The following is a 57,671-nucleotide window of genomic DNA, read 5'->3' as shown; positions in this document are numbered from 1 at the left end:
CGCCCAGAGACAAGAACTCCGCCCGCGTGATGCTCGTCCGGGCAGGTCTGAACCCGGCTGGCTTCGAGGGCGTAAGACCGCCGGGAGCGCTGCTCCCAGAGGCAGCCTGAGCCAGGAATCCCCGCTCAGCCCTGAAGGAAGGAATCCCCTTCCCTTCAGGGAGGGGAACAGTCAACTTGAACGCGAGCGCCGCGAACGCGAACGGCCCTTCGGGGTCGGCGGTCCGCCGCTCCTCGACGTCCTGGTGGATGCCGCGTACGGCGGGGACGTCGAGCGGCGAGGGCAGATAGGCCACCGCCGCGTCGAGGAGCGGTTCGACACCCCTGTTGCGGTAGGCGGAGCCGCACAGGACGACGACGCAGTCACCGGACAGGGTGAGGTCGCGCAGCGCGGTCCGGCATCGACGTGGGCGAGGATGCCCAGGTTGCGAACGACGGCAAGGGGGTTAGCGGAGTTCGGGTGGAGTTCGGTGCGCATGGCCCGGTGCCTTTCGGATGACGGTTCCCGGAATCGCTCCCGGAAGGGGCGGCGCGATTTCCCGTGCGGCGCAGACCGTCGGTCATGCCTGACGAGACGTCAGATCAATAACAGGTACCGATGGTTGACGTATCTGGTCGCGCGTCACGGAGTCCGGTGCCGGCCGCGCGGCGGGCACCGGAGGGACGGGGACACGAGGATCACGTCAAAGCGGGACAGGGAGCGGGAAAGGGAGGGGACGACAGCGGTGCGGTCCCGCATGGCCCTCTCCCCTCGTTCGTCCGAACTCGTCACGGCTCAGCACCGCGGCCGCCGGGCGCGGCTACGGTGCGTGACAGTGGACGAGTGTAGGCAGGGGCTCTGGGGCACGCACCCGGTTTTCGATCGACCGTCTCGATCCTTCAAGTCCCGGACAGCCGCCTGCTCTTCGACCGTCACCTCTTGGCCGCCCGACCGGGAGCGCCGCTGGGTAGCGTCGTCGCGTTTGAGCCATCGGCACGGGAAAGGCGGCCCCATGTCCCATCGAGACGACACCCCGGCACAGGAGAGCGCAGGGCAGAGCACGGAGCAGAGCTACGGGCAGAGCGCCGGACAGAGCCGGCGTGGTTTTCTCCGCAGCACCGCGCTGGCCGGAGCGGGGGCGGCGGCCGGAGGGGCCGGCGCGGCCGTGCTCGGCGCGACGCCCGCGTCCGCCGCGGAGGGCGCGGAGGCCACGGGGGCCACCGGCAGCGCCCGGACCGGCACCTGGAGACCGGACACGGAAGCACTCCGGTTCACCCTCGCGGTCATGCCGGACACCCAGTTCCTGTACTGGGGCAGCCAGGACAGCGTCAACCGGACCCCGCAGGAGGCGTCGTTCCGCTACGTCGTCGAGAACAGCGGGGACGCGAACGGCGACAACATCGTCTTCATGGCGCACCTCGGCGACCTGACCCAGGACGCGGATCCGTCCTCGTTCCAGCAGGTCGACAAGGCGTTCGCGCTGCTGGACCGGCACGGTGCCGCGTACAGCGTGCTGGCCGGCAACCACGACGTGAGCGGCGACGACGGCCGCGGCGACACGCCGTACCTGCGAACCCTGGGCCCGCAGCGGTTCGCGCACGCGAAGACGTTCGCCGGGGCCGACCCGACCGGCTACAACACCGCGCACGTCTTCCGGGCCGCCGGCCGCTCCTGGCTGCTGCTCGCCCTGGACTGGCGGACCAGCGAGCAGGGTTTCGCGTGGGCCGAGAGCGTCGTCAAGGCCCACCCGAAGCTGCCGGTGATCCTGACGACGCACGACCTCGTCTACTCCGACTACGATGACAACGTTTTCCCGTACGAGTCCGGCGACCCCGAGGACAACGCCGTGCTCTCGGACTACGGCCGGACGGTCTGGGACCGGCTGATCGACGGCAACGACCAGATCTTCCTCACCCTCAACGGCCACTACTGGCCGCCCGCGCGGACGACCGCGAAGAACGCCGCCGGCAACGATGTGCACCTGCACATCACGAACTACCAGAACCGCTACTTCGGCGGTGGCGGCATGATCCGGCTGTACCACTTCGACCTGGCCCGCAACACGATCGACGTGGAGACGGTCAACCCGTGGATCCTGGCCCAGGAGCCGGAGTCCCGTTCCGGACTGGCGGCCGAGCACGCCCGGATCACCGGTCCGGTGGACTCCTTCTCGGTGCCGATCGACTTCGAGCGGCGCTTCTCCGGCTTCGCCCCGGTCCCGGCCCGCCCCGCCCGGCCGGCCGCCCGGGAGCTGGTGAAGGGCACGCTGGCTTACTGGCGCTTCGACGGACAGGGCGCGCCCGGCACCGCGCTCACCGCGGGCGACACCGTCCGCGACCTGTCCGGCAAGGGCAACGACCTGACGGTGGTGACCCTGCCGGGCGCCGCGGCCGACGCGCTCACCTGGTCCGCCGACCACCACCCCGACCAGCCCGCGCACGCCAGCCTGAAGTTCGGCGGCGGCCGCAACCCGCTGCACGGCTCGTACCTGACCACGGGGGCGCGGGCCCCGCTGAACGGCGAGACGTTCGAGTCCGGGTACACCATCGAGACGTTCGTGATGCTGCCGCTGGACTGGGACGCCGGGAACAACGGCTGGGCGTCGGTGCTCAGCCGCCGCGGCTCGGCCGGGGACGCCGGGAAGCACGGCAAGAACACCGACCCGGGCGAACCGGTGCTCCAGCTCTCCATCTCGAACAACGGCCGCGAGCCGCAGTTCAACCACTACCCGCTGAACGACACCTACCCGACCACCAACTGGGGGCACGGCCTGGTGGAGCTCAGGTGGTGGCACCTGGCGGTGGTCAACGACGGCCGCCGCACGCGGCTGTACGTCGAGGGCGCCCCGGTCGTCGACAACCCGAACCGGCTGTCGGCCGGCCTCACCTCGCTCGGGCTGCCGTGGCTGGTGGGCGGCCACGAGTACGCGGGCGCCGTCGACATGGTGTTCCACGGCAGCGTCGGGGACATCCGGATCGTGAACCGCCCGCTGGCCGCGGACGAGTTCCTGACGGCGCGGTGAGCCGAGGTCTCCCGTCTCCGGCCCGTTCGCCGGAGACGGGAGACTCCCCCGGGCACGGAGGCGGTGCGGGGCCATACCGTTCCCGAATGGTATGGAGTTGGTCTAGTCCTCTTGACTGACGGGCCCCGGCGGCGGTTTGGTATGTACCAAATCTCGGCCCACCCCCCACCACCCCGCCCTCGATGGGCATCCCGAAAGGGCCACTGTCATGCACCTGGCAAGATTTGCGGCCTCCGCCTGTGCGCTCGCACTCGCGGCCACCGGCGTCACCGTCACGCTGGCCCCGGCCGGCAGCGCCGCGGGGAGCAGCGTCTACTCCGTGGCTCCCTACGTCGACATGTCGAACGGTCAGGAAGGACTGCTCGACACCGCCATCACAGGACACGGGCTCAAGGCCTACACGGCGGCCTTCGTCCTCGGCGAGGGCTGCACCCAGATCTGGGGCGACACCCTCCCCATCGGCAACGACTCGTACACCGACCCCGAGATCGCCAGGGCGAAGTCCGAGGGCGCCTCCGTCATCATCTCCTCCGGCGGGGCGAGCGGTGAGCCGCTCGCGTGGACCTGCTCGACCCAGAGCAGCATCGACGCCGGCTACCAGGCCATCATCAACGACTACGGCGTCACCCGGCTCGACTTCGACGTCGAGGGCGCCGCCATCGCGGACACCGCCGCCGCGGCCCGCCAGATGCAGGCGATGAAGGACCTGAAGGCGTCCAACCCGAACCTGCAGTTCTCCATGACCCTGCCGGTGCTGACGAGCGGGCTGACGAGCGACGGCGTCAACATCCTCAAGGCCGCCAAGACCGCGGGCATCAAGATCGACGTGGTCAACATCATGGCCATGGACTACTACGCGGGCACCGGCACCGAGATGGGCCAGGGCGCGGTCTCCGCGGCCAGGGCCACGCTGGCACAGATGCAGTCCGTGGACTCCGGCTACACCTACGCCAACCTCGGCATCACGCCGATGATCGGCAAGAACGACGACGGGTCCACCTTCACGCTCGCGGACGCCCAGACGGTGGAGTCCTTCGCCGCGCAGAACGGCGTCGGGCGGCTGTCGTTCTGGTCGGCCAACCGGGACCAGCCGTGCAGCGGCAACGCCAACTCGCTGTCCACGTGCAGTGAGATCAGCCAGAACACCCTCGCGTTCACCGACGCCTTCGTGCCCTACGAGGGCAGCACGGGCGGTGGCGGCGGCACGACCACCGACTTCTCGCTGTCCCTGTCACCGGGTTCGGCCTCGGTCGCCCAGGGCGGTTCCGCGACCACGACCGTCGGTACGGCCGTCACCTCCGGCAGCGCCGAGTCGGTCAGCCTCTCCGCGTCCGGTGCGCCCTCCGGTGTCGGCGTCTCCTTCTCCCCCGGCTCCGTGACGTCCGGCGGCAGTTCGACGCTGACCGCGACGGTCGGCTCGTCCGTGGCGGCGGGCACCTACCCGATCACCGTCACCGGCACGGCCGCGAGCGGCAGCCACAGCGCGACCTACTCGCTGACGGTCACCTCCTCCTCCGGCGGCGGGGGCGGCGGGGGCCCGCTGACCAACGCGGGCTTCGAGACCGGCAGTCTGAGCCCCTGGACCTGCACCGGCGGCAGCGCGGTGGTCTCCAGCCCGGTCCACAGCGGCAGCCACGGCCTCCAGGTCACGCCGAGCTCCAGCAGCACCGGCGAGTGCGACCAGAGCGTGACCCTGTCCGCCAACCACACCTACACCCTCACCGCCTGGGTGCAGGGCCCGTACGCCTACCTCGGGGTCAGCGGCGGCGCCTCCGCGAGCACCTGGTCCAACAGCGGCAGCTGGAACCAGCTCACGGTCAGCTTCACCACCGGCAGCAGCGGCGCGGTCACCGTCTTCGTGCACGGCTGGTACGGCCAGTCCGCCGTCGACGCGGACGACTTCACCCTGAGCTGAGCACCCGCACGACGGCGAGGGGGCCGGTTCCCCGGGCGCGTGCCCGGGGAACCGGCCCCCTCGTCCGTGCCGCCGTACGTCCTACTGGCCGAAGCCGTAGGCGAACAGGTGGTCGGTGCCGGTCTGGCCGGTCACCGGCAGCGTCACCGACGCCACCTGCTTGGCCGGGTCCAGCGCGACCTTCGTCGCGAAGACGTAGGTCTTCACACCGTCGCGGCCGCCGCTCCCGGTGTTCCGGTAGGCGGTGGTGACGGCCGTCGTGTCACCCGGCAGCGGCTTGCTCGGGCCGCCGTTGAGCGTCCAGTCCGAGAAGCCGACCGTCGCCTGGGAGGTGGTGCCGTCGGTGTAGGTGACGGTCAGGGTGCCCGAGACCCCGCTGCCGTCGGTGGGGGCGTTGACCGCGGCGCCCAGCAGGCCCAGCGACGCCCCCGAGGTGCCGGCCGGCATGGGGATCGTCTGGCCGGCCATCTCCAGGTTGTCGAGCTGACCGGACGTCGCCGTCGGCCAGGTGTAGGAGATTCCGTCCACCGTGAGGGTGGAGCCGCTGGTGACGCCTGCCGCCGACAGCGCGTTCTGCGAGTAGGCCCAGCCGCCGCCGTCGAACCCGCCGGAGTAGGTGGTGCCGTCGGGGTAGATGCCCTCGTTGGTGTTGTACGGCCACAGCGCACCGGCCTTGGCGACGGCCACGCGGAGGCTCGCCCCGGACAGCGCCGTACCGGTGTCGTGGTCGGTCAGGGCGAAGGTGACCGGGTACGTCCCCTCGGTCGCGCCCGCCGTGACGTGCACCTTGGCCTCGGCGCTGCCCGAGGCGGGCACGGTCAGCGAGCCGGAGGCCGGGTCCGGGGTGACGCCGGAGGGCGCGGTCGCCGTCCAGTCGACCGTGACGGACTTGCTGCCGAGGTTGGTCAGGTTCAGGGTGGCGTCGTCGCCCGTGCCCGGCTGGAGGACCAGGCCGTTGCTGGGACCGGTCGCCGCCAGCACCCGGCCGCCGCCCGTGGTGTCCGACGGCGGCACCGCCGACGGGCCGGACGCCCAGGAGGTGTTGGGCTGGGTGCCGAGCGTGTAGTCGAGCGTGCCCGCGCCCTTGAACTGCTGGAACGTCAGCCAGGACGCGTTCCACGCCTTGCCCTTGACGTTGAGCGACTGCACGTAGGGCGCGTCGGGCGCGGCCTGCGGGGCGTTGATCCGCACCGTCTTGCCGTTGCCGAGGGTCACCTGGGCGGTCGGGAACGCCGGGCTGCCGAGGACCAGGGTGTCCGTGCCCGGGGTCTCCGGGTACATGCCGAGCTCGGACCAGACGTACCAGGAGCTCATGGCGCCGAGGTCGTCGTTGCCGAACGAGCCGACCGGGGCGTTGAAGTAGAGGCCCTGCTGGGCCGCGCGGACGGCCGCCTGGGTCTTCCAGGGCTGGCCCGTGTAGTTGTACTCCCAGGGGATCTCGACGCTGGGCTCGTTGCTCAGGTCCGCGTCGGTGCCGCCGGGGCTGGTGATGTCGTCGAGGAGGCTGTCCAGGTAGGACGAGTACGCCTTGGTGCCGCCGCGGGCCTGGATGAGCTGCTGCAGGTTGAAGGGGACCATGGGGGTGTACTGGGCGGAGGTGCCCTCCACGAAGCCGTTGGAGGTGCCCGGCGTGAAGCCGCCCGCGAACTGGCCGTCCTTGTTCTTCGCCTGCATGTAGCCGGTCTGCGGGTTGAAGACGTTCATCCAGTCCTGGGCGCGGGTGGCGAACTTCGTGTAGACGTCCGTCTTTCCGAGCGACTTCGCGAAGGCGGCGAGGGCGTAGTCGGCGCTGTCGTACTCCAGTTGGGTGGAGACGGGGCCGTAGAAGTTGCAGCAGTTGTAGTCGTTCTCGTCCAGCGGGAGGTAGCCCTTGGCGTCCCGCACGGACTCGCCGGGGCGGTCGTTGTTCGGGACGGTGGCCTCGTGCTGGAGGGCGGCGAGGGCCTTGCCGGTGTCGAAGTCCGTCGCGCCGAAGGCGTACGCGTCGGCGATGATGCCGGCCGCCGGGTCGCCGACCATGACGTAGCTCTCGCCGTTGTTCGAGGCCCACTTGGGCAGCAGGCCCGTCTGGTCGTAGCCGTTGAGCATCGAGGTGACGACGTCACTGGCGACCTTGGGCTCGGCCAGCGCCATCAGCTGGGTCTGGGAGCGGTAGGTGTCCCAGCCCGAGTAGTTGGCGTACTGGGCCTGCTGGCCCTTGGCCAGCTTGTGCACCTGGTTGTCCATGCCCATGTACTGGCCGTTGGCGTCGGAGAAGACGTTCGGGTGCAGCAGGGCGTGGTAGAGCGCGGTGTAGAACTGCGTCTGCTGGTCGGCGGACCCGCCGCCCACCTCGATCTTCTTCAGCACCGCGTTCCAGGCGTCGTGGTTGGCCTTCTCGACGGCGCCGACGTTCCAGTTCTTGATCTCGGTGGCGAGGTTGCCCGCCGCGTTGGCGTCGCTGGTGTACGAGATGCCGACCTTCGCGGTGACCGTGGTGGTCGCGGAGGTGTCGAAGGTCAGGTACATGCCGTTGGCGCCGGTCGTGGGCGGCTGGGCGGCGTCGGCGGCCTTCGACAGCCGGGACGCCGTACCGGCGCTCGGTGCCGCGGAGGCCGTGCCGGAGGCCTTGGCCGTGCTGCGGTGGACCGTCGGGGCGGGCTTCGCGGGGACGGTGAAGTGCTTCTCCTTCAGCGGCTTGGACGTGGACTTCTGCGGGGCCGCGCCGACCTTGCCCGCCTTCAGCGACTTCGCGTCGGGGGTGATGGTGGAGCCGACCCAGGTGCCGCTCGCCGCGAACGGCCGGTCGAACTTGACGTCGAAGTGCAGCGTGTAGCGGTTGCTCGCGCCGCAGAAGTGGCCGCTGTCGATCGCGCCGCTGATCTCCTTGCTGTTCACCACCTGCACGCGGGTCCCGTCGACCTGGGTGGCGCCCCCGCTCAGCTTGAACAGCAGGTTGGCCTGCTGTCCCGCCGGGAAGGTGAAGGTGCCGAGCCCGGCGCGGGTGGTGTCGGTCAGCTCGGTCTTCACGCCGCCCGCGTCGGTGACCTTGTACGACCCGACGGCGGCCTGCTCGTCGGCGTGGCTGAAACCGACCGACGTGCTGCCGAGGTCGCCCGAGAGAGAGCCGGTCACCGGCAGCACGGGCAGGTCGCCCGCGACCGGGCAGCCCGGTCCCGAGACGTGGGTGAGGCTGAAGCCGGAGATCTTCTTGTCGGCGTACTCGTAGCCGCCGCCGTCGGGACGGTTCGGCGTCGTGTCGGGACCCCACTGCACCATGCCGGCCGGCATGTCGGGGCCGGGGAAGGTGTCCACCGCACCGGAGGTGCCGATGAGGGGGTTGACGAGGGACGCGGGGTCCGTCACGAGGGCGGGCGTCCCGGCGCTCGCGGCCAGGGCGCTGCCCGTCGCCGAGAGCGGCAGGGCCGTCATGCCCAGGACGCAGGCCACGGCGAGGCGCCTGCGGAATCTCGCACGGGTGGAGGGTGGTGCGGCTGAACGTCGGGGTCTCACCATCGGTTGCCTCCGCAGCAGTTCGTGCTTCGCACATCAGGTGTCGGCGCGCCGAGAAACACCGGAATGCCGGCGACAGGCAACGCACCCGGTCGCCCCCACGGCGGCCTGACAACGTTGCCATGCACGAGAGTTGAGTGAAACGCCTGTGCTTGCGGGATGTCAACGAGGCCAACAGGACTTTCTGGGCGCGAAGTTCACCAACGGGTGTGCGCCGGGCTCGATGCCGGGATCGCTTGCGGGAGTGACGACACCCCGGCAACGCCCCTACAGCCCCCGGGTGACCGGGCTGAGCGCGTCGGCGAGCTGTTCGCGGTGCCGGCGCAGCACCTCGGGGGTGACGCCCTCCCCGGCCACGGCGCGGGCGAGGTCGTCGGTGGCCACCTTGAGGACGGCGCTCATGGCGGCGGCCCGCATCCGGACGTCGAGCGGGTCGGCCTTCCCGCCCGCGCGTTCGGCCAGCACTTCGGCGAACGTGTCCTCCGCACGCTCCCTGAGCACCAGGTAGACGGCGCGCAGCGCGGGTTCGCCGTGGGTCAGCCGGATCACCGTGAGGACCGCCTCGGCGTCCCCGCCGGACGACGAGTCGAGTGCGGGCCGGTAGGCGGCGCGCAGGTGCTCGGTGAGGTCGACGCCGGGCGGCCAGGCGCGCAGGACCGCGCGGAAGGCCGCGACCGACTCGGTGAGCAGCGGCTCGACACAGCTCTCCTTGCCGGGGAAGTAGCGCCACAGGGTGCGTTCCGAGACGCCGGCCGCCCGTGCGATCTGCTCGCCGGAGGTGGCGGCCACTCCTTGTGCGGCGAACAGCCGTACCGCGTGCCGGGAGATGTCCAGGCGCTGCCGCTGCCGCTGCCGGTCGCTCACCGGGGGCCGTCCCCGGCGGGGCGATATCGGGCCGCTGTCCACCGTCACGTCCTCCATCGGGCGATCCAACCACGCCGGGGCCGCGGGACGACTGGCCGAAAACATTATTGGCAGTGACTGACAATAAAGTGTTACGGTCGAAGTGCCGGAAGATCGCGTTCCGAGGTCCAGGAGGAGGACCATGAACGGTGCCGCCGAGCGTTCCCGACTACCCTTCGCACGGCCGAACGTGCTCGATCTCGCACCCCTCTACGCGGTGCTGCGCCGGGAGGCGCCGATCACGCCGGTCACCACCCCGGCCGGGGATCCGGCCTGGCTGGTCACCCGCTTCGAGGAGGTCCGCGACCTCCTCGGCGACAAGCGGCTCGGCCGCTCCCATCCCGAGCCGGAACGGGCGTCCCGCATCACGAGCGCCGCGGTCCAGGAGGGCCCCTCGGGCGACTACGCCACCGAGGAGGCCGACCACACCCGGATGCGCCGGCTGCTGACTCCGGCCTTCTCCGCCCGGCGCATGGTGATGCTCTCCGATCACGTACGGCACCTGGTGGACGACTGCATCGACCGGCTGCTCGCCGAGCGGGCCGCCGCGCCCGACGGCGTGGTCGACCTGCACGCCGGGCTGGCCTTCCCGGTGCCCGTCGCGGTGATCTGCCGGCTGCTCGGCGTACCCGAGAGCGACCGCGAGCACTTCGCCTCGCTGTCGGAGCGGATGGCGAACTACGCCATCGGCGGCGAAGCCGAACGGGCCCGCGAGGAGTTCAACGAGTACATGACGACGCTCGCCGAGGCCAAACGCTCCCGGCCGGACGAGGACGTCATCTCCGACCTGGTACGCGCCCAGAGCGCCGACGCGGACTTCGACTACTCGGAGATGATCAGGCTCTGCGTCGGGCTGCTGTTCGCCGGCCACGAGACCACCGTCAACCGCATCGGGCTGGGCACGCTCTTCCTGCTGACCCGCCCCGACCAGTGGCGGGCGCTGACCGCCGACCCGGCCGGCCGGGTCAACGCCACCGTCGAGGAGATCATGCGCCTCGGCGCACCCGGCGACCTCGGTCTGCTGCGCTACGCCCACACCGACGTCGACGTCGCCGGGGTCACGATCCGCAGCGGCGACGCCGTGATCCTCTCCGTCAACTCGGCCAACCGCGACGCGTCCGTCTACACCGACGCCGAGACCTTCGACCCCGACCGTCCGGAACGCAACCACCTCGGATTCGGCCACGGCCCGCACTTCTGCATCGGGGCGAGCCTGGCCCGCACGGAACTCCGCGTCGTCTTCGCCACCCTCGCCGAGCGCCTGCCCGGTCTGCGGCTCGCCAAGGACGTCGACGAGCTCACGATGCGCACCACCCTCACCGGCGGGGTCAGCGAGCTGCCCGTGACCTGGTGAAGTCACCCCGCCGGCCGGGGCGCGGCGCGGCCGGACCCCACGGCCGGGCCGCGCCGCGCCGCGTCCGCCGGGTCAGCCCTCGTCGCGCAGCCGGGCCGCCAGAGTGGTCAGCGGCTCGGTCTCCTCGGTGTGGCCCAGGGCGGTGAGCCGGGAGACCGCCCCGTCCAGGCGGGCGAGGGCGGGCTCGGGGCGTTCCAGGTAGAGGCCCTGCACGACGGCCGCGAGCCGGACGCACTCGGCCCACTCGCCGACGTGGTCCCGGTCGTGGGACTCGGGTCCGGGTTCGCCGAGGAGGGCGAGCGCCTTGTCCAGGGCGGTCAGGGAGGTCTCGTACTCCTTGGCGTAGGCGTTGACCCGCCCGTGCTCGTAGGCGAGGGCGCTGTCCAGGTCGCGGCCCCGCGCCTCGTGCCCCGCGGCGCGGGCCTCGTCGGCGACCCGGCCGGCGTCGGCGAGCAGGGCGAGCGCGTCGGCCAGGCCCTCGGCGCCCTGCTGCTGGGCCTGGAGGCGGGCGAGTTCGCGCAGGCAGCTGCTGAGCTGCTCGTAGCGCGGGTCCTTGGCGTGTGCGGCGAGGGCCTGGTCGGCGGCCTCGCGGGCCGGGCCGAACTCCCCGGACTCGGCGAGGATCATGGCGGTCTCCGCGGCGATCATGGCGTGGCTGCCGGGGTCGTCGTCCCAGCCGGCCGACTCGGCCGCGAGGGCGGCGTACTCCGCGGTGGCGGCCTTGAGGTCCTCCCCCGCGTGCAGCGCGCGGGCGCGGGCCAGGCGCAGCTGGGCGACGAGCCGGTCGTCCACCTCCCCGGCGGCGACGTCCGGTTCGGCCAGGACGGAGTCGAGCAGCGCGATGCAGTCCTCGACGCGGCCCAGGTCGAGGGTGAGCTGGGCCGCGTTGCTGTAGGTGCAGAACGCGTCGAAGCGGCTGCCGCGGCGCAGTTCCAGCTCCGCGGAGCGGGTCAGGTGCCGCAGCGCCTCGTCGGGGCGGCCCAGCCGCATGGACGCCTCGGCCAGATCACTGTGGAGGCGGGCGGCGCCGCCCGCCTGGGACGGCCAGTCGGCCGCCAGCCGCAGGCCCTCGGTCAGGTCCGCGTGCGCGGCCTCGGGGTCCTTGAGGCCGAGCTGGATCCGGCCGCGCAGGGCGAACGTGCGGGGCAGGTACCAGGCGGGGCCGTCCGTCTTCAGCCGGTCGAGGAGGGCGTCGATCTCCGTGACGGCGGTGGGCAGGTCGCCGGAGACGGCGTACGTGCTGGCCCGCAGCAGGTGGGCGCCGGAGACCTGTCCGGTGATGTCGTGCCGGGTGGCGAAGTCGAGCAGCAGGTCCACCTCGGCGAGGACCGGCGCGACGTGCTCCTCGTTCCTCGACGCCTGCAGCCGCATGCCGAGGGCGGTCGCCCGCAGCCGCAGCAGCCGCGCCTCCTGGTAGGGGGCGAGGCCGGTCGCCTCCTCGTGCAGCCGGACGAGGGCCGCGTGGGCGGCGGTCTGCGCGGCGGCCTGTGCCTCGGCGCCGTCGCCGTGCTCCCCCGGAAGGCCGCCCGCGGGCAGCAGCGCGCAGGCGCGGGCGAGCGCCGCGTGGCCGGGCGCCCCGGCCTCGTCGTACAGGCCCGCGGCCTCCTCGTACCGGGCGGCCGCCTGGTCGAACTCCTCCTTGTCGCCCGCCCTGCCCGCCTCGTCCTCCAGCAGGTCCGCGCGCAGCCGTACCAGCGGTCCCACGGCCGGGTCGTCGGGGTGGACGTAGCCGGGGTCGGCGACGAGGGTGCGCAGCCGGGCCCAGCAGGCCACCGCGTCCGGATGCCCCTGGTCGTCCAGCTCCCGTGCCCGGGTGATGAGTTCGGGCAGCGACTCGGGGACGGTGGCAGGAGCGGGAGCGGGCGCGGGTACGGCCGCCGGGGCCACGTCGTCGAGGCCGCGGACGCGCAGGGTCAGTTCGAGCGCGTCCAGGAGGGGGGCGCGGTCGAGGCGGGCCCGGCGCCGGTCGGTGTGGGCCGTGGAGCCGTTGCGGGCGTCGAAGCGGGCGGCGAGGTCGTCGGCGCGGCCGCGCACCTCGGCGCGCAGGCCGGTCACCGTCCAGGTGCGGCCGGCGTAGCCCGCGGCGGGCAGCCCGCCGTGGCCGAGGAGTTCGACGCGCTGGAGGAGGACCTCGACGCCGGTGAGGAAGCCGAGCTGGTCCAGCGGCGAGTCGACCTCGTCGAACAGGTTCCGGTTCTCCGCGAGGAGTTCCAGGCCGCGGGCCTCGTTGCCGGTGAGCGCGCAGAACTCCAGGTGGCGGCCGACCTCGCCGGACATCGAGGGGTTGCGGCGGCAGGCGCGGTAGCCGGAGAGGTGCAGGGCGCGGGCCCGGTCGGCGGCGCCGGTGCGCAGCAGGGGAAGCAGCGCGTAGGAGACGGACCGGGCGGGCTCCTCCTGGCAGGACTCCTTGCCGTCCAGGACGGGCTCCCAGGTGCGCAGCGCCCGCTCGTCGTCGTCCGCGTCGAGGTGGTACAGGGCGCGGTCGCAGATCTCGCAGGCCTCGCAGTCGCTGAGCCGGGTGCGGGTGCGCCCGGCCCACAGTTCGTAGGCGAGGTCGGTGTCCTCGCCTACGTGGGCGGCGAGCCGGTAGGCCTGTGCGTAGCAGGGCTGGAGTTCGAGACCGGCCTTCTCGTAGCGGTCGCGCATCTCGGTCAGCCACTGCCGCAGACTCGCCAGGGGTATCTCGGGCAGTGCGACCAGGGCGTTGGCCACCCACTTGAACCGCCAGAACAGCGTGTGCCGCAGCCGTTCGTCGAAGACGTCGGGCTGTTCGTCGAAGAGGGTGAGCAGGCGGGCGAAGACGACGGGCGACTTACGCGGTTCGGAGCCGTAGGTGTAGGCCTCCTGCAGTTCGAGGAGGGCGTGGACGAGCGCGCGGGGTTCCGCGAACTGCTCGGCGGCCTCGGCCAGTTCCTCGGCGGTGACGGTGCGGGTACGGCCGTACGGGCGCCGGTCGTTCTCCTGCAGCGCCTGGTACAGCTCGTCCGTGTTCTGGGGATGGGGTGCGGTCGGCATCGTCAGCTGTCCTTGCGGAGGGCGTGGGCGAGGAGGTCGAGGAAGGAGCGGTTGATGAGGCTCGACTCGGCGGGCCTGAGCGGGCGCCGGGACAGCATCGCGGCCTGTCCGTAGAGGGCTTCGGCGCTGGTGCGGGCCAGTTCGGGCTCGTCGATGGTGACCGCGGTGCGGACCAGCGGGTTGAGCTGGTTGAGGATCAGCTGGGCGCGCGGGGCCTCCTGGCGCAGGTGGCCGAGGATGTCGCCCCACACGCCGCCCTGCTGCTCGCGGGCGAGCTGGGAGCGGGTGCGCTCGTGCCGGGCCTCGCGGCTGTCGAGGAGGAGGGCGGGGGCGGAGGCGGGCTGGAAGGTGCGCAGGGCGACGTCGCAGTCGAAGACGGCGAGGGCGTCGCGGGCCTGCGCGAGGTAGGCCGCGGCGGCGAGTTCCGTCTCCCGGTCGACGGGGTCGAGGTGGGCGGTGAGGGTGCCCGGGTCGAGGTCGGCGACGGCGACCTCGGGCCTGATCTCCGGGAGCCGGTGGACCAGTTCGCGGTCGTAGGTGTAGCCGCCGTTGACGACGCCGAGCCCGGCGGCCCCGGCGATCGCCGCGACCTGCCGGAACTCCTCCACGCTGGAGGTCACGAGCACGGTGCGGTGGGCGCGTGCGAACTCGTCGAGGGTGGCGTGTCCGTCGGTGGTCTCGAACGGCAGCCACGGCAGCAGCATCCGCAGGATCTCGTCGTCGTGCACGGCCAGCGACTTGACGGCGAGGTGGTGGGTCTGGAGGAAGCGGCCGAGCAGTTCGGGGTCGCTGGCGGCGGTCCGGGCGATCCAGGCGCGCAGCCGTTCGGCGAGGGCGTCACGGACCGCGGCGAGGGTGTCGTCCTCGTACAGGGACTCGCGGGACGCGGTCGGGCGCAGGCTCTCGGCGTCGAGGACGCAGCGGACGAAGAACGCCCACTCGGGCAGGATCCCCTCGGCCTGCTCGGACAGCAGCATGCCCTTGACGTGCACGCGGTGGCCGTGGCGGCGCCCGGCCGGCACCGCCTCGGGGAGCACGCACGCGATGCCCTTCAGGCCCACGGCCGGCAGGTCGAGGTCGATGGTGTCCAGCGGCGTGAAGCCGAAGACCTCCTCGCCGTACGCGGCCAGCGCTCGGGAGCGGGCGCCGGGCGTGGGGTACGTACGCGCCCAGGGTGCCGGCTCGGGGTTGACGGGTGCGGCCGGGCCGCCGGTGCCGTCGTCGAAGGTCACGGGGTGGCGCAGCAGGGAGCCGAAGTGCCGGGCGAGCGCCTGCACCTCGACCGGTCTGGTCCACTCTGCCGCGTCCGCGCGGGGCGTGAGGGTGACGGTGGTGCCGGGCCGGGGGCGGGCGGCGGCGGGCAGGGCGCGGACGGTGTAACTGCCGTCGCCGCGGCCCCGCCACTCAACGGCGGGGGCGTCGGGGGTGCGGGCGGACCGGCTGACGACGTGGATCTCGTCGGCGACCAGGAAGCAGGAGAGCAGGCCGATGCCGAACTGGCCGATGAAGTCGGCGCGTTGCTCGGCGACCTGGTCGGCGCGCTTGCTGCTGCGGCCGATGGTGGCGAGGAAGGTGTGCACGTCGGCCTCGGTGAGACCGACCCCGTCGTCCTCCACCCGGACCACCGAACCGTCGGCGTACAGGCGGATGCCGAACGCGCCTGCGGCGGCGCCCGGTTCGAGGCCGTGCCGGGCGGTCAGCGCGTCCACCGCGTTCTGCAGGAGTTCGCGCAGGTAGACGCGGGGGCTGGAGTAGAGGTGGTGGGAGAGGAGGTCGACGAGGCCGCGCAGGTCCACCTGGAAGGTGCGGTCGGCGCCGGCCGGGCTCGCGGGGGTGTGGGGCAGAGTCATCACAGAGTCCGGGGTGGGGTGTTCGAGGGTGGCGGGCGGAAGGTGCGCCGGGCGGCGCGGGAGGCGCCGGGTGACGGCGGCCGGTTCAGGCGCGGCGCGGGAGGCGCCGGGTGACGGCGGCCGGTTCAGGCGCGGCGCCGGAAGCGGGCGTACGTCTTGTCCGGCTGCGCCATGTAGACCCATGGCCAGCGGGTCCAGGCGCCGTCCAGCTCGTGGTAGACGCGCGGGGCCACGACGGTCTCGGCCGACAGCGACAGGGCCATGGCGAAGATGTTGAAGTCCTCCTGCCAGCCCGGACGGCGCTCGTAGCCGGGGTGGAGGATGCTGCGCCGGGCCGCTTCCCTCAACTCGTGCTGGATCTCGGGGGTGTCGAGGCAGTCCTTGTCGTCCGACTCCACCCAGTCCTCGATATGGGCCATGGCGACGACGCAGCCGAGGCCATGACCGTCGGGAGCCTCGGCGGCCGCGGCGCGCGCGAACTCCAGGGCCTGGCCCGGTTCCCCGTGCCACCGGGGCTGGAGGTGCGACACCCACTCGATGTGGGTCGCCAGGTCCAGCGGGTCGCGGCGCAGGGCGGCGTCGAGCCGGGCCTCGTTGACGGCGGTGCCGACCGACATGCCGCGGCCCGAGGTGAGCAGACGCCGCCACGGCGTGATCCACTCCGGCCGCAGCTCGGCGGCTTCGAGCAGGTGCTCCTCGGCGATCTGCAACCGCTCGTAGAAGACCTGCCACTGCTCCCGCGAGACGTTCGTGGCACGCGCGGAGGTGCGCGCCTCCCAGCCCCAGCTGATGTGCCGCGCCCCGGATATCAGCAGGGCCGTCGCCCGGTGCTCCTCGTCCTCCTCGGCGGCCCGGCCGATCCAGTCCTGCAGACCGTCCACGTCGGACAGTTCACCCAGCACCTGGTGGTCGCGGCCGAGATCGAAGTGGGCCGACGCCATCCTGACCGCGTCCCAGTCACCCGACTCCGCGGCCACCAGCAGCGCCATGACCCGGGTGTCCCCCAGGGACTGCAGTTTGTACACCCCGTTCTGCCTGCGCGGCACGGGAAGGGCGTGCGGATCCGCCGCCGTTCTCTCCCCGCCTCTGCCGAACAGCTTGCCGAACATGCCGCGCCCTCCCCAAGATCCGCGTGATCACCGGGTGCAGCATAAGCGCCACCACCGACAGCAATTCCACAGAGTTTCCACGGGGCCTTTCCACGGGGCCCTTCCGACGGCTCCGGGAGCGGCTCCGGGGACGGCGGGAACGGGACACGGCAGGTGGTGCCGCTGGTACCGCGGAGCGGGGTCGACCTCGGATCGAGCCGCCCTCCAGCAGCCCGGACGAGTATCTGAGGCCGCCGGGGGTGGCCCGGGAATCGGACGCGGTGCTGCGGAGGTGCAAGCCGATGGACGTGACGGCGGTCAAGGTGTTCCTCGGACCGGTATCGACCGGCGTGACGGCGGTGACAGCCGCGACGGCGGTGACGGCGACCGGCGGGGGCGGGGAACCGCTGGGCTTCGGCCGACCGGGCCCCGGCCGGCCCGAACCGGCCCGGTGGGCACTGCTCCACCCGCGGGACGTGTGTGACGCCTCGCAGGGCGCCGTCGATTCGGCGGTGCGCGCGTGAAACCGGGTGGGCAGGGCGCCGCGGGTACGGCGGACGGGTCGGGCGGGGCCGGCCGGCAGCCGTCCCGGGAACGCCACCGTGCCGGTGAGAGGCGCGTTCGTGCCGACGCGGCTTTCGGGGACCGGTCCGCCCGGCCTCGGACCCGTGCGGTGCCGATCCGGCGTGAGGCTCCCGGAGGGGGGCCGCGGGGTGCCGGGGCCGGGGCCGGGGTGCCCTTCCCTGGTGATGGCGATGGCCGCCGGGGCGGGTACGGCGGCGGCGAGACCGTCCCGGGCCGGGCGCCGGAGCAGGAGCAGGAGCAGGCGCAGGCCGCTCCCGGGCTGGACCTGGGCGAACACACCCTGGCCGACCTCCTGGGGAGCATCTTCGTTCTCACCCGTCGTCAGCTGTCCGGCCGGGGGCCCGTGTGAGCGGGCGACAGGCGCCGGGCGCGGCCTTGTCGGCGGGCGCCGCAGGTGCGCTGCCGGGTCCGCGGCAGCGGCGGCGAACTCCGCGTGCCCCGGCCTGACCCACCGCGACCGGGTCGCTCCAGGGGTTCCCCAAGCGTCCTCCAGCGCGTCCGGCGAGGTTGGGGTGGTACGCCAACGCCCAGCGGCAAGGAGGCACCGCCCATGTCCGGCTTCGTACCCACCCCCACCGACACGGCCGACGAGGTGCGGGCGGCCGCCGAACTGGCCGCCCGGCACGCCGTGTCCGCGGACCGCGCGCGGAGGCTGCCCGGCGAGGTCGTGGCCGCGCTGGTCACGGCCGGCTTCTCCCGGCACTTCGTGCCGGTCCGCTGGGGCGGACGGGCGGGCGGCTTCGGGGAACTCCTGGACGCCGTTTCCACGGTGGGCGAGGGCTGTACCTCCGCCGCCTGGATCGCCGCGGTCGTCGCCGGCGCCGCCCGGATGGGCGTGTACCTCCCGGAGGAAGGGCAGCGCGAGCTGTGGTCCACCGGCGCCGAGACCGTGATCGCGGGCGCGCTCGGTCCGGGCGGACACGCCACCCCCGAGGCCGGTGGCTGGCGGCTCACCGGGGAGTGGCCGCTGGTCAGCGGTGTGGACTTCGCCGACTGGACGCTGGTGTGCGCGCTGGTGCCCCGAGGGGAGCGGACAGTGGCCAGGTTCTTCGCCCTGCCGTGCCGGGACTACCGGGTCGTGGACACGTGGTTCAACGTCGGCCTGCGGGCCACGGCCAGCAACACCCTGGTCGTGGACGGGGCCTTCGTCCCCGGGCACCGGTCCGTCGCGCGCGGGGCCGTCCGGCAGGGCCGGGCCGTCGGCTCCGACGCCCCGTGCCACACCGCCAGGCTGCGCACGATCAGCGGCACGCTGTTCGCCGCCCCCGCGCTCGGAGCGGCGCGTGCGGCCGTACGGGCATGGTCGGCGCGGTCGGCCGGTCGGAACGCCGGGGGGCCGCTCGCGCCCGCGGACGACCCGCCGGCGCGGAGCGTGCTGGCACGGGCCGAGGGTGAGATCGAGAGCGCGGCCCTGCTGCTGCGCCGCGTGGCGCTGGCCGGCGACGGCCGGCGAGGCGGCGAGGGCGAACCGGCCAGTGCGCGGCGGGACTGCGCACTGGCCGCGGACCAGCTGGTCGACGCGGTGGAACGGCTGTTCCGTGCGGCCGGCTGCGGCGCGCAGGCGCAGGACGCCCCGCTCCAGCGCATCTGGCGTGACGTGCACTGCGCGGCGAGTCACACCGCTCTGCGCTTCGACACCACTGGCAGCGCGTAAGGCGACCGACCGCTGAGCGGCAGGCGGTCCGACGGCTGGGCGGCAGGCGGTCCGACCGCTGAGCGGCAGGCGGTCCCTCCGCTGTACCCGCGCACGATCAGACCCGCCGTCGGCCAGACGCGGCACACGGCACACGGCACACGGCACACGGCACACGGCACACGGGGGCAACGCTGCCACGGACCGGGCCGTCACCGGTCCGCCGGCTCCGGGCGGGCCGGTCCCGCTGTTCTGCCACGGGAGCCGGAATCCGTTCGTGCCGCTCGTCGGCCGGCCGCCCCCCACTACGCGGATCACCAGTTCTCCCGCTCGCGCCTGCAAGCTCCCTTATTTGCCACTGCAGTAGACTTGGGAACCCGGATTACGGGGATCCAGGGGGAGACGTGAAAGTCACTGACATGACGGGCAATCGCCGGACTAGGTGGAATTCACCTTTCCGTTTTTCCGGGCGTCCGGACCGGTGCGGGTTTCGGGGGCTCACCGGTTCACCTGGGTCGTCTTCGGAGGCTAGGTGACTCCGGAACCTCTGCGCATAGTCGTCGTCGACGACCATCGCCTGCCGCGCGAAGCCCTCTGTCATGTCCTGGACTCCCAGCCCGATATGGAGGCGCACGGCGTCGACTCCGGCCCGTCCGCGGTGCGGGCGGTCGCCGAGCGCCGGGTGGACGTCGTACTGCTGGACATCGGGACGCCCGGCCCGGACCCGGCGTCGACGGTGCGCGAACTGCTGGGCTGCGGTGACCCGGTGGGCATCGTCGTGCTGCACACGCAGAGCGACCTGCCGCTGATGCAACGGCTGCTGGGCCTGGGCGTGCGCGCCTACCTGCACAAGAACGTCAGCCAGGACCTGCTGGTGTCGACCGTGCGGGACATCGCGGGCAGCAAGCAGCAGACGGTCGCCATCACCGTGCCGTCGGGCGCCGCGCGGCCGGCGGCCGCGGTGCCGCAGCCGACCGCGGATCCGGCCCGGGACACGCCCTCTTCCGACGTGCTGTCGGCGCGGGAACTGGCGGTGCTGACCCTGGTGGCCGAGGCGCTGACCAACCGTCAGGTCGCGGCCAGAATGGACATCACCGAGGCCACGGTCAAGCGCCACCTGCGCAACGTCTTCACCAAGCTGGGCGCCACCTCACGCATCGACGCGGTCAACAAGGCGATCAACGCCCTGGTCATCCAGCCCCCGGCGGCGCGGCGCGGCCACTGAGCCGCAGCCGCCACAGTCACGGCACAGCCGCAGCACAACCAAAGCACAGCTGCCCGAACACTGCCCCCAAAGAGACACGACCGCCCGCCGACGGCGGACCGGGAGCCCCCCTGCACACCAACTCTCCACACAATATCGACACATCATCCCAAATGACCACTTGTGCCGACTTTCCCGGCAAGCGTCCGAGTGGGTAATGTGAAATTCACAATTGGCGCACCTGATTTTACTCACCCGTGGCGGAGTTCCGCGACCGCGGTATCCAAAGGAGTATTCGCCCTGCTCCTTTCGGTGTTCCCCAGGCCTCAAGCACGGCTCGAGCGGGCCTTGGGAGATTGTGGTGCGCCGCCCGCCAAAAGGGCATTGTTGTCTCCGCGGGCTCGACGGGCAAGTTGTTGAAAGTGAATCGATTCCGCATCGAGGTGAACGAGAAAGCTGTGAACGGGGGAAAAGATCGTGATCGCATTCAACGTGCTCGGTCAATTGGAGGTCGTCGCCGGCGCGCGCGACCTCGCACCGACCGCACCACGGGTGAAGGCGGTGCTGGCACTGCTGGCACTCAACGCGAACCGGGTGGTCAGCACCGACACGCTGTTCGCCGAACTGTGGGACGACCGGCCGCCGCGCAGTGCGGCCACCACCCTGCAGACCTACGTCTACCAACTGCGCCGGATCCTGGACTCCGTGCCGCGCGGTGAGCGGCGCTGCGAGATCGTCACCAAGGCGCCGGGCTACGAACTGCGCACAGGACGGACCGACGCCGAGCGCTTCCTCGCCCTGGCTGAACAGGGGCGCTGCCTGTGGCGCCAGGGCCACGTCGCGGAGGCCTCCGAACGGCTGCGGCAGGCGCTCGGTCTGTGGCGCGGCGAGGCACTGGCCGACATCAGCCTCGGGCCGGAGCTGACCATGCACAAAGCCCACCTGTGTGAGCTGCGGCTGCGCGTGCTGGAACTGCGCATCCAGGCGGACGCACGGCTCGGCCGACACCAGGAGCTGATCCCCGAACTGCGGTCGCTGGTCGCCGAGCACCGGCTCAACGAGCGACTGCACGCCCAGCTGATCGACTCGCTGCGGGCCGCGGGCTACCGCGCCGAAGCGCTGCGGGCGTACCAGGACCTGCGCAAGGTGCTCAGGACCGAGCTGGGTCTGGAGCCTACGCCGGAGGTGCAGCGGCTGCAGGCCGAGGTGCTCAACGGTGGGCACGGCGGCTCGGTGACCGCCCTGCTCCGCACCGGCTGACCCGCCGTCACCCACCCGACAGATCCGGGACGGAACGACCGCTCCGTCCCGGACCATCGTCCTGCGAGGAGAACCCTGGCAATGGCACATGATCCGTCCATGTCCGTCGCGGGAGAACCGGAGGGCGGCCGGCCCCGCTTCCGCGGCCCGGCACGTACCGTGCTCGGCTACGGCCTGCTGGTCCTGGTGCCGGTGGCGCTGGCACTTCTGATGCTGAGATTCGGTGTCGGTCACCCGGTGCACGAGACCGCAGGAGCACCGAAGCCGGCCGAGCCCGCCGACCTGGTCGGCCAGGTGCTGGTGGCCGGGGCCGTGGTGGTCGCGGCGGCAGGTCTGCTGGGCCTGGCGGCCCGCGCGGTCGGCCAGTCGCCGGTGGTCGGCGAGATCCTGGCCGGACTGCTGCTCGGCCCTTCGGTGTTCGGGGCGCTGGCCCCCGGCGTCTCCAAGGAGGTGTTCCCCGCGGCGGTGACGCCGGTCATGAACACCCTGGCCCAGGTCGGTGTCGTCTTCTTCATGTTCCTGATCGGGCTGGAGATGCCGCTGACCATGCTGCGCAGGCTCGGCGGCAAGGTGCTCTCCGCCGGGCACGCGGCGCTCGCGGTGCCGTTCCTGCTGGGCATGTTCATCGCCCTGCGGCTGCGCGGCGACTACCAGCCCGACGGGGTGCGCACCGCGCCGTTCCTGCTCTTCGTGGCGCTGTCGGTGTCCGTCACCGCGTTCCCGGTGCTGGCCCGGATCCTGTCCGACCGCGAGCTGATCGGCACCCGGCTGGGCGCGATGGGCCTGGCGATGGCCGGGGTCGGCGACGTCACCGCCTGGTGCGCGCTGGGCGTGGTGGTCGCCGAGGTGCGCAACGGCTCGCCGCTGGGCGTCCTGGTCGCCGTGGCCGAGGTGGTGGCCTTCACCGCGGTGCTGTGGTTCGCGGTGCGTCCGGCGCTGGCGCACGTGCTGCGGGTGCTGGAGAGCCGACGCGGCGGGGTGCTGCCGATCGGCATGCTGATCACCTTCTTCGTGCTGGTCTGCGCGGTGACCACCAACGTGCTCGGCGTGCACGCGATCTTCGGCGCCTTCCTGGCGGGCGTGGTGATGCCACGGTCCTCCCGGACGGTGCGGGACTTCGCGCACCGGACCGAGGGCCTGGCGCTGTGGCTGCTGCTGCCGTTCTTCTTCGCCGCGGTGGGCCTGCAGACCCGGCTGCAGTCGGTCTTCTCGCTGTCCGCGCTCGGCGTGCTCGCGCTCGTGCTGCTGGTGGCGGTGGCCGGCAAGATCGGCGGGACCTTCGCGGCGGCCCGGCTGGCCGGCGAGGGCCGCCGGGAGGCGCTGGGGCTCGGCGTGATGATGAACTGCCGGGGCCTGACGGAACTGGTGGTGCTGAACGTCGGCCTCTCCCTCGGAGTGATCGACTCCCGGCTGTTCGCGGTACTCGTGGTGATGACCCTCGTGACCACCGTGGCGACCGATCCGCTGCTCCGTCTGCTGCGGCTCGACCGGCTCCCGGCGCCCTCCGAGGGCAGCCTGTCCAACGCCGGAGTCCCCGCCCAGGCCCAGGAGACGGCCGGGGCCCGTCAGCCGTGAGAACCGGGGCGGGAGTTCGCGGCGCGGCGCCCGCGTCCGCGCGGTGGGCCGGACCGGCCCCGGTGCCGTCCCGCCCGGTGCCGGGGGCCGCTTGCCCGGTGGCCGGGGCCGCTTCGAGCGGCCGTCGAGCGCCGCGGACGACAGTGGCCGTATGGCAGCTTTCACCGGTGCACCGAGACTCGAAGAGATCGCCGACGGGGTCCACGCCTTCCTGCAGCCCGACGGCGGATGGTGCCTCAACAACGCGGGGCTGGTGATCGACTCCGGCAGCGCGCTGCTGATCGACACCGCCGCCACCGAGGCGCGGGCCGGGCGGCTGCGCGAGCTGGTCGCGGACACCGCGCCGCGGCTCCCGCGGCTCCTGGTCAACACCCACGCACACGGCGACCACACCTTCGGCAACCACCTGTTCCCCGAAGCGGTCGTGGTGACGGCCGAGCGGACGCGGCAGGAGGCGGTCCGCACCGGACTGCATCTGACCACCCTGTGGCCCGACGTCGACTGGGGCACGGTCGAACCGGCCGCGCCCCACATCACCTTCGCCGAGGAACTCACGCTCCGCATCGGCGAACAGGAGGCGCGGCTGCGCGCCTTCGGCCCGGCGCACAGCTCCTGCGACACGGTGGTGTGGCTGCCGGACAGCCGGGTGCTGTTCGCCGGCGACCTGGTGATGAACGCGGTCACCCCGTTCGTGCTGACCGGCTCGGTCGGCGGCCTGCGCGACGCGGTGGCCGGGCTGCGGGCGCTCGAACCGGTCACCGTGGTACCCGGGCACGGCCCGGTCGGCGGCCCGGAGCTGCTGGACACCACCGAGCGCTACCTGGCCCGGCTGCTGGACCTCGCCGAGGCCGGCCTCGCCGAGGACCTGGACCCGCTGACGGTGGCCCGCGCCGCCGACCTCGGTGAGTTCGCCGCTCTCCTGGACTCCGAACGGCTGGTGCCCAACCTGTACCGCGCCTACGGCGAACTGCGCGGCGGACGCCCGGAGGACTTCGCCGGCGTCGACGAGATGGTCCGCGGCATGGCGGAGCTGCACGGCGGCTTCCCCGCCTGCCACGCCTGACGACAGACACAACGACTCCCACGGGACACCCCGCGGGGAGAGGACGGACACGTGAGCACGGAGCACGAGAGCGGCCCGGTCACCCTGATCGCGGTACTCGAAGCACCGGTCGAGAACACCGGGGAGTTCATCGAGGGCTGGCGCGCGCACCTGGAACGGCTGCGCACCGCACCCGGCTTCCGCGGCGCCCGCCTGCACCGGGCGCTGCGCGCCGAGCACCGCTTCCAGCTGGTCGCGGTCGCCGACTGGGCGGCCGCCGCGGACCTGGCCGCCGCGGCGGCCGGCGAGCAGGAGGGACCGGGCGCGGAGAAGTACGCGAAGACCGTCCATCGCGGGGTGTACCGGGTGATCGCCGAAGCCGCGTCCGGGGAGCGGCCGGACGGCGCCGGCGTGACCATGGTCAACCTCTTCGAGCTGCCGAACGAGCGGGTCGAGGAGTTCCTGGGTGCCTGGCGGCCCCGGGCGCAGCGGGCCAGTGAGTCACCGGGCTTCGTCGACTTCCGTATGCACCGGGCGGTCGCCGGAGCCTCGCTGCCGCTGGTGAACGTCGCGCACTACGCCAGTGTCGAGGTGTGGAAGGCGTTGCAGGCCGACCCGGAGTTCCAGGCCCGCAAGGCCGTCAACCCGCCGTACGCCACGGCCAATCCGGGCCTGTTCGAGGTGGTCGCCGAGGTGCGCTGACCCTCGGCCGGCCGGCTTCCACGCGGGCTTGAGCGGGCCGCGAGAGCGCCCCCACAGACTTCTTGACGACTTGTAACCAGCAGGAGGAGCGATGGTGGATCAGGCTACGACCGATGTGGTGATCCTCGGCGGCGGGCTCGCGGGTCTCACGCTCGCGGTCCAGCTCAAGAACGCCCGTCCGGAGACGGACGTGGTGATCCTCGACAAGCGGGAGGGCCTGGCGCCGGAGGCGGCGTTCAAGGTCGGCGAGTCGACGGTGCCGGCGGGCGCGCACTACTTCGCCGAGATCGTCGCGATGAAGGAGCACTTGGAGAAGTTCCACCTGAAGAAGAACGGCCTGCGGTTCTTCCAGCCCGCGGGCGGCAACCAGGACCTCACCAGGCGGATCGAGCTCGGCCCCCGGGAGTTCCCGGCGCACAACAACTACCAGATCGACCGCGGCCGGTTCGAGAACGAGCTGACCCGGATGGCACTGGACGCCGGCGTGGACCTGCGCCAGGGCGCCTCGATCACCGACGTGGAACTGCGCGAGGGCGACGCGGACCACACGGTGTCCTACACGCAGGGCGGCGTACCGCGCACCATCAGCGCCCGCTGGCTCGTCGACGCGGCCGGCCGCGCCCACTTCGTCAAGCGCAAGCTGGGCCTGTCCCGCGAGGTGTCCCACACCATCAACGCCTCCTGGTTCCGCCTCACCGGCGGCATCGACCTGGAGGAGTGGGGCAAGGACGACCCGCGGTGGATGGAGCGGATGAACCGCCCCGGCATCCGCAAGTTCTCCACCAACCACCTGATGGGCGAGGGCTACTGGGTGTGGCTGATCCCGCTGGGCTCGGACCACATCTCGGTCGGCGTCTGCGCCGACCCGCGGATCCACCCGTACGACGAGATCCGGACCTTCGAGAAGGTCCAGGAGTGGCTGCGCGCGAACGAGCCGCAGCTCGCCGAGGTGGTCGACGGCCGCACCGGCGACATCGCGGACTTCATCACCCTGAAGGACTTCGCCTTCAGCACCGACCGGGTGTACTCGCCGGACCGCTGGATGCTGGTCGGCGAGGCCGGTGCCTTCGTGGACGCCTTCTACTCACCCGGCTCGGACATGATCGGCTACGGCAACAGCGTCACCACCGACCTGGTCGTCCGGGACTTCGCCGGCGAGGAGATCGCCGAGCGGCTGGAGTTCTACAACGACTTCCATCTGCGTACCTTCCGGTTCGTGCTCTCCAAGGTCGAGGACCACTACCCGGCCTTCGGGAACCCGGCGGTGATGGTGCCGAAGCTGTGCTGGGACGCCATGCTCAACCACGTCGGCGTGGTGCTGGTCTTCGTCAAGAACCGCTTCCTGGACTACGCCTTCATGCGGCGGGTGCACGGCGACCTCGAGAAGCTGTACGCGGTCAACGACCGGGTACAGCAGGTCTTCCGCGACTGGAACGAGCTGGAGAAGGTGGTCACCGACGGCCCGGCCAACACCTATGTGCCGGCCAAGGCGATCAAGGACAGCCACGCCACCCTCGTGGTCGACTACACCGACGACGAACTGGCCGCCGAGATCTCCCGTGATGTCAGGGTCGCCGAGGCGCTGGCGGTCGCCGTCTTCCACCGGGCCGCCCGCGGACTGGGCGTCACCCCGGATCCGGAGGTTCCCGTCAACCCGTACGCGATCAGCCTGCGTCCCGAGGACTGGCAGCGCGACGGCCTGCACACCGGGCCGGTCCTGCTGACGCTGGCCCAGGCGGAGGAGATCTCCGAGGGCAGCCAGGGTCTGTTCGCCGACCCGCTGCTCGACGGTGCGGCATGAGCGAGCGCCACGCGGCGGGCCTGCTGCAGCCGGACCCGGCCCTGGTGGACCCGCAGGCGCTGCGCAGCGTCTGCGCCAACTGGGCCACCGGCGTCACCGTGATCACCAGCGGCAGCACCGGGCGGACCGCGGGCCTGACGGTGAACTCCTTCACCTCGGTCTCGCTCGACCCGGCCCTGATCCTGGTCTGCATCCACAACGACTCGAACGAACTGCCGGTCCTGCGGCGGACCGGCGCCTTCGCGGTGAACATCCTCGCCGCCGACCAGGAGGAGCTGTGCCGGTCCTTCGCCAGCCGGCACACCCGGCACACCGCGAAGGCCGCCACCCGGCCGGGGATCACCGGCGTGCCGGTGCTCCCCGACGCGCTGGCCTATCTGGAGTGCCGGATCGACCGCGAGGTGGACGGCGGGGACCACGTGATCGTCATAGGCGAGGTGATCGACCTGGCCGTGCAGCGCGAGGAGGGGCCGCTGACCTTCTTCCGCAACGCCTTCCACCGGCTGCCGGCCGCCTCCTGACAGCACCCGAGCAGTACCCGAGTAGTGAGGAGAAGACAGATGCCCACCGCCGGGCTGTGCACCGCCGCGGCCGCGATCGCCGTGACCGCCGGCCGCCGCGCCGAGGCCGCCGAACGGGCTCGCGAACTCGATCCCGTCGTGCTGGAGGAGATCGTCCGGGCGGGTTTCGCCCGGCACTTCGCCCCCGCGGCGGTCGGCGGCACCGCCGGTTCCTTCACCGAACTGGTGGAGGCCGTCCAGGTGATCGCCGAGGAGTGTCCGGCCAGTTCCTGGTGTGCCTCGCTGATCGCCTCGATCGCCCGGATGGCGGGGGCGTTCCTGCCCGAGCAGGGCCAGGCGCGGATCTGGGCGGCCGGCCCGGACACGGTGCTGGTCGGGTCCGTGACGCCGTTCGGCACCGCCCGGCCGGCCGCCGGGGGCTGGCTGGTCGCCGGCCGCTGGCCGTACATCAGCGGCATCGCCCACTCCGACTGGGCGCTGATGTGCGGCCTGGTGGAGTCCGGGACGGGCAGCGAGGCGCGGCTGTTCGCCGTGCCGCGCTCCGCGTACCGGATCGAGGACACCTGGCACAGCGTCGGCATGGCCGCCACCGGCAGCAACACCCTGGTCCTCGACGAGGTGTTCGTGCCGGAGCACCTCTCCTTCGACCGGGCCGACCTGTTCGCCGGGCGCACCGGCGAGGCCTGGGGCGGGGTGGCGGCGGCCTGCCATCGCGCACCGCTCCAGGCGGTCAACGGGCTGATGTTCGCCGCGCCGGCGGTCGGCGCCGCGCTCGGCATGGTCCGTACCTTCTCGGTGTACTTCGCCGAGAAGGCCGGCCACGCCCCGCAACTGCCCGGCACCACCGGCGTGCAGGGCGTGCGGGGCTCCGCCGAGCAGGCACTGGCCCGCTCGGCCGGCGAGGTGGACGCGGCCCGCCTGCTGCTGGAGCGGGCCGCCCGGCTCGCCGACGAGGGCGCCGCCACCCACCCGCTGGACACCACCCGCAACCTGCGGGACTGCGCCCTGGCCGTCGATCTGTCGGTGACCGCGGTCGACCGGCTGTTCCGCCAGTCCGGCACCCGCGGGCAGGCGGTCTCCGGTTCGATGCAGCGGCTCTGGCGGGACGTCACCGCCATCTCCACCCACGTGGCGCTGCAGTTCGAACCGGCCGCCCGCGGCTGGGTCGACCAGGTGCTCAAGGCCTGAACCGAGCCGCCCGTACGACGTCAGGGCGCCGGGACCTCGGTCGAGGTCCCGGCGCCCTGACGTCGTGGCGAACAGTAGTCGCGATCAGTAGTTGTGATCAGTAGTTGCCCAGGCCGCCGCAGACGTTCAGCGCCTGGGCGGTGACCGCCGCGGCGCCCGGGGAGACCAGGTAGGAGACCATCGCGGCCACCTCGCTCGGCTCCACGTAGCGGCCGAGCGGCACCCGGGTGGTGATCCTGCTGTGCGCCTCCTGCTCGTCCACACCCCAGATCCCGGCGTAGTGCTCACGCACCCGCTCGGCCATCGGGGTCTCCACGAATCCCGGGCAGACCGCGTTGACGGTGATGCCGGTCCTGGCCAGCTCCAGGCCCAGGGACTTGGAGAAGCCGACCACGCCGTGCTTGGAGGCGGTGTAGGGCGCGGCGTGCACCACACCCTGCTTGCCGCCGGTGGAGGCGATGTTGACGATCCGGCCGGTACCGCGCTCCAGCATGCCACCGCCGGTGAGCGCCGCCTTGGTGACCAGGAAGACGCTGTTCAGGTTGGTGTTGATCACGTCGAACCAGAGGTCGTCGGGGACCTCGGCGGTGGCGCCGCCGCCCGGCCGGCCGGCGTTGTTGACCAGCACGTCGAGCCGCCCGTAGCGCGCGACGGTGGCGTCGACCAGCGCCCGCACCTGCTCGGCCGAGGTGACGTCGCAGGTGCTGCCGTCGACGTCCAGGCCCTCGGCGCGCAGCTCGGTGAGGGTGTCCTCGAGGGTTTTGGCGGTACGGGCGCACAGGTAGACGGCGTGGCCCTGGCGGGCCAGCGTACGGGCGATCTCGTGGCCTATGCCGCTGGTGGCGCCGGTGACCAGCGCGACCGGGCGCCCGCTGTCGGTGGAAGGGGATGCGTTCATGCACACCACCGTCGCCGCGGCGGCTCGCGCCCCGGTCGAGCCCCGCTTAAGCCCCGCGGCACGGGCGTCGAGCCCGCCTCGACCGGGGCTCTTGGACGCGACTGAAGACTGAGCGCAATCAACGGCCGCGTGAAGGAGTCCGAGGAGATGGAGTCGACCGGCATCAGCGCCGAGTTGTACGCAGAGGTTCTTCAGTACTACGCGCGCCAGATGCAGGCGCTGGACGCGGGCAAGGTGGAGGAGTACGCCGCCACCTTCACCGAGGACGCGGTGTTCGGCCACACGCCCGGCCGTGAGCCGGCGCGCACTCGGGCCGGCATCCTGTCCGACCTTTACCAGGTGCGCGAGCGGTTCACCGCCGATCCGCAGCAGCGGCGCCACATGTTCACGATGGTCGACGTCGAGCGACTGGGCGACGGCAGGCTCCGCAGCACCTGCTACGCGCTGGTGCTGACCACCCGGCCGGGCGACGGTCCGGAGCTGGTCCGCAGCTGCGTGGTGCGCGACGTCCTGGTCCGCGAGGACGGGCGGTTGCACAACCAGGAGCGGCTCGTCGACCACGACGGTTTCTGAGAGAGGTGGTTGTGATGAGCCGACGAGTGGTCATCACCGGCATCGGCGTGCGCGCCCCGGGCGGCCGGGGCACCAAGGAGTTCTGGGACCTGCTCACCGCGGGCCGTACCGCGACCCGGCGGATCAGTTTCTTCGACCCGTCGTCGTACCGGTCGCAGATCGCCGGCGAGGCGGACTTCGAGCCGGTGTGGGAGGGGCTGAGCCAGCGGGAGATCCGCCGCATGGACCGGGCCACCCAGTTCGCCGTGGTCTGCGCCCAGGAGGCCGTGCGGGACAGCGGCCTGGACTTCGCGGGCGTCGACCCGGCGCGGATCGGGGTCACCCTGGGCAGCGCGGTGGCCGCGGCGACCAGCCTGGAGCGCGAGTACCTGGTGCTGTCCGACTCCGGCCGCAACTGGCTGGTGGACAGCGAGGAGTGGCTGTCGCCGCACATGTTCGACTACCTGGCGCCGAGCGTGATGCCGGCCGAGGTGGCGTGGAAGGTCGGCGCGGAGGGTCCGGTGTCGCTGGTCTCCAACGGCTGCACCTCCGGCCTCGACGCGGTCGGACATGCCCTGCAGCTGATCCAGGAGGGCTCGGCCGACGTCATCGTGGCGGGCGCCACCGACACCCCGATCACGCCGATCGTGGTGGCCTGCTTCGACGCGATCAAGGCGACCACCGCCCGTAACGACGAGCCGGAGACCGCCTCCCGCCCGTTCGACCGGTCCCGCACCGGCTTCGTGCTCGCCGAGGGCGCCGCGATGTTCGTCCTGGAGACCCTGGAGTCGGCGCAGCGCCGTGGCGCCCCGGTCTACGCCGAGGTCAGCGGCTACGGCACCCGCTGCAACGCGTACCACATGACCGGGCTCAAGCCGGACGGCCGGGAGATGGCCGAGGCGATCCGGGTCGCCCTGGACCAGGCCCGCGTCAACCCGACCGACGTGGACTACATCAACGCCCACGGCTCCGGCACCAAGCAGAACGACCGGCACGAGACCGCCGCGGTCAAGCGCGCCCTCGGCGACCACGCCTACCGCACGCCGGTCAGCTCGATCAAGTCGATGGTCGGCCACTCGCTGGGCGCCATCGGCTCGGTGGAGATCGCCGCCTGCGCGCTCGCCATCAAGAACGGCGTGGTGCCGCCCACCGCCAACCTGCACGAGGCCGACCCCGAGTGCGACCTCGACTATGTGCCGCTGACCGCGCGCGAACTGGACGTGCGGACCGTGCTCACGGTCGGCAGCGGCTTCGGCGGCTTCCAGACCGCGATGGTGCTGCGGCGCCCGACCGGGGAGAAGGAATGACCAGGACCGTAGTCACCGGGATCGGCGCGCTCGCCGCCAACGGGCTGGGCACCCAGGACTTCTGGGCCGCCACCCGGGAGGGCCGGCACGGCCTCGGCGAGCTCACCCGGTTCGACGTGACGAAGTACCCGGCCAGGCTGGCCGGCGAGATCCGCGGGTTCGACGTGACCGACCACCTGCCGGACCGGCTGCTCCCGCAGACCGATGTCTCCACCCGGTACGCGCTGGTCGCGGCCGGCTGGGCGCTGGAGGACGCCAAGGTCGACCCGGCCAGCCTGGTCGACTACGACATGGGCGTGGTCACCGCCAACGCCCTCGGCGGCTTCGAGTTCACCCACCGGGAGTTCCACAAACTGTGGACTCGGGGCCCGCAGACGGTCAGCGTCTACGAGTCGTTCGCCTGGTTCTACGCGGTGAACACCGGGCAGATCTCCATCCGGCACGGCATGCGCGGCCCCTCCAGCGCCCTGGTCACCGAGCAGGCCGGCGGCCTGGACGCGATCGGCCACGCCCGGCGGACCGTGCGCCGCGGCACCCCGCTGGTGGTCGCGGGCGGCGTCGACTCCGCGCTCGACCCCTGGGGATGGGCTGCGCAGATCGCCGGCGACCGGCTCTCCACCAGCACCGATCCGGGCCGCGCCTACCTGCCCTTCGACCGGGACGCCGACGGCTACGTCCCCGGCGAGGGCGGCGCGCTGCTGGTGCTGGAGGACGCCGAGGCGGCGCTGCGCCGCGGCGCTCCGGACATCCTCGGCGAGATCGCCGGCTACGCCAGCGGTTTCGACCCCGCGCCGGGCTCCGGCCGTCCCCCGGCGCTGCGCCGCACCGTCGAGGCGGCGCTCGCCGACGCCGGGGTGACGGCCGGCCAGGTCGACCTGGTCCTCGCCGACGCGGTCGGTGTGCCCGCTCTGGACCGGGCGGAGGCGGCCGCACTGCACGAGGTGTTCGGCCCCGGCGCGGTGCCGGTGACCGCGCCGAAGGCCGGGTCCGGCCGCACCTACGCGGGCGGCGGCGCGCTGGACACCGCCGTCGCGCTGCTGGCGATCCGCGACGGCGTGATCCCGCCCACCCCCGGCACCCGCGAGGTGCCCGCCGAGTACGGCATCGACCTGGTCCGCGACCGGGCCCGGGAGGCGGCCGTGCGCACCGTGCTCGTGGTCGCCCGCGGCCTGCGGGGCTTCAACTCGGCCGTCGTCGTCCGTGCCTGGGACGCCGACACCGCCAACGACCTTTCCTGAGGAGACAGTTGTGAACATCACCGTGGACGAGATCCGCCGTGTCATCGTCGCCAGCGCCGGCGCCTCCGAATCCGGGGTCTCCGACGCCGACTTCGCCGACACCTCCTTCGACGCGCTCGGCTACGAGTCGCTGGCCCTGATGGAGACCGCCACCGCGATCGAGAGCGAGTTCGGCGTGCTGATACCGGACGAGCTGCTCTTCGAGGCCCGCACGCCTCGTGAGCTGGCCGAACTGGTCCGCTCCGCGAAGGAGGCCACGGCCGCATGAGCCCGCTCACCCGAGAGACGGAGCACAGCAGGGAGGTACACGCCCCCGCCGACCGGCTGTACGCGCTGGTCGCGGACGTCAGCCGCTGGCCGGTGCTGCTGGGGCCGTGCGTGCAGGCCCGGCAGATCGAGCGGGACGGTGCCGACGAGCGGATCGAGCTGTGGGCGCGGACCAACGGCACGATGGCGACCTGGACCTCCCGCCGCTCCCTGGACCCGCAGGCCCTGCGGATCTCCTTCCGGCAGGACCGGTCCACCGCACCGGTCGCCGCGATGTCCGGCGAGTGGTCCTTCCGCCCGGCCGGCGACGGCCGCACCCGGATCGTGCTGACCCATGCGTTCTCCGCCGTGGACGACGACCCCCGGGCACTGGAGTGGATCGCCCAGGCGGTGGACCGCAACAGCGTCGAGGAGCTGGCCGCACTCGGCGGCTTCGCCGAACGCCCGCATCCTCTGGAGCAGTTGGTCTTCTCGTTCCACGACCGGGTGGTGGCGCCCGGCGCGGACCCGGCCGACGTGTACGACTTCGTGCACCGCTGCGACCTGTGGCCCGAGCGGCTGCCGCACGTCGGCCGGGTCGGCCTCACCGAGGACCCGGCGGGCGTGCAGGTGATGGAGATGGACACCCTCACCTCCGACGGCCGCAGCCACACCACCGCCTCGGTCCGGCTGTGCGTGCCCGGCGAGCGGATCTCCTACAAGCAGACCGTGCTGCCCGCCCTGCTGTCCGGGCACAGCGGTCTGTGGGAGTTCGAGAGGTCGGGCGGCGGCACCGCGATCGTCTCGCACCACACCGTGGCGGTCGACCCGGCCGCGGTGGCGCGGACGCTCGGCGCGGACACCACCTTCGAGCAGGCGTGCGCGCACGTCCGCGACACCCTGGGCGCCAACAGCCGGGCCACCATGGAGGCGGCGTGCGCCTACGCGGCATCGGTGGTGCGGCGCCCATGAACCCCACGCGGAAGCTGGCCGGCCTCGCCCTCTCGCCGGACACCGACGCCGACCGGGTGTGCATGGTCGCGGGCGAACGCTCGCTGACCCGGCGCCAGGTCCGCAACGAGGTGGCCCGGGCCCAGGCCGAACTCCTCGAACGCGGCCTGGTCCCGGGCCGGCGGGTGCTGGCGCTGCTCGACCACGGGCCGGAGGCGGTGTTCTTCCTCGCCGCGGCCAGCTCGCTCGGTCTGCACCTGCTGATGCCCTACGGACTGCAGGCGGCGGCGCTGTCCGAGTGGCTGTCCATCGCGGACGCCGCCGAGCCCGACGCGGTGGTGCACTTCAAGCGGGACCGGGCAGGCCTGGACGTGCTGCGCGAACGCTGCGCCACCGTGGTGGAGCTGCCGTTCCCCACCGGCGAGGCGCCCGAGGCGGAGGTGACGGTGCTCCACCCCGAGCCGGTGGAACACTTCCTGGTGCTGTTCACCAGTGGCACCACCGGCAAACCGAAGGCGATCAGCATCGGCGAGGCGCACATCTGTGCCCGGATCGGCTGGGTCACCCGCACCATGGGCTACGGCCCGACCGCCCGGATCTTCATGACCGGTCTGATGAACAACACCACCGGTGTCATCAACTCCTTCGGTGCGCTGCTGCACGACGGCACCGTGGTCTTCCCGGAGACCCCGGACCCCGGCCAGTGGCCGGCCCAGGTGGCCCGCCACCGGGCCACGCACCTGGCGCTGCGCCCGGTGGCGCTCAAGCGGTTCGTGTCGGCGGCGGGCACGGGCGGGGACGACCTGTCCTGCCTGCGGGTGGTCTCCTACGGCGGGGCGGCCGTTCCCCGTACGGTGCTTGAACAGGGCCGCGAGCTGGTGCGCTGCGACTGGATCCAGGGCTACGGACTGACCGAGACCTACGGTCCGTTCTGCTTCCTGGACGAGCAGGGGCACGCCGACGGGCACCACCTCAAGCACGTCTACTGCATCGGCAGGCCCGACGACTCCCTGGAGGTGCGCCTGGAGCCGGTGGCCGGCCACCCGGACGGCGTCGGCGAGATCCTGGTCCGCGGCGACTCGGTGATGGAGGGCTACGTGGACGTCGCCTCCGGTGTGGTCCAGCCGGTCGGCGAGTGGCTGCGCACCGGTGATCTCGCCGAGTGGAGCCCCGACGGCGACCTGGTGCTCAAGGGCAGGCTGGCCGGGGTGCTGCTCAGCGAGAACGGCCACCGCATCTATCCCGAGGAGGTCGAGGCGGTGCTGGCCGGCACCCCGGGAGCGGACGAGGTGGTGCTGGCCGGCCTGCCGAACCCGAACGGCCCGCACGAGCTGCCGGTCGCCTGCCTGTGCGGTCCGATCGGCCTGCACGGCGCCGAGGAGCTGCGCGCACTCGTCACCGCCGAACTGCGCGGCTCGCTGGCACCGGAGAAGTGGCCGGACCGGATCTGGGCCACCCCCGAGCCGTTCGCGCGCAGCGCCAACGGCAAGATCATGCGCGGCGAGGTGGCCGCCGGCGTCGACCCGGCCCGGGTCGTGCTGCTGAGGGGCGGTTCCGATGGCTGAGACCACGGAGCGGCTGCGGGTGCCCGAGCACGTGTACCGGGCGCTCGGCTACCTCTTCCCGCGGCTGATGTTCCTGAACGCGCGCTACGCCCCGCAGGTGCACTGGGGCGACATCGCGGCGGCCCTGGACGGCTTCCCGGCCGACGACCTGGACCTTGCCTCCGCCGGGTTCTGGAACCTCTGGCGGGAGCGCTGGACCGCTCGGGCCGAGGACTACACCGCCCTCGCCGAGGGGTCCGGCACGACGGCCGGGCGCAGCCGCGCACTGCGTGGCGCCGCCGCGGCCTACCACTGGGCGGAGTTCCAGTACTTCGACGACCGGGCCGTCAAGCAGCGGTTGCGGCAGCGCATCCGGGACTGCTTCCTGGGCAGTCTGGCGGGCACCGACCTCGAGGTCACCGAGGGGTCGCTGCCCGGCACCGGCGCGGGCTACTGGGTGCTGCGCACCGGGGCGATGCGTGCGTCGGGCGAGCCACTGCCCGCGGTGGTGCTCTCCAACGGCCTGGACTCGGCCACCGAGGTCGAGGTGGTGGCGTTGGCCGAGGCCTACCTGGAGCGCGGCATCGCCGCCGTGCTCTTCGAGGGCCCCGGCCAGGGGGTGCGGCTGGGCCGTACCCCGGTGCTGGTCGAGATGGAGCGGGTGGTCGCCGAACTGCTGGAGAAGCTGCGCACCGAACCGGGGATCGCCGCCGACCGGCTGGCCTTCGCCGGTATCAGCTTCGGCGGCTACCTGGCGCTGCGGGTGGCCCGGGAACTCGGCGAGCACTTCCGGTGCGTCGTCAACTTCGGCGGCGGGCCCGCGATCGCCGAGTTCGAGGGCCTGCCGCGGCGGCTGAAGGACAACTTCCGGTTCGCCTTCGGCGTCGGTCCTGGCGCCGACCTGCAGCCGCGCTTCGACGAGCTGGCGATCGAGCCCGGCCCGGCGCCGGCCACCGAGGTGCTGAGTGTGTCCGGCGCGCTGGACGACATCTTCCCGGTCGAGGGGCTGTACCGCCTCGACCAGGCATGGTCGGGCCGGCACACGCTCGAGGTGCACCCCAGGGAGGCGCACACCAGCCTCAACCTGATCAACTCCTACACCCTGCGTACCGCCGACCTGGTCACGGAACGGCTGGCGGGCCGCGCCTGACCGGGGAGGAGGGCCTGCCCGGCGACCGGCCGGGCAGGCCCTTCGCGTTCCGCCGGGCACCACCGGGGCCCGGGAACCGCCGCCGTCAGCGGCGCTCGGTGAGGGCCGGAGCGGACGCGAGCAGTCCGGGGTGCAGGTCGTGGTCGAGTCCGGCGTGCACGAAGACCCGCTTGAGCAGGGTGACGAAGGTCTGGGCCTCGTCCGGCTCCAGCCCGCCGAGCAGCCGGTCCTCGAAGCCGCTGACCAGGGCCTCGGCCTCGGCGTGCAGGCTGCGGCCGGCCGGGAGCAGGTGGACGGCGTGGGCACGGCGGTCGGTGGGATGGCGGCGGCGCTCCACCAGTCCGCGCCGCTCCAGCTCGTCGACCAGGCCGACCATCACGTTGCGGTGCACGTTCAGCGGTCCGGCGAGCTGGTGCTGACTGCGGCCGTCCTCCTCGATCAGGAGGTTGAGCAGGCCGAACTGGCGGGGGTGGATGCCCAGCGGTGCGAGCACGTCGACGAGCTGCTCCTGCACGTGGGCGCTGAGGTGGGTCATCACGCAGGCGGGGTGGTCGAACAGCAGTTGAGTACTCACGACGTCATGATACCCCCAATGAATTATCACCTTGAGGGATAGTCACCAGAAGTGCATACTGGCTCCGTGACTCAAGACATCTCCGCAACCACGCCAGGCGCCCCGCCGCAGGAATCCCCGGGTGGCGCCGCACCCGACCCGAAGCGCCGGCTGGCCTTCGCGGTCGTCCTGATCGCAGGGTTCATGGACCTGGTCGACACGACGGTCGTCAACGTCACCGTCCCGAGCATCCAGCGCGACCTGCACGCCGACTACGCCCAGATCGAGTGGGTGATCGCGGCGTACGTGCTCTCCTTCGCCGCGCTGCTGATCCTCAGCGGGCGGCTCGGCGACATCTTCGGACGCAAGCGCGTCTTCCTGATCGGCATGGGCTGCTTCACCGTCGCCTCACTGCTGTGCGGCGTCGCGGTCAACCCCGAGATGCTGATCGTCTCCCGGTTCGTCCAGGGCGCCGCGGCCGGCCTGATGGTCACCCAGATCCTGGCGATCCTGCACGTGGTCTTCCCGCCCGGCGAGCGCGGCAAGGCGGTCGCCGTCTTCGGCGCGGTCACCGGTTCCTCCGCGGTCTTCGGCCTCGCCCTCGGCGGCCTGCTCGTGCAGTGGGACCTCTTCGGCTGGGAGTGGCGCCCGATCTTCCTGGTCAACGTCCCGGTCGGGATCGCCGCGCTGGTCGCCGGCGCCCTGGTGATCCGCGAGTCCCGCGCCCCGCAGCGCCCCAGGCTCGACCTGCTCGGCATGCCGCTGGCGCTCGCCGCCGTGGTGCTGCTGGTCTACCCGCTCACCGAGGGCCGCCGCCTGGGCTGGCCCGCCTGGACCTTCGGCATGCTCGCCGGTGCCCTGGTGCTGCTCGCGGTCTTCCTCGCCTACGAGCGGCGCCGCTTCGCCAAGGTCGGCTCCGCGCTGGTCGAGTTCGGCGTGTTCCGCTCCCGGTCGTTCTCGGTCGGCATGGCGGTGTGGTTCCTGTTCTGGACCGCGGTGGGCGGATTCTTCTTCGTCTGGACGCTCTTCCTGCAGCAGGGCCTCGGCTGGACGCCGATGCACGCCGGTCTGACCGCCGCCACGTTCGCCATCGGTGTCGGCATCGGCGCCGGCAACGCCCCCGACAAGCTGGTCCCCAAGTTCGGCCGCAACGTGCTGGTGGCCGGCGGCATCATCAACGCGGTCGGCTTCATCGCCTTCTCCGTCCTGGTCGCCCACTACGGCCACAGCCTGGCGTCCTGGCAGATCATCCCGGTGCACATCGTCTCCGGCATCGGCTTCGGCCTGATCGTCGCGCCGACCCTGGATCTGCTGCTCGGCCAGGTCCCCGGCGAGCAGGCGGGCAACGCCTCCGGCCTGCTGAACACCGTCCAGCAGCTCGGCATGGCCCTCGGTGTCGCCCTCACAGGTGTGATCTTCTTCGCCCAGGTCGGCAACGCGGCCGGCCACGCCGCCGACGAGGCCACCCCCGTACTGAAGTCGGGCCTCAGCAGTGCCGGCGTCACCTCCCAGGACCGGCTCCTCGACGACTTCCGCGGCTGTGTGCAGCAGCGCGCCGACTCGGTCGACCCGGGCAAGGTGCCCGCCGACTGTGTCAAGAGCGACCCGAAGACCGCCGCCGCGTTCGGCCGGGCCATCGCCCGCGCCGACTCGGTCAGCTACTCGTCGGGCTTCCGGACCGTCCTGCTGCTGGACGCCGGCATCCTGGTGATCGCCGCCGCCGGCTTCCTGACCCTGCCCAAGCACTCGCGGCCCGCCGACGCGGCCGCCGTGAGCACCGAACCCACCGAGGTGACGGCATGAGCAACGAGAAGAACGTCCTGGTCCTCGGCCGCGAGCGGCACCTGGTCGACGCCTCCACCGACATCATCGAGGCCAACGGCTTCACCGCGGTCGGCGTGACCCGTGACGCGGAGGCCCTCTCCCTGCTGGACACCGGCCGGTTCATCGCCGTCCTGGTGGGCAGCGGCGTCGAACGGGAGTCCCGGCCGCCCGTGCGTCAGCACGCCGCCCCGCACGGCACCGTCGTCCTCGAAGCACAGCGCGTCCCCATGCAGACCGTCCAGGACCACGTCCGCGACGTGATCGTCCCGCGGTTGCTGCAGATCGCCTGACCACCACCGCACCAGGTCCCCGGATCCGGCCTTCCCCCACCGGGTCCGGGGCCGCCGCGCGCCGGGGGTTCAGCGGCGGTGGACGCTGACGGCGTACCCGCCGCCGTCATAGGGGTCGGCGTCCCAGGTGGCGAAGCGGTCGACGAGGGTGAGACCGGCCGCGGCACAGTGGTCGTCGTACTCGGGCAGGGTGAGGCCGGGCGGCACCGGCAGATGGGCCTCGTCCAGGCCGAACCCGGCGACCAGCAGGCCGCCGGGGCGCAGGACCGCGGCCAGGTGCCCGGTCACGGCGGCCTCGGTGCCGGCGGCGAGCAACGGGAAGATGTTGCCCGCGGCCACCACGAGGTCGAAGTCCGCCGCGATGCCGAGCCCGCGGGGCTCGAACCCGGCCAGGTCGGCCTGGAACCAGGGCAGGTCCGGCGCCTGTTCCCGCGCCACCGCCAGCATCGACGCGTCGAGATCCACGCCGACGCAGTCGTAGCCGAGCTCCGCGAGCCGGATCATGACCCGTCCGGTGCCGCACCCGGCGTCCAGCACGCGCGCTCCGGCGGGCGCCAGCGCCGTGCACAACCGCGCCTCCCCGTGCACGTCCCTGCCGTCGCGGGCCAGGGCGGCGAACCGTGCGGCGTAGTCCTTCCCGGACGTGCCACCGGTCAGTTCGTCCCAGCGATTCATGCGAGGAACTATAGGCCGGGGTGGGCCGGGCATCAGGCGCCGAAGACCTGGAACTCCGAGACCTGCCCGGCCGGCCAGCCGTTGTTGGCGGTGAAGGTGAGCCGGACGTAGCGGGTGGTGGCCGTGGCGGGGAGGGTGAGGGTCGCGGTGTTCCCGGTCGCCGGGTCGAAGGTGTAGCCCGCCGAGGCGAGCAGCTGGGTGAAGGTGCCGCCGTCCGTGCTGCCCTGGACGGAGACGGTCTGGGTGCGGGTGGCCCAGGCGGCCGCGGGCGGCAGGTCGAGGACGATCCGCTTGACGCCGGTACCGGCGCCCAGGTCGACCTGGACCCACTGCGGGAAGGCGTTGTTGGCGGACTCCCAGTAGGTGCCGGTGTCGCCGTCGGTCGCGTTGGACGAACCGTAGACCTGGGTGTGGCTGCTCTCCGAGGTGGGGCGGTGCAGGGCGAGGTTGGTGGTGCCGGACGGGGGGTCGGTGGTGACGGTGACCTGGTTGGAGGGCTGCGACACGTTTCCGGCCGCGTCCTGGGCGACGACGTCGAAGGTGTACGCGGTGGACGCGGCGAGTCCGGTGACGGTGAACGAGGCGGCTCCGGTGGTGCCGACCTGGGTGGTGGTCGAGCCGGACACCTGGAGGATGCGGTAGCCGGTCACGCCGACGTTGTCGGTCGACGCGTTCCAGGCCAGCGAGACGGAGTTGCCGGTGTGCCCGGTGACGGTCAGGGAGCCGGGCGCGGACGGCGGTGCGGTGTCGCCGGTGGGCAGGACCGGCTGGGTGGGGCGGGTGGCGGTCAGCGCGATCTGGCCCTTGAGCATGCGGCCGCCGTCGCCGGTCAGGCGCAGGTAGTAGTCGGCGGAGCAGGCGGTGCCGTCCTCGTCGAGGGCGAGGAATCCGGAGTCGGTCGGCACCCACGCCTGGGTCTCGGCCGTCTTGGCGATCTGGTTGCCCTCGTTGTACTCGTCGAACATCGAGATGTAGATGCCCTGCACCCCGGCCCGCACCATGTTGTAGAACTGCCGCCACATGAAGTCGCCGTGCGCGCGCTGCCGGGCGGAGACGTCACCGGGCAGCACGCAGGGCTGGAAGTCGATGCCGTTGGCGTTGCAGTCGGCCTGGTCGGGGACGGTGTACGTGGTGTACGCGTTGTCGGCCTCGGTGATGTTCCCGATGGCACCGACCATCCACGGCGAGATCATGTTGAAGGCGTGGTAGACGCCCAGGAAGCCGGACTGCGAGCCGCCGGTCCCCGTCCGCCATTCGCGCGGGACGCCTCCGATGACGTAACAGCCCTGGTTCTTGAACCAGTTGACGACGTCGAGGCAGGCGTCGGCGGTGAAGGGGTGGTTCGGGTCGTTGAAGCCGAAGCCCCAGATGCACACTACGGGCTTGCCGTTCTGCTTCGCGTACGCCGAACTCGCGGTGTGGGCGGACATCTTGTTCGTCCAGTCCGTCTTGATCTCGGACTGCATGTTCGTCCAGTTGGAGACGTCGTACATGATGTAGAACTTCCGGCTGTAGGCCTCGGCGGCGCTGCGCACCTTGGTCGCCATGGCGTCCCGCGTCGGGCCCTCGCCGCCGGTGGGGTTGAAGCGCTGCAGGGCCGCGGTGTCGATGCCGTTCTGCTGCATCCACAGGAAGTGGGTGTTGACCGTCTGCTGGTCGTACGAGGAGAACAGCCTGGCGGGCTGACCGTTGCCGAGGGCCGCGTACGACGTCTGGTACGTGCTGGTGTAGTCGCGCAGGTCGGGCCAGCATTTGATGTTGGTGTTGGTGGGGGACGGCGCCTGGCCCCAGTTCTGGCTCCAGTGCCACCAGCCGTTGATGGGCGCGCCGTCGCCGACGCAGGCGAACCAGCCCTGGTAGCCGACGGTGATCTTGCCGACCACGTCGCCCGGCGCACTGGCCGCCGACGCGGCCGGGGCGAGTACGGTCCCGGCGGCGCCCACGGTACCCACCGCACCGGCCGCGACCGCGGCCCTCAAGAAGACTCTGCGTGTGACACCCATCTGGACTCCTCTGGTCGAGTGGCCTTCGGTGGCCGGTGCCGCCGGGCGCGGGCGCGCCCGGCGGCACCGGCAGGGCGGATCAGGTGTTCCAGACCTGGAACTCGGAGATCTGACCGGCCGGCCAGCCGTTGTTCGCCGTGATGTTCACCCGGAAGTACCGCTGGGTGGTCGCGGGGAACGTGATGGTGACCGTGTTGCTGGTGGTGGGGTCGAAGGTGTAGGCGGCCGACGACTTGACGGTGGCGAAGGAGGAGCCGTCGGTGCTGCCCGACAGGGACAGCGTCTGGTTGCGGGCACCCCAGGTCGCGGGGAGCTGGAGGACGACGCGGCTCGCGCTCTGCGCGGAACCGAGGTCGACCTGCACCCACTGCGGGAAGGCGTTGTTGGCGCTCTCCCAGTAGGTGCCCTGGTTGCCGTCGGTCACGTTGGACGAGGGGTACACGTCGGTGTGGCTGGACTCGGTGGTGGCCGCGCCGGCCGCCAGGTTCCTGCTGACCGTGCCGGCTCCGGTGCCCGTCAGCGCGACCGTGGTCGTGCCGTTCGACGCGTTGCTGGCGATGCTGAGATCGCCGGTGCGGGTGCCGGACGCGGTGGGCGTGAAGGTGACGGCCACCGTGCAGGAGGCGCCGGCCGCGATCGACGTCCCGCAGGTGCTGGTCTGCGAGAAGTCACCGGTGACCGTGACGCCGGAGACGGTCGCTACCGCGGTACCGGTGTTGGTCACCGTGACCGTCTGCGCGCTGCTGGCGGTGTTGAGCGCCTGGGTGGGATAGGTCAGCGACGCCGGGCTGGCCGACAGGGTGGCCGGCGAGGAGCCGCCGCCGCTGGGGAACACCTCGAAGTCCGACAACTGGGCCGCGTTCCACCCGGTGTTGGCGGTGATGTTCACCCGGACGTAGCGCGCCGTGGCGGCGCTGAACGTGATGGTCGCCGTGTTGCCGTTGGCGTTCGGGTCGAAGGTGTACCCGGCCGACGCCTTGATCGTCGAGAAGCTGGAGCCGTCCGTGGATCCCTGCACCGACAGCGTCTGCGTGCGGGCCGACCACGCCGTCGCCGGCGGAAGCTTCAGTACGACCTTGCCGACGCTGTAGTTCTGGCCGAGGTCGACCTGCGCCCACTGCGGGAACGAGCCGTTCGTGCCCTCCCAGTACGTCGACGCGTCCGGGTCGGTGAGGTTCGAGGCGACGTACGGGCTGTTGCTGGAACTCGCCGTCGCCGGGCGCCCGGCGGCGATGTTGGTGGTGCTGTCGATGCCGCTGCCCGTGAGGGTGACGACGGTGGGGCTGTTGTTGGCGTTGCTGGTGATGGTCAGGCTGCCGGTCCGCGAGCCGCCCGTGGTGGGCTTGAAGCCGACGGTCACCGTGCAGGAGGCGCCGACCGCGAGGGTGGAGCAGGTGTTGGTCTGGCTGAAGTCACCGGTCGCCGTGACGCCCGAGACGGTCGCCGAGGCGGTACCGGAGTTCGTCACCTTGACCGTCTGCGTGTCGGCCGAGGAGCCGACCACCGTGGCGGCGAAGCCGAGGCTCGCCGGGTCGGTGTTCAGCACCGGGCCGGGCGCGGTGCCGGTGCCGGAGAGGGTGACGGTGTTGGTGATCCCGCCGGCGTTGACGGTCAGCGTGCCGCCGCGGCTGCCGGTGGCGGTCGGCGCGAACTTCACGCTGACGGTGCACGAGCCGTTCGCCGCGATCGACGAGCCGCAGGTGTTGGTCTGGGAGTAGTCGCCGCTGGTGGAGATCGACGAGACGGACGCGGCGGTGCCGGTCGGATTGGACACGGTCACGGTCTGCGCGTCACTCGTCGAACCGGTGGCAACCGAGCCGAAGTTGAGCGCTCCCGGGGTGGCCGTCACGCCTTCGGACGGGTAGGGCGGGTAGACCGGGGCCGGCCACCCTCCGCAGTACGGCGTGCCGCTGATGCCGGAGTTGCCGCCGCCGTCGGTCACCGTGAAGCTTCCGGTCGAGCAGCTGTACACCGGCGAGGAGTAGCCGACGCCGGTGGCCGTGACGTTGGTGAACTTCGCGGCGCCGCCGGTCTGTTCCTGGAGGGCGAAGGTTCCGGTGCCGGCGATGGTCACGTTGTCGAGGTTGACACCGCTGATGGTGCCCTCGACCCACTGGACCGCCTCGTACGGGCTCTGCTGGATCAGCGCGTTGGTCACGTTGATCGGGCCGGTGATCGCGCCCTGGCTGCCGTCGAACCACAACGCGCCCACGCCGAACTGCCAGTTCGGGTCGAGGCTGCCGTCCCGGACCATGGTGTTGTCGGAGATGGTGGTGGTGCCGACCGGCGTCGACGAGAAGCGCTGCCCCACGTGGATGCCGCCGCCCTGGGTGATGCCGGAGTCCACCACCCGGTTGCCGCTGACGGTGTTGTCGTGGCCGCCGTAGATCGCGATGCCGTTGGCGAGGATCTGCAGGGAGACGGTGTTGTTGGAGATGGTGTCGTTGGCGTCGGCGCCGATGCCGGAGTCCGCCCAGGTGGCGATGCCGTCGTCACCGGTGTTGCGGATGTCGCTGTTGGTGACCTTCGAGTTGGTGACGCCGCCGTGGAAGTTGATGCCGTCGGCGGTGGTGTCCCGGATGCGCATACCGCTGAACGCCAGCCCGTCCATCGGCCCGTCCATCCAGGCGCCGACCTTCATGTGGTCGATCCACAGGCTGGACACGGTCGAGTTGCTCATCGCGCCGCCGATGCCGTTGACCTGGGCGCTGTCGTTTCGCTCCTGCACGTTGCCGAAGATCGCGAAGTTCTGCAGGTGCACGCCGGTGCTGGGCGTGGGCGCGGAGTTGCCGTAGAAGCCGGGTGCCGTGCCGGTGACGGTCGAGTACCACATGCCGGCGCCGGCGATCGTGACGTTGTTGACGCTGATGTGGCCGGGGATGTTGTAGGTGCCCGGCGGGATCCACACGGTGCCGCCGGGGCCTGCCGCGCTGATCGCGGCGTTGAACGCGCTGGTCGCGTCGGTCGCGCCGGTCGGGTCGGCGCCCTTGCCGGTCACCGACACCGAACCCGAGGGTGCGGTCAGGGCGGCGCCGACCTGCTCGAAGTCGGCGAAGTCGATCGTGTACGAGGAGGCGGTGTCACCGGAGTCGACCTGCAGCTTGAAGGTGGTGCCCGCCGGATAGGTGGTGGAGAACAGGCGGTGGGCCTCGTCGTAGAAGTGGTGCGGGTTGCTGCCCGGCGTGTTGGTGAAGGGGTAGCCGCCGTAGTACCAGCTGTAGGCGTTGGTCAGGGTGAAGTCGGGCTGCTTGACGCCGTTGATGTACAGGGACAGCGCGGCGGTGTAGACCGAGCCGCCCGAGGTGTCGGGGATGCTGTACCGGAAGTTGATCGAGTTGGTCGCCACCGGCGTGGTGAACGTGACGTACTGGCCGGTGCCCTGGAGGGTCGTCGCCTTGCGGTACGACGCCTCGTCGGCCAGCTGGCCCTGGGTGTAACTCGGGCCGACGGTGGTGCCGTTGGTGGCGGAGTTCTCCGCCTGCACCTCGACGTAGGGCAGGCTCGCGCCGCTGCCGCCGGTGGCGGCGGCCGCCGCCGCGGCCGGCTGGACGGCCAGCGCGAAGACGCCGGCGACCGTCAGCATCGCGGTGCTGACCGCCCAGACGAGCGCTCGTCTCAGATCTCGGATGGAATGGATCACTTACCACTCCTTTCATCACGTGATGCCCGAACTGTTCCGCTGACACCGCCCGGGGCGGGAGGGAAGACGGAGGATGGTGATGGCGCACGGGGGACCGTAATGTCGTCGACATCAGCGCGCAATAACTAGACAGAGCATTGCAACAATAAAAATTTGGCATGCAAGATCTAATGCGAGGTCGCGGCTCGTACCCGCCACGGGGCTGTGCACACAGCGGTGCCGCCGGACGCGACGTCCGGCGGCACCGTGGGACGGGCGGCGGTCAGGTGTTCCAGACCTGGAACTCGGAGACCTGGCCCGCGGGCCAGCCGTTGTTGGCGGTGACGGTGACGCGGAAGTAGCGCTGGGTGGCGGCGGGGAAGGTGAGCGTGACGGTGTTCTTCGTGCCCGGGTCGAAGGTGCAGGGCGCCGATGCCTTCAGGGTGGTGAAGGTGGTGCCGTCGGTGCTGCCGCCGAGGGTCAGATTCTGGGTGCGGGCGCCCCAGCCGGCGGGCAGCTGCAGCACCACGCGGGAGGCGCTGCGGGCCGAGCCCAGGTCGACCTGGACCCACTGCGGGAACGAGTTGTCGGCGCTCTCCCAGTAGGTGTCCTGGTTGCCGTCCGTCACGTTCGGCGACGGGTACACGTCGGTGTGGCTGGACTCGCCGGTGGGCCTGCCCGCGGCGAGGTTCGTGCCGGTGGGGTCGGAGCCCGCGGTGAAGTCGAGGCGGTTGATGTTCCAGCCGCCGCTGTCCTGGTCCAGGGTCAGGACCTGCCGGCCCGCGGGCAGGGTCACGTGCGTGGTCACGGTCGCCCAGGTCTGCCAGTCGCCGGTGGCGGGCAGGTCGACGGCGCCGGTGAGGTTCGTACCGGAGGCGTCCGACAGGTGCAGCGCGCGTGCCACCGCGGACGGGGCCGCGACCCGGAGGCCGAGGGTGTAGGTGCCGGCGGCGGCGACGTCCACGGTGTAGCGGAACCACTGTCCGGCACCGGTCCAGCCCAGGTTGTAACCGCCGCCGGTGTCCGCGGTGTTGTCCAGGTCCACCCCGTCGGCGCGGTAGGAGTTGGCGTTGCCGTTGACCGAGGTGACGTTGTAGGCCACGCCCTGGCCGCCGGTGTCGTAGTTCTCGGCCTGCACCGTGCCGGGCACGGCTGCCGGGGTGCCGCCGTAGGGGCCCTCGGGAGCGGGCGGCGGCCAGTGGTTGTCACTCAGCGTCGCGACGAACCCGGTGGAGTTGTCGACGAAGGCCGAGGCGCCGGAGGGGAGCCCGGTGACCGTGTTGCCGGTGATCGTCGCGGAACCGGTGGGCGCGGGGTAGAACGGCGGCGAGACCGCGATGCCGTTGCGGCCGGGGTCGCTGACCGTGTTGTCCTGGAGCAGGGTGTCGGTCGAGGTGGAGAAGCCGATCCCGTCGTACAGGGAGTCGCTGACGGTGTTGCCGGTCACCGTGACCTTGTCGACGGTCCCGGTGTTCTGTCCGTCGCCGCCGTTGCCGATGTGCAGGGCGGGCTGGCCCTGGCTGTAGGCGTTGCCACCGGAGCGGACCACGGTGTTGCCGGTCACGGTCGCGGACAGCAGGTCGCTGCCGTTGACCCCGAAGCGCCCGGCCCCCAGACCGATGTAGCGGGCCGTGTCGCTGATGTAGTTGTCCTCGACCCGGTGGCCGCTGCCCCCGTAGATCCCGACGCCCTTGCCGCCCCATGGCGCGATCGAGGTGTTGTGACTGACGGTGACATCGGTCATCGGGTTGTAGTACGTCCTGGAGCCGTCGCTGTTGGTGTTGTAGTTCACCGAGTTGATGGCGATGGCGTCGTCCCCGGTGCCGCGGACGAAGTTGTTCGTGACCGTCAGGCCGTTCCCTGTGTCCGCGCCCAGCGACACGTTGTTGACGTTGATCCCGTCCGCCCAGACCGACGTCAGCCTGCTGTTCCGCACCGTGCCGCCGGTGCCGGAGGCCCAGAAGCCCGACATGGTGTGCTGGGTCCAGATGCCGTCGGCCAGCCAGCCGGTGCCGGTGGTGTCCATCGCGCCGCCGTCGCCGCCGACGGTGCTCCGGCTGACGGCGTTGGCGTCGATGTGGAAGTCACGCACGGTGCAGGAGGTCAGGTCGAACAGGGCCGCCAGCGGTGTGCTGTTGGGAACCGGGACGTCCCGGTAGACCGTGCTGTACCAGAGGCCGGCGCCCGCGATGGTGATGCCCTGTGCGTGCAGTCCCGTGGTGCCCTTCACGTAGAAGGTGCCCTGCGGGATCCACAGGGCCCTGCCCTGCTGCTCGGCCTGGTCGATGCAGTTCTGGATGGCGGCCCGGCTGTCCACCGCCTGGCTGTCCGCCGCACCGTTGGTGGGGGTGTCGTCCGGCACCGCGCCGCAGCTCGTGATCGAGAGCGAGTTCGCCGGCTGCGTCTGCGGCGCCGGCGGGTTCTCCACGTCGACGGAGTCCACGTCGTAGAAGGACGCGCTGTTCCCGGCGTCCTTGCGCAGCGAGAACGTGGCGCCCGCCGGGATCGGGGCCCCGGTGACGAAGGTGTGCGACTCGTCCCAGAACACCCTGGGGTCGCCGTCGGCCGGGTTCTGGTTGTCGCTCGTGTTGTAGTTGCCGTTGCCCTCGTACACCCAGCTCTGCCGCGAGTTGAGGTTCAGCGACTGCCGGAACACCCCGTTGACGTACAGGTTCAGGGTTGCGGTGACACCGCCGCCGGACGCCGAGTCCGGGATGCCGGCGCGGACGTTGAGGAAGGAGATCGGCTGCCCGGTGGTGTTCGTCCACTGCACCGACTGGCCCGTGCCGTCCAGGTGGACGTAGGAGTGGCCGGACGCCTCCAGGGCGGCGCTCGAATACTCGGTCGTCGGCGCCGCGGTCAGCGACCGGACGACCGCTCCGGCGCCCGGTGTTCCCGCCTCGGCCTCGTAGACCGAGAACGGCGTCGTGGCCCCGGCCGCCGCCTGCGCCTGCCGGGGAGCGGGGGCCGTCATGCCGGCGTGGACCGGCCTGGACGGCGGCGCCTCCTGTGCCGCGGCGGCCGGTAAGACGGACACGCACAGCGCGCCGACCGCGGCGACGGCGGCCGCCGCCAGTCGCCGGGGTCTGGGGATCGTCAGCATGTGGGGCTCCTTCGGGGAAGGCGGGAATCCGGCGCCCCGACCGTACAGAGCCGCCATGCAGTCCGCTAGATTCCGACGAAGTAAAGAATGAAGAGCGCAAGTGATTGCAAGTTTCTTGCTCTAATGCGCAAATTTCTCATTTCCCGGCTCCCGGCCTCGCCGCGGCGCGACTGCGGCGAACGCCACCTCGTGCGGTGGGAACAGGTTGTCCGGCCGGCGCTGTTGCACCCGCCGAGGGCCCGGCACCGCGCGGGTGCGGACGGCACGGACCAGAGGTTCTCCGCCCGCGCGCGGTCCGGCACCCTCGAGTCCGCGGCACCCCCGGTGATCTGCTATTCAGGGACGCCCGCTCAGGTACGCGCCGCGGACTCGGACCGAGGCCTTGCCACATAGGAGGACTGTTTTCATGAACGACCGGCCCTTGACGCTCATGGCGGTACACGCCCACCCCGACGACGAGGCCACCGGAACCGGAGGCGTCCTCGCGCGGTACGCGGCGGAGGGCATGCGCACGGTCCTCGTGACGTGTACCGACGGCGGTTGCGGTGACGGACCGGGGGGTGTCAAGCCGGGCGAACCCGGGCACGATCCGGCGGCCGTCGCCGCGATGCGGCGCCAGGAGCTGGAGGCGAGCTGCGACGTCCTGAAGATCAGCGACCTGGAGACGCTGGACTACGCCGACTCCGGGATGATGGGCTGGCCGGCCAACGACGCCCCCGGCTCCTTCTGGCGGACGCCCGTGGCGGAGGGCGCCGCCCGGCTCGCGGAACTCATCCGGCGCTACCGGCCCGACGTGGTCGTCACCTACGACGAGAACGGCTTCTACGGCCACCCCGACCACATCCAGGCCCACCGCATCACCATGGCGGCGCTGGAGATGACCGAGCCGACCCCGAAGGTGTACTGGACGACGGCGCCGCGCTCGATGATGCAGCGGTTCGGGGAGGCCATGCGCGAGTTCGGTGCGGACGTACCGGAGCCGGATCCCGCGGAGGCGGCCGTGATCGCGGAGATCGGGCTCCCCGACGAGGAGATCAGCACCTGGGTGGACACCACCGCGTTCGGCGGCCAGAAGTTCGACGCGCTGGCCGCGCACGCCAGCCAGGGCGAGAACATCTTCTTCCTCAGGATGGGCCGGGAGCGGTTCACCGAGCTGATGGGCGTGGAGACCTTCGTCCGGGTCCAGGACACCACCGGCGCGGCCGTACCCGAGAACGACCTCTTCGCCGGACTGCGCTGACCGGCCCGTCTCCCCGGGCGGCGGACCGCACTCCGCGGCCGTCCCGTCCGCCCGGGGCGGCGCCCGGCCGCCGGTACGGCCGGAAGGGCACCAAAAGCGCAGGTCAGCGGAGAGGAAGGGGTGGTAACCCCCCGGAACTCCGGAGGAACTCCCCCTGCGGATCCGGTGGCTGCCCTGCTGTCGGCGCGGTCCGGCCGTGCCCAGACTCGGCGGCATGACGTTCTCCATCGACGCTCCCGCCCCGGCCGCGACGGCCACCGACCCGGCGCGGGCCTCCGGTCCCGGCAGCGATTTCGCCAGGCTCTCCCGGCGCATCGCCGAGGCGGGCCTGCTGGACCGGCGCCCTGGCTACTACACCCTGCGGCTCGGCCTGGTGATCGCGGCCCTGCTGGGCGGCACGGCGGCCTTCCTCACGCTCGGCGACACCTGGTGGCAGCTGGCCCTCGCCGCCGCCATGGCCCTCGTCTTCGGCCAAGTGGCGCTCGTGGCACATGATCTGGCGCACCGTCAGGTGTTTCGCAGGCGCCGCCCGAGCGAGACCTGGGGCCGCCTCTTCGGCAACCTCGCCATCGGCATGAGCTACGGGTGGTGGATGAACAAGCACACCCGTCACCACGCCAACCCCAACCACGAGGAACTCGACCCCGACGTCGCGCCCGACATCCTGGTGTGGTCCACCGGGCAGGCACGCGGCAGCAGTGGCCTGGCCCGGCTCGTCGGCGGCCACCAGGCGTTCCTGTTCTTCCCGCTGCTGACGCTGGAGGGTTTCAACCTGCACGTGTCGAGCGTGCGGGCGCTGCGCTCGCCGGCCATGAAGAACCGGGGGGCGGAGGGCGTACTGCTCCTCCTGCACTTCGCCGCCTATCTGTCCGCGCTGTTCCTGGTCCTCTCCCCCGGCAAAGCGGTGGCGTTCCTCGCCGTGCACCAGTGCCTCTTCGGCGTCTACCTCGGCTGCACCTTCGCCCCGAACCACAAGGGCATGCCCACCTTCACCGGCGACGAGCGGCCCGACTTCCTGCGGCGCCAGGTGCTCACCTCCCGCAACGTGCGGGGCGGCCGGGTCACGGACGTACTGCTCGGCGGCCTCAACTACCAGATCGAACACCACCTGTTCCCGAGCATGCCCACGCCCCATCTGCGCCGCGCCCAGGTGATCGTGCGCGCGTACTGCGCGGAGATCGGTGTGCCGTACCACGAGACCGGGCTGCTGCGGTCCTACCGCGAGGCCCTCACCCACCTGCACCGGGTAGGCGAACCCATCCGGCGCGGGCGCAGGGCGTCCTGACGGTGCAGGCGCGGGGACGGGCGGCCGGGTGCCGCTCGCCGAGGAGGCCGGGGCCTGTCCTCGACGAGCGGCACCCTGGCCGACACCGCCTACCGCCTACCCTCTGCCGCCTGCCCGACGGCCCGGCCTCACCTCAGGTGCCGGGCGAAGAACCGGTTCCCGTCGTCCAGCTCGAACCACGGGGTGCCGGTGTGCCCGCCGAGATTGGCGTGCAGTGTCTTCTCCTTGCTGCCGAAGGCGTCGAACAGGTCGAGGGCCCGCTGCCGGGGGTTGCCTTCGTCGTCCCACTGGAGCAGAAGGAGCAGGGGCACGGTGACCTCCCGGGCCTCCGCACGCTGGGCGCGGGGCACGTATCCCCCGGCGAAGAACCCGGCGGCGGCGATGCGCGGCTCGACCGCCGCGAGACGGATGCCGACGGCGGTCCACCCGGAGTACCCGACCGGGCCGGCGATCTCGGGCAGCGCGAGGAGGGCGTCCAGAGCGGTCCGCCATTCCGGGACCGCGCCCTCGACGAGCGGGCCGACCAACGACTCGAAGATCTCGTCGGCCGGCTCGCCGGCCTGCATCGCGCGGCGGAGGTCGGCGCGGGCCTGCTCGGCGGTGGCGGAACGGGGCCGGTCGCCGCACCCGGCGGCGTCGATGGAGGCCACCGCGTAGCCGTACGCCGCGGTCCGCCGGGCCCGGGCCACCAGCCGGGGCTCGCTCTTGGGCAGGCCGTTGTTGTGGGCCATCAGGATCAGCGGAGCCGGTGCGGCGGACTCCGGTGTCCACAGGGTGCCGGGGATCTCGCCGAGGGTGAACTCGCGTTCGCGGACGCCGTCGTCGAGGTGCTGTTCGGAAGTGAAGTGCATGGTCGTGCCTTTCGGGAGCGCGCTTGAACGGCGCTCCCGGACGACCTATCGCCCGACCGCGACCCCGGAGGGGAGCACCCATGTCGATACTGCGTTCACGGGTACCACCTCCTCTTCTCCGGCACGGCCACCGGAAAGGTAGCAGCGGTCGCCGTGGCCCGCCAACGGGTTTTCGGGAGGGTGCCCGGTGGCTCAGCCCAGGGTGTCCAGCAGGGCGGTGACGTAGGCGTCCAGCCGCCCCTCCACCGTCCGCGTCGTCAGCTCCGTCCGGCCCGCCTCCTGCCACGGCCGTGCCACCGGCCGCACCTCGGTCGAGAACGCCAGAGCGTCCAGCAGCCGCCAGTACAGCCGGTCGCCCGCGGACGTGGCCGGCACCCCGCCGGCCTCCTCGTACGCCTCGGCGAACCGCAGCCCCCACTCCGGTCCGTGCAGCATCGCGAGGTTGGTGGAGCAGTGCGCAACATCGAGGTCGGCCGGCCCCCAGGAGGTCTCCACCCAGTCGACGACCCCGGTGATCCGGGGACCGGCCGGGCCCGGCGGCGCCACGTCGAACAGCACGTTGCCGGGGTGGAAGTCCCGGTGCAGGAACCGCCCTTCGTAGGGCGGCGCCGGCCTGCGGATCACGTCGGCCGCCGCGGCCCATGCCACCGTGTCGGCGCCGTCCGGCGGGACGACGGCGTCGGCGGTCGTCCACGCCGTGTACTTCCGGGGTCGCTCGGCGGGGCGCACCGCGTGGATCGCCACGAGCTGACGGGCCAGCAGGGGGACGCGTGCCGCCAGCCCCCGGTCTTCGAGGACCGTCCGGCCCGGCAGATGCGTCATCAGGAGGGACGGGTACTCGCAGTGCGCGGCGGCCGGATCGACCGCGACCGGTCCGGGAGCCGGCACGCCCGTCCCCGCGAGCTGGGCGAGGACGCCGGCCTCGCGGTTCAGCAGATCCGCGGCCTGCTCCGCGAAGTACGGGTCGGCGAAGGTCCGCAGCACCAGGTGCCGGGTGGCCCCGTCCTGCGTGCCGATGGTCAGCCGCCGCATCTCGGCGGTGATACCGCCGTGCAGTGCCTCGACCGCGACGACCTGTTCACCGGCCGCCAGCTGCCGGCCCACCCAGGCCAGTGCCGACGGCCGGACCGCCGCGGCCTCGTCGTCGTAGGACACCGTGCCACCCCATCATCCGCCCGGCGGCACGCGCAACGGCTTTCACCGCGGGCACGACGGCGCACGGCCGGGGCTGCGGCGGAGGGCGCCGGAGCTACCGGGTGCCGCTCGGGGGCCGCAGGGCGGCGGCGCCTGCCCGCATCATCGCGGACACCGGTGACCTCGCCCACTGCACGAGGTCACGCGGCAGTCCGGTGTCGAGCTCGATGGTCACCCGCACATAGCGGGTGTGCAGCCGGTTGACCCTGACGGGACGCGGTACGGCCGCCTCCGGTCCGCGCTGCAGTGCGGCCCGGTAGGTGTCCTTGCGCTGGTTCATGGCCTGTCCTGTCGTTTGACGAGTTCGTCCGCGAGGTCCATGTACGCCGAGCCCTTGGCCGCCACCGGGCTTCCGAACGACTGCGCGTACAGGTCGAGCCGCGGGATGTGGGTGGACAGCACGTCGAAGCCCCGCTCGGTGAGGGCTTCGCGGGCGTCGGCGTCGGGGCCCGTACGCGTGGCGTCGGCGCGATTGGTCCGGTTGAGGAGCACGGCGGCGCGGGCCGGCCGGACGCGCAGGGACTGTACGTCGCCCATCTCGCCGCCGATGGGCGCCATGCGGTCCAGCTCGATGGGGGCCGGGGTGACCGGGACGATCCATTCGCCCGCGTACCGCATGATGCTGCGGGCGATGTGCGCGTGGTCCTCCATCTGCGGGGCGTCGAACACGACGGCCTGCCGCTCGCCCAGGAAGTCGTTCACGCGCCGGTGCACGTCGCCCACCGGGAGGGCGACCACGGGGAACGGGAAGCCGCCCGCCAGTTCGCTCCAGCGCAGCGCGGAGGAGGCGGGGTCGCTGTCGACCAGCAGCGGCGGGACGCCCGACTCGTGCAGTGCGTGGGCCAGCCAGACCGCGCTGGTCGTCTTTCCCACCCCGGGCTTCAGGTTCACGAAGGCATAACTCAGCGGCACACGGGTCAACGTAGGGGCGCAAGCCGCCGCCGACCGCCCAGTCGGGGCCCAGCGTGCCGTCGTTCACCCTGCGGCGCCGGTGAATCATCCGGATGGGCCAGCCACACGAACGGCCACCCGACCACGGCAGGGCCGACGACGGCGCCGCCGCGCGCCTGTTGTCACGGTGCGCCGTCTGCCGTCTCACGCAGCAGGTCCGCGTACTCCGCGTGCCCTCGTACGTACCGGCAATCCCCACTCCGGGCGTCGACGACAACTCCTGGACCACCGCCGAACCTTGGTCTTCCCTGCGGATCCGGTGGGCTGACGGTGATCTGGAACAGGTAGAGACGGGCCTTCGAGATTCCTCGAAAGAGCAATCCCCACTGCAGCCCCTCTCCTTCGGGAAACGCGCGGGACCCGAATTCCTGCGCAGCCGCCGTGGCAGCCTCCAGCGTGATCATCTTTCCGCACCCCCTGTGAGCATGGACTCGCCCTTGTACCCGGAGCGGCGGCCACGGCCGAAGGCGGGGGACGCCGAGGGAGAGACCGCTCGTCCCGGCTCACGCCGGCCCGTCGCACACCGCACCTGCAACGCGTGGAATTCGCCACAATTCCTACCCTCAGGGCGGATGAATCCATAAAAATAGCCCTTTACAGCTGGTTGCGCTCCGTCGGTAACCGGCTCCAGGGATTCAACGACCGGCGTCACGGGAGAAGCGTTTGATCACGGCACGTAAGCGAACCACCGGGTTGATGGCCACGGCCGGCGTACTGGGCGGCGTCCTCGCGCTCACGGCCCTCGGCGGCACCAGCAGCGCTGCCACCAGCGACAACGGGACTCACCCGAAATCGCAGGCGCAGGCAGATCGGACGGACGCCAAGGACGCTTCCGACGCCCGAATAAGGATCACGCCCGGGCAGGCCGCCTACGGCGTCGGAATCAACGGTCCTGTCGGAGTCACCGTCGGCAACGGGAAGCTCACCAAGGTGACCATGACAGACGTCGCCACCGGTAGGGAGGTTCCGGGCACCCTGTCCGCGGACGGCACGTCCTGGAAGCCGAACGGCCCGCTGGAGCGCGCCACCCGGTACCAGGTCGCCGCGGAGGCCGCGGACGCCAAGGGCCGCTCCGCCACCGGGAACGCCACGATCACCACGGTCTCCCCGGCCAACGACTTCGTCGGGCACCTCTCCCCCGAGGACGGCTCGACCGTCGGCGTGGGCATGCCGGTGACGGTCAGCTTCAACAGGGCGATCGCCGACAAGGCCGCCGTGGCCGCGGAGATCCAGGTCAGCTCCAGCAGCGGGCAGCAGGTCGTCGGTCACTGGCTCAACGACGCCCGCCTGGACTTCCGCCCCGAGGGCTACTGGAAGCCCGGCTCCACCGTCACCGTCAAGCTCACCCGCGACGGCGTCCGGAAGACGGTCACGTTCAAGATCGGCCGGAGCCAGATCAGCACCGTGGACGCCAGGACCAAGCAGATGACCGTCGTACGGGACGGCAAGACGATCAAGACCATCCCGGTCTCGTCCGGCAGCCCCGAGCACCCGACGCACAACGGCCAGATGGTCATCTCCGAGAAGTTCGGGCAGACCCGCATGAACGGTGCGACCGTCGGCCTCCTGAAGGACGGCAAGCCGGCGTACGACATCGACGACGTGCCGCACGCCATGCGCCTGACCGCCTCGGGCACGTTCATCCACGGCAACTACTGGGGTGCCGACTCGATCTTCGGCAAGACCAACACCAGCCACGGCTGCGTGGGTCTCAGGGACGTCAAGGGCGGCAGGGACGGCAAGCAGCCCGCCGCATGGTTCTTCGACAACTCGATGACCGGTGACGTCGTGATCGTCAAGAACTCCGCGGACAAGACCACAGTGGCCCCGGACAACGGCCTCGGCGACTGGAACATGCCGTGGACCGAGTGGGTCTCGGGCAGCGCGACCGGCTGACAGATCCCCCCTGCACGCAGCGCTTCGTCACTCACCCGGACAGAGTAATCACGGTCCGTGGTCCCCTTGTCCCCGTTGGCCCGTCCCCCGTTCGGAGTTGCGTCCGCACGGGGGACATGAGGCCGTGGGAGTCGTGTCCTGCCGGATCTCACCCTCAGGAGGAGACATGGACACGAGGAACAACGGCCAGCCGGCCGACAAGCTGAGCGTCGTCTTCACCGTCCGAGTGATCGAGGGCGGCGAGCAGGGATTCCTGGACGTGTACGACCAGCTCCGCAAATCCGTCGCCCGGACCCCCGGCCACATCGTCGAGCGGCTGGGAGCACCCGTGGACGACTCACGGCAGTGGGTCATCACCAGCGAGTGGCAGACGGCCGAGCACTTCTTCGCCTGGCAGCAGAGCACGGAGCACCGCGCGCTGGTGGCTCCGCTGCGCCAGTGGGTCGACTCGACGCAGTCGCTGCGGTTCCGAGTCGTGAAGGAGACGACGGGGGTGACGTCGTGACACGCACCGCCGACGGCACCGTAGCCGTACTCGGGCTCGGCACGATGGGCTCCGGCCTGGCCGCCCGCCTCCTCGACCGGGGAACACAGGTCCGGGTCTGGAACCGTACCCCGGAGCGGACCGCACCGCTTGCCGAGGCAGGCGCCTTCGTCGCCCCGCACCCCGCCGACGCCGTCGCGGGCACGAGCGCCGCCGTCTGCGTCGTCGCCGACGGCGAGGCCCTCGGCTCCGTGCTGCGCGGACCCGACGGCGTCCTGTCCAGGGGCTCCTATCCCGGTGTCCTCGTCTGCGCGAGCACCGTCTCCCCCGAAGAGGTCATCCAGATCGCCGGGGACATCCCCGCGGTGGTGGACGTGGGCATGCTCGGCAACCGCGACCATGCCCGTGACGGCGAGCTCCGGCTCTTCGTCGGCGGCGAGGAGCAGGCGTTCAACGCCTGCCGCCCGCTGCTGGAGGCGCTGGGCAAGGAGGTCGTCCATCTGGGCGCACTCGGTTCCGGCATGCGGATGAAACTGTGCCTCAACCTCCTGATGGGCATCGAGGTGCAGGCCCTGGCCGAGGTCACCGAACTCGCGACCGCCTGCGGCCTCGACCGGCAGGCGGTCCTCAGGACCATCGCGGGCAGCGGTTTCGCCTCTCCGGTCATGGCGTTCAAGTCGAGGCGCCTGGGTTCCGGACGCTTCGACGAGCCGGACTTCCGGCTGCGGCTGATGGCGAAAGACCTCATGCTCGCTACCAAACAGGCGGCGGCGGCCGGTCTGAACCTGCCGCTGGCGAATGCCGCCGCCGAGACCCACGTCCGTGCCACCGGGCAGGGACTGGGCGACCAGGACTGTGCCGCGGTCACCCGCGCACTCACACCGAAACCGGGCAGCGACACGTGATCATCGACATCCACGGGCATCTCTCCCCGCCGGAGGCGGCCGAACGCTTCCCCATGCCCCCGAGCCTGACCGACGTCGACGGCATGCTCGCCGCCCGCGCCGAGGCCGGCATCGACCTCACCATCATCGGCAGCCCCGTCGGCGCCGGAGCGATGGCACGGGTACCGGGCGTGGACAACTACGCGCAACCACGAGACCGGCTGCGCAGCTTCCACGCCTGGATGTCGGGGTTGATCGCCAGGTTCCCCGACCGGCTGCGCGGCTATGTGTACGCCAACCCGTTCGGCGACGACGATCACCTCGAAGGCGTGCGGGAGACCCTGGCGGACCCCGCCTTCGTCGGCCTCATCACCACGTCCAGCGTGCACGGGGAGCTGCTCGGCTCCCCGCGCGCCGACTCCTTCTTCGCGCTGGCCGCGGAGGCGGGCGTACCCGTCCTGGTACACGCCCCGGCCGAACCGGTCGGCACGGAACGGGTCGACGAGATCGGCTTCGTCGAGCAGATCGGCCGGTTCGGCGACGTCACCATGGGCATGGCCATGATCGCCTTCGCGGGGTGGCTGGACAAGTACCCGGATCTGCGGCTGATCGGCGCGACCGGCGGCGGTGCGATGGCGCTGCTGCCGGAGCGCCTGCAGACAGCGGCGCGCCCCCCGCCCAGGGCCCGGGGCGCGCCCCCCCCCCGCCCGCCCCCCGCCGCCCCCCCCCCCGCGGCCCCCCCGGCCCCCGCCGGCGCCCCGCTCCCCCCGCGGCGGCCGCAGTACCGCCCCCCCCGCCCCTGCA

The 57,671-nt window shown here is 71.9% G+C and carries 45 protein-coding genes and 1 pseudogene (1 of these 46 running past the window's edge); 30 read left to right on the top strand and 16 right to left on the bottom strand.

Annotated features, from left to right (window positions below):
* Nucleotides 1-110 carry the final stretch of an RNA-guided endonuclease InsQ/TnpB family protein gene (locus ACIQVL_RS41825; RefSeq protein ID WP_403478093.1) on the top strand. Its footprint begins 1,120 nt before the window's first position, so the window shows 110 of its 1,230 coding nt (coding positions 1,121-1,230); its start codon lies off the left edge, out of view; it ends in the stop codon at nt 108-110.
* A 59-nt stretch (nt 111-169) separates the two neighbouring features.
* On the opposite strand, the pseudogene fusA reads toward ACIQVL_RS41825, so the two are convergent.
* Nucleotides 170-391 (bottom strand): annotated as a pseudogene (gene fusA / locus ACIQVL_RS41820) (elongation factor G); the annotation flags it as partial.
* 600 nt (nt 392-991) lie between these two features.
* On the opposite strand from fusA, the gene ACIQVL_RS41815 reads away from it, so the two are divergent.
* Entirely contained in the window at nt 992-3,001 is a 2,010-nt protein-coding gene (locus tag ACIQVL_RS41815) for a LamG-like jellyroll fold domain-containing protein (protein ID WP_403478092.1), read from the top strand.
* A gap of 208 nt (nt 3,002-3,209) precedes the next feature.
* A complete protein-coding gene (locus tag ACIQVL_RS41810; RefSeq protein ID WP_403478091.1) occupies nt 3,210-4,916 on the top strand; it encodes a carbohydrate binding domain-containing protein in 1,707 nt (568 codons plus the stop codon).
* A gap of 81 nt (nt 4,917-4,997) precedes the next feature.
* Here the strand turns inward: ACIQVL_RS41810 and ACIQVL_RS41805 are convergent, their stop codons facing one another.
* Both ACIQVL_RS41805 and ACIQVL_RS41800 read right to left on the bottom strand, forming a co-directional pair.
* Entirely contained in the window at nt 4,998-8,345 is a 3,348-nt protein-coding gene (locus ACIQVL_RS41805; RefSeq protein ID WP_403478090.1) for a lectin, read from the bottom strand.
* 330 nt (nt 8,346-8,675) lie between these two features.
* Nucleotides 8,676-9,329 (bottom strand): TetR/AcrR family transcriptional regulator, encoded by a 654-nt coding sequence (locus ACIQVL_RS41800; RefSeq protein ID WP_403478089.1) that lies wholly within the window; start codon nt 9,327-9,329, stop codon nt 8,676-8,678.
* Between the two features lie 124 nt (nt 9,330-9,453).
* Between ACIQVL_RS41800 and ACIQVL_RS41795 the strand changes: the two genes are divergently transcribed.
* A complete protein-coding gene (locus ACIQVL_RS41795) occupies nt 9,454-10,665 on the top strand; it encodes a cytochrome P450 (protein WP_403478088.1) in 1,212 nt (403 codons plus the stop codon).
* A 72-nt stretch (nt 10,666-10,737) separates the two neighbouring features.
* On the opposite strand, the gene ACIQVL_RS41790 is transcribed toward ACIQVL_RS41795, so the two are convergent.
* The 3 genes from ACIQVL_RS41790 to ACIQVL_RS41780 form a co-directional block, all read right to left on the bottom strand.
* Nucleotides 10,738-13,680 carry a hypothetical protein gene (locus tag ACIQVL_RS41790; protein WP_403478087.1) on the bottom strand — a complete coding sequence of 981 codons (2,943 nt, stop codon included), beginning with the start codon at nt 13,678-13,680 and terminating at the stop codon, nt 10,738-10,740.
* Between the two features lie 2 nt (nt 13,681-13,682).
* Nucleotides 13,683-15,530 carry an HSP90 family protein gene (locus ACIQVL_RS41785; protein WP_403478086.1) on the bottom strand — a complete coding sequence of 616 codons (1,848 nt, stop codon included), beginning with the start codon at nt 15,528-15,530 and terminating at the stop codon, nt 13,683-13,685.
* A 125-nt stretch (nt 15,531-15,655) separates the two neighbouring features.
* Nucleotides 15,656-16,639, bottom strand: coding sequence for a hypothetical protein (locus tag ACIQVL_RS41780; RefSeq protein WP_403437958.1), 984 nt, complete (start codon nt 16,637-16,639; stop codon nt 15,656-15,658).
* Nucleotides 16,640-16,920: 281 nt separating this feature from the next.
* Here ACIQVL_RS41780 and ACIQVL_RS41775 point away from each other — a divergent pair, with 281 nt between their 5' ends.
* The 11 genes from ACIQVL_RS41775 (at nt 16,921) to ACIQVL_RS41725 (ending at nt 28,129) form a co-directional block, all read left to right on the top strand.
* On the top strand, nt 16,921-17,142 hold the full coding sequence (locus tag ACIQVL_RS41775) for a hypothetical protein (RefSeq protein ID WP_403478085.1): 222 nt from the start codon (nt 16,921-16,923) through the stop codon (nt 17,140-17,142).
* 209 nt (nt 17,143-17,351) lie between these two features.
* Entirely contained in the window at nt 17,352-17,552 is a 201-nt protein-coding gene (locus tag ACIQVL_RS41770; protein WP_403478084.1) for a hypothetical protein, read from the top strand.
* A 201-nt stretch (nt 17,553-17,753) separates the two neighbouring features.
* Entirely contained in the window at nt 17,754-18,857 is a 1,104-nt protein-coding gene (locus tag ACIQVL_RS41765; RefSeq protein ID WP_403478083.1) for an acyl-CoA dehydrogenase family protein, read from the top strand.
* Between the two features lie 511 nt (nt 18,858-19,368).
* Nucleotides 19,369-20,061, top strand: a complete 693-nt coding sequence (locus ACIQVL_RS41760; protein ID WP_403437954.1) for a LuxR C-terminal-related transcriptional regulator — start codon at nt 19,369-19,371, stop codon at nt 20,059-20,061.
* 456 nt (nt 20,062-20,517) lie between these two features.
* Complete coding sequence (locus tag ACIQVL_RS41755; protein ID WP_403437952.1) at nt 20,518-21,300, top strand: BTAD domain-containing putative transcriptional regulator; 783 nt, start codon at nt 20,518-20,520, stop codon at nt 21,298-21,300.
* Nucleotides 21,301-21,399: 99 nt separating this feature from the next.
* Nucleotides 21,400-22,875 carry a cation:proton antiporter gene (locus ACIQVL_RS41750; RefSeq protein WP_403437950.1) on the top strand — a complete coding sequence of 492 codons (1,476 nt, stop codon included), beginning with the start codon at nt 21,400-21,402 and terminating at the stop codon, nt 22,873-22,875.
* 151 nt (nt 22,876-23,026) lie between these two features.
* A complete protein-coding gene (locus tag ACIQVL_RS41745; protein WP_403437949.1) occupies nt 23,027-23,938 on the top strand; it encodes an MBL fold metallo-hydrolase in 912 nt (303 codons plus the stop codon).
* A gap of 51 nt (nt 23,939-23,989) precedes the next feature.
* The gene (locus tag ACIQVL_RS41740) at nt 23,990-24,619 is read left to right on the top strand and encodes an antibiotic biosynthesis monooxygenase (RefSeq protein ID WP_403437946.1); all 630 of its coding nucleotides are present in this window, start codon (nt 23,990-23,992) and stop codon (nt 24,617-24,619) included.
* A 91-nt stretch (nt 24,620-24,710) separates the two neighbouring features.
* Nucleotides 24,711-26,420 (top strand): NAD(P)/FAD-dependent oxidoreductase, encoded by a 1,710-nt coding sequence (locus tag ACIQVL_RS41735; protein ID WP_403478082.1) that lies wholly within the window; start codon nt 24,711-24,713, stop codon nt 26,418-26,420.
* Nucleotides 26,417-26,941: a flavin reductase family protein gene (locus ACIQVL_RS41730; protein ID WP_403437941.1), complete on the top strand. Its 525-nt coding sequence runs from the start codon at nt 26,417-26,419 to the stop codon at nt 26,939-26,941. The genes ACIQVL_RS41735 and ACIQVL_RS41730 overlap by 4 nt, the downstream gene beginning before the upstream one ends.
* A gap of 39 nt (nt 26,942-26,980) precedes the next feature.
* The gene (locus ACIQVL_RS41725) at nt 26,981-28,129 is read left to right on the top strand and encodes a hydrolase (RefSeq protein ID WP_403478081.1); all 1,149 of its coding nucleotides are present in this window, start codon (nt 26,981-26,983) and stop codon (nt 28,127-28,129) included.
* A gap of 97 nt (nt 28,130-28,226) precedes the next feature.
* Here ACIQVL_RS41725 and fabG read toward each other — a convergent pair whose 3' ends face one another.
* Nucleotides 28,227-29,027 (bottom strand): 3-oxoacyl-ACP reductase FabG, encoded by an 801-nt coding sequence (gene fabG / locus ACIQVL_RS41720; RefSeq protein WP_403437937.1) that lies wholly within the window; start codon nt 29,025-29,027, stop codon nt 28,227-28,229.
* 129 nt (nt 29,028-29,156) lie between these two features.
* Between fabG and ACIQVL_RS41715 the strand changes: the two genes are divergently transcribed.
* From ACIQVL_RS41715 to ACIQVL_RS41685, 7 genes are read left to right on the top strand one after another with little or no spacing between them, the layout of a single operon-like run.
* Nucleotides 29,157-29,600 (top strand): nuclear transport factor 2 family protein, encoded by a 444-nt coding sequence (locus ACIQVL_RS41715; protein ID WP_403437935.1) that lies wholly within the window; start codon nt 29,157-29,159, stop codon nt 29,598-29,600.
* A gap of 14 nt (nt 29,601-29,614) precedes the next feature.
* The gene (locus ACIQVL_RS41710; RefSeq protein ID WP_403478080.1) at nt 29,615-30,886 is read left to right on the top strand and encodes a beta-ketoacyl-[acyl-carrier-protein] synthase family protein; all 1,272 of its coding nucleotides are present in this window, start codon (nt 29,615-29,617) and stop codon (nt 30,884-30,886) included.
* Nucleotides 30,883-32,124 carry a ketosynthase chain-length factor gene (locus ACIQVL_RS41705; RefSeq protein WP_403478079.1) on the top strand — a complete coding sequence of 414 codons (1,242 nt, stop codon included), beginning with the start codon at nt 30,883-30,885 and terminating at the stop codon, nt 32,122-32,124. Before ACIQVL_RS41710 ends, ACIQVL_RS41705 begins: the two co-directional genes overlap by 4 nt.
* Before the next feature lie 10 nt (nt 32,125-32,134).
* On the top strand, nt 32,135-32,392 hold the full coding sequence (locus ACIQVL_RS41700) for an acyl carrier protein (RefSeq protein WP_403437928.1): 258 nt from the start codon (nt 32,135-32,137) through the stop codon (nt 32,390-32,392).
* A complete protein-coding gene (locus ACIQVL_RS41695) occupies nt 32,389-33,342 on the top strand; it encodes an aromatase/cyclase (protein ID WP_403437925.1) in 954 nt (317 codons plus the stop codon). Before ACIQVL_RS41700 ends, ACIQVL_RS41695 begins: the two co-directional genes overlap by 4 nt.
* Entirely contained in the window at nt 33,339-34,886 is a 1,548-nt protein-coding gene (locus ACIQVL_RS41690) for an AMP-binding protein (protein WP_403478078.1), read from the top strand. The genes ACIQVL_RS41695 and ACIQVL_RS41690 overlap by 4 nt, the downstream gene beginning before the upstream one ends.
* Complete coding sequence (locus tag ACIQVL_RS41685; protein WP_403437921.1) at nt 34,879-36,015, top strand: alpha/beta hydrolase family protein; 1,137 nt, start codon at nt 34,879-34,881, stop codon at nt 36,013-36,015. The genes ACIQVL_RS41690 and ACIQVL_RS41685 overlap by 8 nt, the downstream gene beginning before the upstream one ends.
* An 85-nt stretch (nt 36,016-36,100) precedes the next feature.
* Here the strand turns inward: ACIQVL_RS41685 and ACIQVL_RS41680 are convergent, their stop codons facing one another.
* Entirely contained in the window at nt 36,101-36,589 is a 489-nt protein-coding gene (locus tag ACIQVL_RS41680; protein WP_403478077.1) for a MarR family winged helix-turn-helix transcriptional regulator, read from the bottom strand.
* A gap of 66 nt (nt 36,590-36,655) precedes the next feature.
* Between ACIQVL_RS41680 and ACIQVL_RS41675 the strand changes: the two genes are divergently transcribed.
* Nucleotides 36,656-38,371: an MFS transporter gene (locus ACIQVL_RS41675; protein ID WP_403437917.1), complete on the top strand. Its 1,716-nt coding sequence runs from the start codon at nt 36,656-36,658 to the stop codon at nt 38,369-38,371.
* Complete coding sequence (locus tag ACIQVL_RS41670) at nt 38,368-38,682, top strand: hypothetical protein (RefSeq protein WP_403437915.1); 315 nt, start codon at nt 38,368-38,370, stop codon at nt 38,680-38,682. Before ACIQVL_RS41675 ends, ACIQVL_RS41670 begins: the two co-directional genes overlap by 4 nt.
* 69 nt (nt 38,683-38,751) lie before the next feature.
* Here the strand turns inward: ACIQVL_RS41670 and ACIQVL_RS41665 are convergent, their stop codons facing one another.
* The 4 genes from ACIQVL_RS41665 to ACIQVL_RS41650 all read right to left on the bottom strand — a co-directional run bounded on the left by ACIQVL_RS41665 (nt 38,752) and on the right by ACIQVL_RS41650 (nt 48,082).
* The gene (locus tag ACIQVL_RS41665; RefSeq protein ID WP_403478076.1) at nt 38,752-39,357 is read right to left on the bottom strand and encodes a class I SAM-dependent methyltransferase; all 606 of its coding nucleotides are present in this window, start codon (nt 39,355-39,357) and stop codon (nt 38,752-38,754) included.
* Between the two features lie 32 nt (nt 39,358-39,389).
* Nucleotides 39,390-41,360: a discoidin domain-containing protein gene (locus ACIQVL_RS41660; RefSeq protein ID WP_403478075.1), complete on the bottom strand. Its 1,971-nt coding sequence runs from the start codon at nt 41,358-41,360 to the stop codon at nt 39,390-39,392.
* A 79-nt stretch (nt 41,361-41,439) separates the two neighbouring features.
* A complete protein-coding gene (locus tag ACIQVL_RS41655; RefSeq protein ID WP_403478074.1) occupies nt 41,440-45,000 on the bottom strand; it encodes a choice-of-anchor D domain-containing protein in 3,561 nt (1,186 codons plus the stop codon).
* 262 nt (nt 45,001-45,262) lie between these two features.
* Nucleotides 45,263-48,082 (bottom strand): discoidin domain-containing protein, encoded by a 2,820-nt coding sequence (locus tag ACIQVL_RS41650; RefSeq protein WP_403478073.1) that lies wholly within the window; start codon nt 48,080-48,082, stop codon nt 45,263-45,265.
* Between the two features lie 406 nt (nt 48,083-48,488).
* On the opposite strand from ACIQVL_RS41650, the gene ACIQVL_RS41645 reads away from it, so the two are divergent.
* Nucleotides 48,489-49,322, top strand: coding sequence for a PIG-L family deacetylase (locus ACIQVL_RS41645; protein WP_403478072.1), 834 nt, complete (start codon nt 48,489-48,491; stop codon nt 49,320-49,322).
* 214 nt (nt 49,323-49,536) lie between these two features.
* Complete coding sequence (locus tag ACIQVL_RS41640) at nt 49,537-50,607, top strand: fatty acid desaturase family protein (protein WP_403437904.1); 1,071 nt, start codon at nt 49,537-49,539, stop codon at nt 50,605-50,607.
* Nucleotides 50,608-50,735: 128 nt separating this feature from the next.
* On the opposite strand, the gene ACIQVL_RS41635 is transcribed toward ACIQVL_RS41640, so the two are convergent.
* The 4 genes from ACIQVL_RS41635 to ACIQVL_RS41620 all read right to left on the bottom strand — a co-directional run bounded on the left by ACIQVL_RS41635 (nt 50,736) and on the right by ACIQVL_RS41620 (nt 53,564).
* Nucleotides 50,736-51,458, bottom strand: a complete 723-nt coding sequence (locus ACIQVL_RS41635) for a dienelactone hydrolase family protein (RefSeq protein ID WP_403478071.1) — start codon at nt 51,456-51,458, stop codon at nt 50,736-50,738.
* Between the two features lie 192 nt (nt 51,459-51,650).
* Nucleotides 51,651-52,613: a phosphotransferase family protein gene (locus tag ACIQVL_RS41630; RefSeq protein ID WP_403478070.1), complete on the bottom strand. Its 963-nt coding sequence runs from the start codon at nt 52,611-52,613 to the stop codon at nt 51,651-51,653.
* Between the two features lie 94 nt (nt 52,614-52,707).
* Nucleotides 52,708-52,932, bottom strand: coding sequence for a hypothetical protein (locus tag ACIQVL_RS41625; RefSeq protein ID WP_403437898.1), 225 nt, complete (start codon nt 52,930-52,932; stop codon nt 52,708-52,710).
* Nucleotides 52,929-53,564 (bottom strand): AAA family ATPase, encoded by a 636-nt coding sequence (locus ACIQVL_RS41620; protein ID WP_403437896.1) that lies wholly within the window; start codon nt 53,562-53,564, stop codon nt 52,929-52,931. Before ACIQVL_RS41620 ends, ACIQVL_RS41625 begins: the two co-directional genes overlap by 4 nt.
* Before the next feature lie 735 nt (nt 53,565-54,299).
* On the opposite strand from ACIQVL_RS41620, the gene ACIQVL_RS41615 reads away from it, so the two are divergent.
* From ACIQVL_RS41615 to ACIQVL_RS41600, 4 genes are all read left to right on the top strand, one after another.
* Complete coding sequence (locus tag ACIQVL_RS41615; protein ID WP_403478069.1) at nt 54,300-55,499, top strand: Ig-like domain-containing protein; 1,200 nt, start codon at nt 54,300-54,302, stop codon at nt 55,497-55,499.
* Between the two features lie 166 nt (nt 55,500-55,665).
* Nucleotides 55,666-56,004, top strand: a complete 339-nt coding sequence (locus tag ACIQVL_RS41610; RefSeq protein WP_403437891.1) for an antibiotic biosynthesis monooxygenase family protein — start codon at nt 55,666-55,668, stop codon at nt 56,002-56,004.
* On the top strand, nt 56,001-56,888 hold the full coding sequence (locus ACIQVL_RS41605; protein WP_403478068.1) for an NAD(P)-dependent oxidoreductase: 888 nt from the start codon (nt 56,001-56,003) through the stop codon (nt 56,886-56,888). Before ACIQVL_RS41610 ends, ACIQVL_RS41605 begins: the two co-directional genes overlap by 4 nt.
* Nucleotides 56,885-57,671: amidohydrolase family protein (locus tag ACIQVL_RS41600; protein ID WP_403478067.1), on the top strand; the 787-nt coding region annotated here is incomplete at its 3' end. The genes ACIQVL_RS41605 and ACIQVL_RS41600, both read left to right, overlap by 4 nt.

Source organism: Streptomyces sp. NPDC090499 (genome assembly GCF_044769305.1).
Lineage (GTDB): Bacteria > Actinomycetota > Actinomycetes > Streptomycetales > Streptomycetaceae > Streptomyces.
This window is presented reverse-complemented; position numbering and strand designations above follow the sequence as displayed.

Bases quoted from the DNA above. Each gene is read 5' to 3' on its own strand.
- ACIQVL_RS41725 (WP_403478081.1), top strand. From the start codon at position 26,981: ATGCCCACCGCCGGGCTGTGCACCGCCGCGGCCGCGATCGCCGTGACC.
- ACIQVL_RS41800 (WP_403478089.1), bottom strand. From the start codon at position 9,329: ATGGAGGACGTGACGGTGGACAGCGGCCCGATATCGCCCCGCCGGGGA.
- ACIQVL_RS41795 (WP_403478088.1), top strand. From the start codon at position 9,454: ATGAACGGTGCCGCCGAGCGTTCCCGACTACCCTTCGCACGGCCGAAC.
- ACIQVL_RS41645 (WP_403478072.1), top strand. From the start codon at position 48,489: ATGAACGACCGGCCCTTGACGCTCATGGCGGTACACGCCCACCCCGAC.
- ACIQVL_RS41810 (WP_403478091.1), top strand. From the start codon at position 3,210: ATGCACCTGGCAAGATTTGCGGCCTCCGCCTGTGCGCTCGCACTCGCG.
- ACIQVL_RS41695 (WP_403437925.1), top strand. From the start codon at position 32,389: ATGAGCCCGCTCACCCGAGAGACGGAGCACAGCAGGGAGGTACACGCC.
- ACIQVL_RS41735 (WP_403478082.1), top strand. From the start codon at position 24,711: ATGGTGGATCAGGCTACGACCGATGTGGTGATCCTCGGCGGCGGGCTC.
- ACIQVL_RS41650 (WP_403478073.1), bottom strand. From the start codon at position 48,082: ATGCTGACGATCCCCAGACCCCGGCGACTGGCGGCGGCCGCCGTCGCC.
- ACIQVL_RS41780 (WP_403437958.1), bottom strand. From the start codon at position 16,639: ATGTTCGGCAAGCTGTTCGGCAGAGGCGGGGAGAGAACGGCGGCGGAT.
- ACIQVL_RS41610 (WP_403437891.1), top strand. From the start codon at position 55,666: ATGGACACGAGGAACAACGGCCAGCCGGCCGACAAGCTGAGCGTCGTC.
- ACIQVL_RS41690 (WP_403478078.1), top strand. From the start codon at position 33,339: ATGAACCCCACGCGGAAGCTGGCCGGCCTCGCCCTCTCGCCGGACACC.
- ACIQVL_RS41775 (WP_403478085.1), top strand. From the start codon at position 16,921: ATGGACGTGACGGCGGTCAAGGTGTTCCTCGGACCGGTATCGACCGGC.
- ACIQVL_RS41640 (WP_403437904.1), top strand. From the start codon at position 49,537: ATGACGTTCTCCATCGACGCTCCCGCCCCGGCCGCGACGGCCACCGAC.
- ACIQVL_RS41765 (WP_403478083.1), top strand. From the start codon at position 17,754: ATGTCCGGCTTCGTACCCACCCCCACCGACACGGCCGACGAGGTGCGG.
- ACIQVL_RS41665 (WP_403478076.1), bottom strand. From the start codon at position 39,357: ATGAATCGCTGGGACGAACTGACCGGTGGCACGTCCGGGAAGGACTAC.
- ACIQVL_RS41745 (WP_403437949.1), top strand. From the start codon at position 23,027: ATGGCAGCTTTCACCGGTGCACCGAGACTCGAAGAGATCGCCGACGGG.
- ACIQVL_RS41790 (WP_403478087.1), bottom strand. From the start codon at position 13,680: ATGCCGACCGCACCCCATCCCCAGAACACGGACGAGCTGTACCAGGCG.
- ACIQVL_RS41710 (WP_403478080.1), top strand. From the start codon at position 29,615: ATGAGCCGACGAGTGGTCATCACCGGCATCGGCGTGCGCGCCCCGGGC.
- ACIQVL_RS41615 (WP_403478069.1), top strand. From the start codon at position 54,300: ATGGCCACGGCCGGCGTACTGGGCGGCGTCCTCGCGCTCACGGCCCTC.
- ACIQVL_RS41670 (WP_403437915.1), top strand. From the start codon at position 38,368: ATGAGCAACGAGAAGAACGTCCTGGTCCTCGGCCGCGAGCGGCACCTG.
- ACIQVL_RS41785 (WP_403478086.1), bottom strand. From the start codon at position 15,530: ATGACTCTGCCCCACACCCCCGCGAGCCCGGCCGGCGCCGACCGCACC.
- ACIQVL_RS41705 (WP_403478079.1), top strand. From the start codon at position 30,883: ATGACCAGGACCGTAGTCACCGGGATCGGCGCGCTCGCCGCCAACGGG.
- ACIQVL_RS41660 (WP_403478075.1), bottom strand. From the start codon at position 41,360: ATGGGTGTCACACGCAGAGTCTTCTTGAGGGCCGCGGTCGCGGCCGGT.
- ACIQVL_RS41730 (WP_403437941.1), top strand. From the start codon at position 26,417: ATGAGCGAGCGCCACGCGGCGGGCCTGCTGCAGCCGGACCCGGCCCTG.
- ACIQVL_RS41750 (WP_403437950.1), top strand. From the start codon at position 21,400: ATGTCCGTCGCGGGAGAACCGGAGGGCGGCCGGCCCCGCTTCCGCGGC.
- fabG (WP_403437937.1), bottom strand. From the start codon at position 29,027: ATGAACGCATCCCCTTCCACCGACAGCGGGCGCCCGGTCGCGCTGGTC.
- ACIQVL_RS41635 (WP_403478071.1), bottom strand. From the start codon at position 51,458: ATGCACTTCACTTCCGAACAGCACCTCGACGACGGCGTCCGCGAACGC.
- ACIQVL_RS41625 (WP_403437898.1), bottom strand. From the start codon at position 52,932: ATGAACCAGCGCAAGGACACCTACCGGGCCGCACTGCAGCGCGGACCG.
- ACIQVL_RS41685 (WP_403437921.1), top strand. From the start codon at position 34,879: ATGGCTGAGACCACGGAGCGGCTGCGGGTGCCCGAGCACGTGTACCGG.
- ACIQVL_RS41815 (WP_403478092.1), top strand. From the start codon at position 992: ATGTCCCATCGAGACGACACCCCGGCACAGGAGAGCGCAGGGCAGAGC.